Source organism: Streptomyces sp. NPDC059718, assembly GCF_042733315.1.
Lineage (GTDB): Bacteria > Actinomycetota > Actinomycetes > Streptomycetales > Streptomycetaceae > Actinacidiphila.
On record NZ_JBHWGA010000016.1, the window covers coordinates 85,195 to 141,549 of the forward strand.

51 protein-coding genes and 1 pseudogene (1 of these 52 only partly in view) are annotated in these 56,355 nt (G+C 73.0%); 25 read left to right on the forward strand and 27 right to left on the reverse strand.

The genetic code is table 11. The features are described 5' to 3' along the window. Positions 1-36 precede the first annotated feature (36 nt). Complete coding sequence (locus ACFV3E_RS19665) at positions 37-1,401, reverse strand: LVIVD repeat-containing protein (RefSeq protein ID WP_500535823.1); 1,365 nt, start codon at positions 1,399-1,401, stop codon at positions 37-39. A 199-nt stretch (positions 1,402-1,600) separates the two neighbouring features. On the opposite strand from ACFV3E_RS19665, the gene ACFV3E_RS19670 reads away from it, so the two are divergent. The 3 genes from ACFV3E_RS19670 to ACFV3E_RS19680 all read left to right on the forward strand — a co-directional run bounded on the left by ACFV3E_RS19670 (position 1,601) and on the right by ACFV3E_RS19680 (position 5,217). After that, entirely contained in the window at positions 1,601-2,191 is a 591-nt protein-coding gene (locus tag ACFV3E_RS19670; protein ID WP_500535824.1) for a DUF305 domain-containing protein, read from the forward strand. A 142-nt stretch (positions 2,192-2,333) separates the two neighbouring features. Continuing rightward, positions 2,334-3,680 (forward strand): FAD-dependent oxidoreductase, encoded by a 1,347-nt coding sequence (locus ACFV3E_RS19675; protein ID WP_500535763.1) that lies wholly within the window; start codon positions 2,334-2,336, stop codon positions 3,678-3,680. 124 nt (positions 3,681-3,804) lie between these two features. Beyond that, positions 3,805-5,217: a nucleobase:cation symporter-2 family protein gene (locus tag ACFV3E_RS19680; protein WP_500535764.1), complete on the forward strand. Its 1,413-nt coding sequence runs from the start codon at positions 3,805-3,807 to the stop codon at positions 5,215-5,217. Here the strand turns inward: ACFV3E_RS19680 and ACFV3E_RS19685 are convergent. Further along, complete coding sequence (locus tag ACFV3E_RS19685) at positions 5,119-5,514, reverse strand: ArsR/SmtB family transcription factor (RefSeq protein WP_500535765.1); 396 nt, start codon at positions 5,512-5,514, stop codon at positions 5,119-5,121. The genes ACFV3E_RS19680 and ACFV3E_RS19685 overlap by 99 nt on opposite strands. Before the next feature lie 241 nt (positions 5,515-5,755). On the opposite strand from ACFV3E_RS19685, the gene ACFV3E_RS19690 reads away from it, so the two are divergent. The 4 genes from ACFV3E_RS19690 (at position 5,756) to ACFV3E_RS19705 (ending at position 9,417) form a co-directional block, all read left to right on the forward strand. Further along, positions 5,756-6,841, forward strand: coding sequence for a sialidase family protein (locus ACFV3E_RS19690; RefSeq protein ID WP_500535766.1), 1,086 nt, complete (start codon positions 5,756-5,758; stop codon positions 6,839-6,841). A gap of 31 nt (positions 6,842-6,872) precedes the next feature. After that, on the forward strand, positions 6,873-7,550 hold the full coding sequence (locus ACFV3E_RS19695) for a uracil-DNA glycosylase (protein ID WP_500535767.1): 678 nt from the start codon (positions 6,873-6,875) through the stop codon (positions 7,548-7,550). Between the two features lie 25 nt (positions 7,551-7,575). Then, the gene (locus ACFV3E_RS19700; RefSeq protein WP_500535768.1) at positions 7,576-8,415 is read left to right on the forward strand and encodes an LURP-one-related family protein; all 840 of its coding nucleotides are present in this window, start codon (positions 7,576-7,578) and stop codon (positions 8,413-8,415) included. Between the two features lie 126 nt (positions 8,416-8,541). Then, entirely contained in the window at positions 8,542-9,417 is an 876-nt protein-coding gene (locus ACFV3E_RS19705) for a sirohydrochlorin chelatase (RefSeq protein ID WP_500535769.1), read from the forward strand. 90 nt (positions 9,418-9,507) lie between these two features. On the opposite strand, the gene ACFV3E_RS19710 is transcribed toward ACFV3E_RS19705, so the two are convergent. The 3 genes from ACFV3E_RS19710 to ACFV3E_RS19720 all read right to left on the reverse strand — a co-directional run bounded on the left by ACFV3E_RS19710 (position 9,508) and on the right by ACFV3E_RS19720 (position 13,789). Next, complete coding sequence (locus ACFV3E_RS19710; RefSeq protein WP_500535770.1) at positions 9,508-10,545, reverse strand: lactonase family protein; 1,038 nt, start codon at positions 10,543-10,545, stop codon at positions 9,508-9,510. Between the two features lie 78 nt (positions 10,546-10,623). Beyond that, positions 10,624-11,889: a nitric oxide synthase oxygenase gene (locus ACFV3E_RS19715; RefSeq protein WP_500535825.1), complete on the reverse strand. Its 1,266-nt coding sequence runs from the start codon at positions 11,887-11,889 to the stop codon at positions 10,624-10,626. A 382-nt stretch (positions 11,890-12,271) separates the two neighbouring features. Continuing rightward, entirely contained in the window at positions 12,272-13,789 is a 1,518-nt protein-coding gene (locus ACFV3E_RS19720; protein WP_500535771.1) for an FUSC family protein, read from the reverse strand. 369 nt (positions 13,790-14,158) lie between these two features. On the opposite strand from ACFV3E_RS19720, the gene ACFV3E_RS19725 reads away from it, so the two are divergent. The 5 genes from ACFV3E_RS19725 to ACFV3E_RS19745 are packed head-to-tail and all read left to right on the forward strand — an operon-like array spanning position 14,159 to position 19,072. Further along, positions 14,159-14,686 carry a (2Fe-2S)-binding protein gene (locus tag ACFV3E_RS19725; RefSeq protein WP_500363730.1) on the forward strand — a complete coding sequence of 176 codons (528 nt, stop codon included), beginning with the start codon at positions 14,159-14,161 and terminating at the stop codon, positions 14,684-14,686. Beyond that, complete coding sequence (locus ACFV3E_RS19730) at positions 14,673-15,662, forward strand: FAD binding domain-containing protein (protein ID WP_500535772.1); 990 nt, start codon at positions 14,673-14,675, stop codon at positions 15,660-15,662. Before ACFV3E_RS19725 ends, ACFV3E_RS19730 begins: the two co-directional genes overlap by 14 nt. Then, positions 15,659-17,866 carry a xanthine dehydrogenase family protein molybdopterin-binding subunit gene (locus ACFV3E_RS19735; RefSeq protein ID WP_500535773.1) on the forward strand — a complete coding sequence of 736 codons (2,208 nt, stop codon included), beginning with the start codon at positions 15,659-15,661 and terminating at the stop codon, positions 17,864-17,866. The genes ACFV3E_RS19730 and ACFV3E_RS19735 overlap by 4 nt, the downstream gene beginning before the upstream one ends. A 20-nt stretch (positions 17,867-17,886) precedes the next feature. Then, a complete protein-coding gene (locus ACFV3E_RS19740) occupies positions 17,887-18,375 on the forward strand; it encodes an Lrp/AsnC family transcriptional regulator (protein ID WP_499515487.1) in 489 nt (162 codons plus the stop codon). 25 nt (positions 18,376-18,400) lie between these two features. Further along, positions 18,401-19,072 carry an HAD family hydrolase gene (locus ACFV3E_RS19745; protein ID WP_500535774.1) on the forward strand — a complete coding sequence of 224 codons (672 nt, stop codon included), beginning with the start codon at positions 18,401-18,403 and terminating at the stop codon, positions 19,070-19,072. A 28-nt stretch (positions 19,073-19,100) separates the two neighbouring features. Here the strand turns inward: ACFV3E_RS19745 and ACFV3E_RS19750 are convergent, their stop codons facing one another. Continuing rightward, a complete protein-coding gene (locus tag ACFV3E_RS19750) occupies positions 19,101-19,523 on the reverse strand; it encodes a secondary thiamine-phosphate synthase enzyme YjbQ (RefSeq protein WP_500535775.1) in 423 nt (140 codons plus the stop codon). 364 nt (positions 19,524-19,887) lie between these two features. On the opposite strand from ACFV3E_RS19750, the pseudogene ACFV3E_RS19755 reads away from it, so the two are divergent. From ACFV3E_RS19755 to ACFV3E_RS19765, 3 genes and pseudogenes are all read left to right on the forward strand, one after another. Then, positions 19,888-20,321 (forward strand): annotated as a pseudogene (locus ACFV3E_RS19755) (alkanesulfonate monooxygenase); the annotation flags it as partial. 41 nt (positions 20,322-20,362) lie between these two features. After that, on the forward strand, positions 20,363-20,818 hold the full coding sequence (locus ACFV3E_RS19760; RefSeq protein WP_500535776.1) for a hypothetical protein: 456 nt from the start codon (positions 20,363-20,365) through the stop codon (positions 20,816-20,818). An 11-nt stretch (positions 20,819-20,829) separates the two neighbouring features. Then, on the forward strand, positions 20,830-21,951 hold the full coding sequence (locus ACFV3E_RS19765) for an NAD(P)-binding domain-containing protein (protein ID WP_500535777.1): 1,122 nt from the start codon (positions 20,830-20,832) through the stop codon (positions 21,949-21,951). Positions 21,952-22,210: 259 nt separating this feature from the next. Here ACFV3E_RS19765 and ACFV3E_RS19770 read toward each other — a convergent pair whose 3' ends face one another. Continuing rightward, positions 22,211-23,236: a LacI family DNA-binding transcriptional regulator gene (locus ACFV3E_RS19770; RefSeq protein ID WP_499517006.1), complete on the reverse strand. Its 1,026-nt coding sequence runs from the start codon at positions 23,234-23,236 to the stop codon at positions 22,211-22,213. Positions 23,237-23,414: 178 nt separating this feature from the next. Next, positions 23,415-23,735, reverse strand: a complete 321-nt coding sequence (locus tag ACFV3E_RS19775; RefSeq protein WP_386992943.1) for an L-rhamnose mutarotase — start codon at positions 23,733-23,735, stop codon at positions 23,415-23,417. Positions 23,736-23,922: 187 nt separating this feature from the next. Here ACFV3E_RS19775 and ACFV3E_RS19780 point away from each other — a divergent pair, with 187 nt between their 5' ends. Genes ACFV3E_RS19780 through ACFV3E_RS19790 form a run of 3 tightly spaced genes read left to right on the forward strand, consistent with a single transcriptional unit; the run spans position 23,923 to position 26,848 of the window. Beyond that, the gene (locus ACFV3E_RS19780; RefSeq protein WP_500323273.1) at positions 23,923-24,687 is read left to right on the forward strand and encodes a (Fe-S)-binding protein; all 765 of its coding nucleotides are present in this window, start codon (positions 23,923-23,925) and stop codon (positions 24,685-24,687) included. Next, the gene (locus ACFV3E_RS19785) at positions 24,684-26,204 is read left to right on the forward strand and encodes a LutB/LldF family L-lactate oxidation iron-sulfur protein (protein ID WP_500535778.1); all 1,521 of its coding nucleotides are present in this window, start codon (positions 24,684-24,686) and stop codon (positions 26,202-26,204) included. Before ACFV3E_RS19780 ends, ACFV3E_RS19785 begins: the two co-directional genes overlap by 4 nt. Further along, positions 26,201-26,848 carry a LutC/YkgG family protein gene (locus ACFV3E_RS19790; protein ID WP_500535779.1) on the forward strand — a complete coding sequence of 216 codons (648 nt, stop codon included), beginning with the start codon at positions 26,201-26,203 and terminating at the stop codon, positions 26,846-26,848. The genes ACFV3E_RS19785 and ACFV3E_RS19790 overlap by 4 nt, the downstream gene beginning before the upstream one ends. 11 nt (positions 26,849-26,859) lie before the next feature. Here the strand turns inward: ACFV3E_RS19790 and ACFV3E_RS19795 are convergent, their stop codons facing one another. The 4 genes from ACFV3E_RS19795 to ACFV3E_RS19810 all read right to left on the reverse strand — a co-directional run bounded on the left by ACFV3E_RS19795 (position 26,860) and on the right by ACFV3E_RS19810 (position 31,464). Beyond that, a complete protein-coding gene (locus ACFV3E_RS19795) occupies positions 26,860-28,515 on the reverse strand; it encodes a bifunctional 3'-5' exonuclease/DNA polymerase (RefSeq protein ID WP_500535780.1) in 1,656 nt (551 codons plus the stop codon). 44 nt (positions 28,516-28,559) lie between these two features. Beyond that, positions 28,560-28,934 (reverse strand): DoxX family protein, encoded by a 375-nt coding sequence (locus tag ACFV3E_RS19800; protein WP_500535781.1) that lies wholly within the window; start codon positions 28,932-28,934, stop codon positions 28,560-28,562. Positions 28,935-29,037: 103 nt separating this feature from the next. Then, positions 29,038-29,649: a hypothetical protein gene (locus tag ACFV3E_RS19805; RefSeq protein ID WP_500535782.1), complete on the reverse strand. Its 612-nt coding sequence runs from the start codon at positions 29,647-29,649 to the stop codon at positions 29,038-29,040. A gap of 9 nt (positions 29,650-29,658) precedes the next feature. Next, positions 29,659-31,464 (reverse strand): ABC transporter ATP-binding protein, encoded by a 1,806-nt coding sequence (locus ACFV3E_RS19810; protein ID WP_500363756.1) that lies wholly within the window; start codon positions 31,462-31,464, stop codon positions 29,659-29,661. 95 nt (positions 31,465-31,559) lie between these two features. Between ACFV3E_RS19810 and ACFV3E_RS19815 the strand changes: the two genes are divergently transcribed. Then, positions 31,560-32,027 carry a MarR family winged helix-turn-helix transcriptional regulator gene (locus ACFV3E_RS19815; protein ID WP_500535783.1) on the forward strand — a complete coding sequence of 156 codons (468 nt, stop codon included), beginning with the start codon at positions 31,560-31,562 and terminating at the stop codon, positions 32,025-32,027. Positions 32,028-32,049: 22 nt separating this feature from the next. Here the strand turns inward: ACFV3E_RS19815 and ACFV3E_RS19820 are convergent, their stop codons facing one another. Further along, on the reverse strand, positions 32,050-33,756 hold the full coding sequence (locus tag ACFV3E_RS19820) for a carbohydrate-binding module family 20 domain-containing protein (RefSeq protein WP_500535784.1): 1,707 nt from the start codon (positions 33,754-33,756) through the stop codon (positions 32,050-32,052). A 232-nt stretch (positions 33,757-33,988) separates the two neighbouring features. Then, the gene (locus tag ACFV3E_RS19825; protein WP_500535785.1) at positions 33,989-34,708 is read right to left on the reverse strand and encodes a L,D-transpeptidase family protein; all 720 of its coding nucleotides are present in this window, start codon (positions 34,706-34,708) and stop codon (positions 33,989-33,991) included. A gap of 172 nt (positions 34,709-34,880) precedes the next feature. On the opposite strand from ACFV3E_RS19825, the gene ACFV3E_RS19830 reads away from it, so the two are divergent. Beyond that, positions 34,881-36,683, forward strand: a complete 1,803-nt coding sequence (locus tag ACFV3E_RS19830; protein WP_500535786.1) for an ABC transporter transmembrane domain-containing protein — start codon at positions 34,881-34,883, stop codon at positions 36,681-36,683. Beyond that, entirely contained in the window at positions 36,680-38,461 is a 1,782-nt protein-coding gene (locus ACFV3E_RS19835; RefSeq protein WP_500535787.1) for an ABC transporter ATP-binding protein, read from the forward strand. Before ACFV3E_RS19830 ends, ACFV3E_RS19835 begins: the two co-directional genes overlap by 4 nt. Before the next feature lie 82 nt (positions 38,462-38,543). On the opposite strand, the gene ACFV3E_RS19840 is transcribed toward ACFV3E_RS19835, so the two are convergent. Further along, positions 38,544-39,341 carry a metal-dependent hydrolase gene (locus ACFV3E_RS19840; protein ID WP_499515465.1) on the reverse strand — a complete coding sequence of 266 codons (798 nt, stop codon included), beginning with the start codon at positions 39,339-39,341 and terminating at the stop codon, positions 38,544-38,546. Positions 39,342-39,473: 132 nt separating this feature from the next. On the opposite strand from ACFV3E_RS19840, the gene ACFV3E_RS19845 reads away from it, so the two are divergent. Then, the gene (locus ACFV3E_RS19845) at positions 39,474-41,987 is read left to right on the forward strand and encodes a DEAD/DEAH box helicase (RefSeq protein WP_500535788.1); all 2,514 of its coding nucleotides are present in this window, start codon (positions 39,474-39,476) and stop codon (positions 41,985-41,987) included. Positions 41,988-42,024: 37 nt separating this feature from the next. Beyond that, on the forward strand, positions 42,025-42,891 hold the full coding sequence (locus ACFV3E_RS19850) for an acyl-CoA thioesterase (protein ID WP_500360279.1): 867 nt from the start codon (positions 42,025-42,027) through the stop codon (positions 42,889-42,891). A gap of 63 nt (positions 42,892-42,954) precedes the next feature. Here the strand turns inward: ACFV3E_RS19850 and ACFV3E_RS19855 are convergent, their stop codons facing one another. From ACFV3E_RS19855 to ACFV3E_RS19885, 7 genes are all read right to left on the reverse strand, one after another. Further along, positions 42,955-44,787 carry a vWA domain-containing protein gene (locus ACFV3E_RS19855; protein ID WP_500535789.1) on the reverse strand — a complete coding sequence of 611 codons (1,833 nt, stop codon included), beginning with the start codon at positions 44,785-44,787 and terminating at the stop codon, positions 42,955-42,957. After that, positions 44,784-45,845 carry an ATP-binding protein gene (locus ACFV3E_RS19860; protein WP_500535790.1) on the reverse strand — a complete coding sequence of 354 codons (1,062 nt, stop codon included), beginning with the start codon at positions 45,843-45,845 and terminating at the stop codon, positions 44,784-44,786. Before ACFV3E_RS19860 ends, ACFV3E_RS19855 begins: the two co-directional genes overlap by 4 nt. A 204-nt stretch (positions 45,846-46,049) precedes the next feature. Then, the gene (locus ACFV3E_RS19865; RefSeq protein WP_500535791.1) at positions 46,050-46,931 is read right to left on the reverse strand and encodes a DUF6397 family protein; all 882 of its coding nucleotides are present in this window, start codon (positions 46,929-46,931) and stop codon (positions 46,050-46,052) included. A gap of 96 nt (positions 46,932-47,027) precedes the next feature. Next, on the reverse strand, positions 47,028-47,507 hold the full coding sequence (locus ACFV3E_RS19870) for a macro domain-containing protein (RefSeq protein WP_500535792.1): 480 nt from the start codon (positions 47,505-47,507) through the stop codon (positions 47,028-47,030). Between the two features lie 52 nt (positions 47,508-47,559). After that, positions 47,560-47,952: a DUF742 domain-containing protein gene (locus tag ACFV3E_RS19875; RefSeq protein ID WP_499515458.1), complete on the reverse strand. Its 393-nt coding sequence runs from the start codon at positions 47,950-47,952 to the stop codon at positions 47,560-47,562. A 6-nt stretch (positions 47,953-47,958) separates the two neighbouring features. Then, positions 47,959-48,369, reverse strand: coding sequence for a roadblock/LC7 domain-containing protein (locus ACFV3E_RS19880; RefSeq protein ID WP_018562311.1), 411 nt, complete (start codon positions 48,367-48,369; stop codon positions 47,959-47,961). Beyond that, positions 48,366-50,636: a sensor histidine kinase gene (locus ACFV3E_RS19885; protein WP_500535793.1), complete on the reverse strand. Its 2,271-nt coding sequence runs from the start codon at positions 50,634-50,636 to the stop codon at positions 48,366-48,368. Before ACFV3E_RS19885 ends, ACFV3E_RS19880 begins: the two co-directional genes overlap by 4 nt. A 239-nt stretch (positions 50,637-50,875) precedes the next feature. Here ACFV3E_RS19885 and ACFV3E_RS19890 point away from each other — a divergent pair, with 239 nt between their 5' ends. Together ACFV3E_RS19890 and ACFV3E_RS19895 are read left to right on the forward strand one after the other, a co-directional pair. After that, positions 50,876-51,895: an alpha/beta fold hydrolase gene (locus tag ACFV3E_RS19890; RefSeq protein ID WP_500535794.1), complete on the forward strand. Its 1,020-nt coding sequence runs from the start codon at positions 50,876-50,878 to the stop codon at positions 51,893-51,895. Between the two features lie 34 nt (positions 51,896-51,929). Further along, positions 51,930-52,358, forward strand: a complete 429-nt coding sequence (locus ACFV3E_RS19895) for a PPOX class F420-dependent oxidoreductase (RefSeq protein ID WP_500323247.1) — start codon at positions 51,930-51,932, stop codon at positions 52,356-52,358. Between the two features lie 27 nt (positions 52,359-52,385). Here the strand turns inward: ACFV3E_RS19895 and ACFV3E_RS19900 are convergent, their stop codons facing one another. The 5 genes from ACFV3E_RS19900 to ACFV3E_RS19920 all read right to left on the reverse strand — a co-directional run. Continuing rightward, positions 52,386-53,057, reverse strand: coding sequence for a hypothetical protein (locus ACFV3E_RS19900; protein WP_500363770.1), 672 nt, complete (start codon positions 53,055-53,057; stop codon positions 52,386-52,388). 147 nt (positions 53,058-53,204) lie between these two features. Continuing rightward, on the reverse strand, positions 53,205-53,795 hold the full coding sequence (locus ACFV3E_RS19905) for a GTP-binding protein (RefSeq protein WP_500535795.1): 591 nt from the start codon (positions 53,793-53,795) through the stop codon (positions 53,205-53,207). Further along, a complete protein-coding gene (locus tag ACFV3E_RS19910) occupies positions 53,776-54,171 on the reverse strand; it encodes a DUF742 domain-containing protein (RefSeq protein WP_500535796.1) in 396 nt (131 codons plus the stop codon). Before ACFV3E_RS19910 ends, ACFV3E_RS19905 begins: the two co-directional genes overlap by 20 nt. A 14-nt stretch (positions 54,172-54,185) precedes the next feature. Then, complete coding sequence (locus ACFV3E_RS19915; protein ID WP_499515451.1) at positions 54,186-54,608, reverse strand: roadblock/LC7 domain-containing protein; 423 nt, start codon at positions 54,606-54,608, stop codon at positions 54,186-54,188. After that, on the reverse strand, positions 54,605-56,355 hold the 3' portion of the coding sequence (locus tag ACFV3E_RS19920; RefSeq protein WP_500535826.1) for a sensor histidine kinase. Its footprint extends 757 nt past the window's final position; only the last 1,751 of its 2,508 coding nucleotides appear in the window; its start codon lies off the right edge, out of view; it ends in the stop codon at positions 54,605-54,607. Before ACFV3E_RS19920 ends, ACFV3E_RS19915 begins: the two co-directional genes overlap by 4 nt.

Consider the following 56,355-nt stretch of genomic DNA (forward strand, 5'->3'; position numbering starts at 1 on the left):
CCTGCCGCCCGGCGGAACGCCGTTGCCCGGGACCGCTCAGCGGTAGTCGGGCTGGGTCTGGACGTTGAGCTCGGCGAGCCGGATGCCCCGGGCGCTGTCGGTGCGCTTGTCGGAGATCTTGAGGACGTCGAAGCCCTTGGCGATGTCGTTCGAGTAGATGTAGCCGTTGTAGTAGTAGGCGCTCCAGGAGCCGCCGAGGGTCAGGGTGTCGGTCGAGATGGGCCCGCGCTCGAAGTAGCCGATCTCCTTGGGACGCGCGGAGTCGGTGAAGTCCCACACGGAGACGCCGCCCTGGTACCAGGCCTGGACCATGATGTCGCGGCCCTTGGCGGGGATGAGCGACCCGTTGTGGGCGACGCAGTTCTCGGTGTCGGCCTGGTGGCGCGGGATCTTGTAGTAGTTCCGGAAGACCAGCTTGGGCTTGCCGTGCTTGCGGACGATGTCGTAGATGCCGTCGGCGCCGCGCTGCGGACCGATCGCGGTGTTGCACTCGGCGCCGCCGCCACCGCCCAGCTCGTCGGTGAAGACGACCTTGGTGCCGCGCTCGTTGAAGGTCGCCGAGTGCCAGAACGAGAAGTTGACGTTGTCCTGGACGCGGTCGAGGACCTTCGGGCGCTCGGGGTCGGAGATGTCCATCAGGATGCCGTCGCCCATGCAGGCGCCGGCCGCGAGCCCCAGCTTCGGGAACGCGGTGATGTCGTGGCAGCCGGTGGTCTCACTGACCCGGGCCTGGGTGTCGGTGGGCGGGACGCCCGGGTTGCCGCCGTCCGGGAAGAGGACCGGGAAGGCCGTCACGGCGGACTTCTCCGGGTGGCTGCGCGGGATCTTCACCACGGAGATGCCGTCGTGCGGCGGCTGGCAGTCCGGGAAGGTGGCGCTGGGCGAGTAGGAGGACACGTAGACGAACAGGTCGCGCTTGCCAGGTACGAGGGTGTGCGTGTGGGAACCGCAGGCGGTCTCCACGGCCGCGACGTAGCGCGGGTTGGCCTTGTCGCTGATGTCGAAGACCTTGACGCCCTCCCACGAGGACTTCTCGGCCGCGGACTGGCTCGTGCTCGCGCAGGAGCTGTCCGAGCGCGAGGAGTCGGTGGACAGGACCAGCAGGTTCCCGGAGACCGATATGTCGTTCTGGGATCCGGGGCACAGGACCTGGCTGACCATCTTGGGGCTGGTGGGACGGCTGATGTCCCAGATGACGAAGCCGTCGTAGTTGCCCGCGAAGGCGTATCTGCCCTGGAACGCCAGGTCGGTGTTGAACCCCCCGAGGGATTGCTTGGGTATGTTGACCAGGTGCTGAACGTTGGCGCTCGTCACGACCTCGTCGACACCCGGGATGCTCCCGTCGGCCGTGGCGGGGGCCGGAACCGCCAGTCCGAGCAGCGTGACGGCCGCGGCCGCCAGGGCCGCCAGTCGTCCGGGGCGAGCGAGGGCTGTACGTAAGCGCTTCACCGCGTCCTCCTTGTATCCGTTCGCGGTTGAACTTCATGCGGACCCCGGCAGTATGGCCCTTCTCATGTGCGCGTCAAAAGATGACAATGCACTGGTGTTTTCTTCGTATCGTGTTGCGACGCTGTCCGCGCTGGCCCTCACCGCCTCCTTAATCCTCGCCCTGACCAGCTGCGACGGGGGTTCCGGAAGCGATTCCGCGTCCGCCGCGCCCTCGGTCATCGCGCCGGGAGCGCCGGGCGAGAAGGCCACCACCCTCTCCCCGGAGGAGGCGGCGAAGGCCCTGCCCGACGACTCCCCGAACCCGGCGGACCTCACCTATGTGACGAACATGATCGCCCACCATCAGCAGGCGCTTGTCATGACCGCCCTCGCGGGCACCCGCGCCTCGGACGAGAAGGTCCGCGGACTCGCCGCGCGCATCGACGCCGCGCAGGGCCCGGAGATCGACACCATGGAGGCCTGGCTCAAGACCAACGGCGGCTCCCACGCCACCGCTCACGACCATGACCACGCCGCGATGCCCGGAATGGCCACCGCGGCGCAGCTGGCGGCGCTGCGCGCGGCGCGCGGCACGGAGTTCGACCGGCAGTTCCTCCGCCTGATGACCGCCCACCACCGCGGCGCGGTGACGATGGCCACCGACGTGCTCACGCACGGCCGCAACGTCCTGGTCGCCGAGTGGGCGAACGAGGTGATCGCCCAGCAGAGCGCCGAGATCGCCCGGATGCGCGCCATGGGCTGACATCCCGGACCGCGACACGCTCCGGCGCCCTCCCCCCGGTGGTCACTCGGTGCGATGCTGGACGTGGCCGCCCGTCCCGCCCGTTCCGGGCGGCACACGGGCCGCCGAGGTGAACCCAACCCTCGCCGAAGGGGAGGCGCCCGTGCTGCGTGTGGCAGTCGTCGGATCAGGTCCCAGCGGGGTGTACACGGCCGAGGCGCTGACCCGCCAGGAGTCGGTGCCGGACGTCGCCGTCGACGTACTCGACCGGCTCCCCTGCCCGTACGGCCTGGTCCGGTACGGGGTGGCCCCCGACCACGAGAAGATCAAGTCCCTGCAGGGCACGCTGCGGCGCGTCCTGGAGGACCCCCGGATCCGCTTCCTCGGCAATGTGACCGTCGGCGGTCCGGGGCTCCCCCCGCAAGCGCTGCTGGGGCTGTACCACGCGGTGGTGTACTGCGTCGGCGCCGCGACCGACCGCCGCCTCGGGGTGCCCGGGGAGGACCTGCCGGGCAGTTGCGCGGCCACCCACTTCGTCTCCTGGTACAGCGCCCATCCCGACGAGGCTCCCGACGGCTTCCCGCTGCACGCCCGCTCCGCGGTCGTCATCGGGGTCGGCAACGTGGCCGTCGACGTCGCCCGCATCCTGGCCCGCGGCGCCGGGGAGCTGCGGCACACCGATGTGCCCGAGGGGGTGCTCCGGGCCCTGGCGGACAGCCAGGTCACGGACGTGCACATGGTGGGGCGGCGCGGGCCCTCGCAGGCGAAGTTCACCACCAAGGAGCTGCGCGAGCTCGGCGACCTGCCCGACGCGGATGTGCTCGTCCGTCCCGGGGAGCTGGCGCTCGACCCCGCGTACGCCGATCCGCAGGGGCTCGTGCCGGTCGCCCGGCGCAATGTGGAGGTGCTGCGCGGCTGGGCCTCCCGACCCGCGGCGGGCCGGCGCCGCCGCATCCACCTGCGGTTCTTCCTGCGGCCGGTGGCGGTGCTCGGCGAGGACGGGGTGACCGGGGTGCGGTTCGAGCGGACCGTGCCGGACGGGCGGGGCGGGGTGCGCGGCACGGGCGTCCTCGAGGACATCGCCGCCGGACTGGTGCTGCGGTCGGTCGGTTACCGCGGCGTGCCCCTGGACGGGCTGCCGTTCGACGACCGGCTCGGCATCGTGCCCAACGCGGAGGGCCGGGTGCTGCGCGGCGGCGCCCCCTCCCCCGGCGAGTACGTCGCCGGCTGGATCAAGCGCGGGCCGACCGGCGTGATCGGCACCAACCGGCCCTGCGCGAAGCAGACGGCGGCGGCCCTGGTCACCGACGCACGGGAGCTGCTGGCCCGGCGCACCGCGGACGCCGATCCGCTCGATGGCCTGCGGGCACTGGGGCAGGACCCCGTGGAGTGGACCGGGTGGGAGGCCATCGAGGCCGCCGAGGCGGCGCTGGGGCGGTCGCTGGACCGCGCGACCGTGAAGATCCCCGACTGGGAAGGGCTGTTGGCGGCCGCGCGCCCCACGGGGTGAGATCCGGGGGTGAGATCCCGGGGGAAAACACCTCCGAAATCAACAAACTGTTTACGCTCACCGGGGTCCCGGGCACCACTTCGTCGTTCCACCGCTCACCCGCGCCGCGTACGAGGAGCTGCCCATGGCGACGCCGCCGCACCGTCCCGCCGTCCATCCCGTCGACGAGGTCCTGCCCGCCGTCCAGCTCGGGGCGTTCGGGCTCCAGCACGTGCTGGCGATGTACGCGGGCGCGGTCGCCGTGCCGCTCATCGTCGGCGGCGCGCTGAAGCTACCGCCCGCCGACCTCGCCTACCTGATCACGGCGGACCTGCTGGTGTGCGGCATCGCCACGCTGCTGCAGTGCGTGGGCTGGTGGCGGTTCGGCGTCCGGCTGCCCATCATGCAGGGCTGCACCTTCGCGGCGGTCGCACCCATGGTGCTGATCGGCCAGGACGGCGGACTGCCCGCGATCTACGGCGCCGTCATCGCCTCGGGAGTGGCGATGGTCCTGCTGGCGCCGGTCTTCGGGCGGCTGCTGCGGTTCTTCCCGCCGCTGGTCACCGGCACCGTGATCCTGGTCATTGGGCTCAGCCTGCTGCCGGTGGCCGGCAACTGGGCGGCGGGCGGGGTGGGTTCGGCCGACTTCGGGGCGCCGCGGAACCTCGCCCTGGCGGCCGCGGTGCTCATGGCCGTCCTGCTGGTCCAGCGCTTCGCGCCCCCTGCCCTCGCGCGCGTCGCGGTCCTGGCGGGCATCGTGCTGGGCACCCTGGCGTCCGTTCCGCTGGGCTTCACCGACTTCGGCGCGGTCGACGGCGCCGACTGGGTCGGGATCAGCACGCCGTTCCACTTCGGCACGCCCGACTTCCAGGGCGCCGCGATCGCCTCCATGCTCGTCGTGGCCCTCGTGACGATGACCGAGACGACCGGCGACATCATCGCCGTGGGCGAGCTGACCGGCCGCCACGTGGAACCACGGCGGCTCGCGGACGGCCTGCGCGCCGACGGGGTGTCGACCGTGCTCGGCGGGGTCTTCAACACCTTCCCGTACACCGCCTACGCGCAGAACGTCGGCCTCGTGGGGATGACCCGGGTGCGCAGCCGCTGGGTGGTGGCGACCGCGGGCGGCATCCTCGTGCTGCTGGGGCTGCTGCCCAAGCTGGGAGCGGTGGTCGCGGCGATCCCGGCGCCCGTGCTGGGCGGCGCGGGCCTGGTGATGTTCGGGACGGTGGCGGCGAGCGGGGTGCGGACCCTGTCCACCGTCGACTTCCACGGCAACGGCAATCTGACCGTGGTGGCGGTGTCGGTCGCGGTCGGACTGCTGCCGGTCGGCGTCCCGACGGTCTACGACGCCTTCCCCGACTGGTTCCAGACGGTGATGGACAGCGGGATCAGCGCGGGGTGCATCACCGCGATCGCGCTGAACCTGCTCTTCAACCACCTGCCCGGCGGCTCCGGTTCAGGCGCGGACGACGCCGGCGGTCCCGCCGAGCCGCCCTCCCTGCCGGTCGGCGGCGGCGAGGACGGTGTCCAGAAGCCCGGGGAAGAGCGCCTCTAGGTCCGCGCGGCGCAGCGCGTTCATCTTGGAGGTGCCCCGGTAGGTCTGGCTGATCACCCCGGCCTCGCGGAGCACCCGGAAGTGGTGGGTGCAGGTGGACTTGCTGACGGGCAACTCGACCTCGGAGCACGCCGCCTCCGTTCCCCGCGCCGCCAGCGTCCGCACCACGCGCAGGCGCATGGGGTCGGCCAACGCGTGCAGGACGGCCTCCAGGCGGATGTCCGCGCGGTCCGGGTGCTCGCACACCCTCCCGCCGGGGACGAAGGCGGCCGTGGTGAGGGGCTGCTGCGGGGTCATGCACCCATTTTACGAGAATTCTCGTAGTTCGACCGCTGCCGTACCAGCTCTCCACGGCGGGCCGGCGGTGGGGCAAATCCCCTTCGCCGCCCGGCCGTTCGCCGACGGGGGCCACCGCGCGCCGGGGCCGGCGCGGCACGCTTCGGCGGGGAGGAGGCGCGCCGCGGCCCCCGGTTGTCGGTGGGGCGGTGCAGAATCTGTGATGCAGAACACATTCCCCGTAGCTCGGAGATGGTGCGTCATGGACGACGTCGTACTCGCGATCGGCACACGCAAGGGATTGTTCCTGGGACGGCGGGGCGGCGCCGGGACGTGGGAGCTGACCGGTCCGCACTTCCCCATGCAGGCGGTGTACTCGGTGGGCATCGACACGCGCCGGGCCGTGCCCCGGCTGCTGGTCGGCGCGGACAGCTCGCACTGGGGCCCGTCGGTCTTCCGCTCCGACGACCTCGGGCGCAGCTGGGAGGAGCCCGCCAGGCCCGCGGTGCGGTTCCCCAAGGACACGGACGCCTCCCTGGAGCGCGTCTGGCAGATCCAGCCCGCCGGCGCCGGCGCCCCGGACCTGGTGTGGGCCGGCACGGAGCCGGGGGCGCTCTTCCGCTCGGACGACGGCGGGGTGACCTTCGAGTTCGTGCGGAGCCTGTGGGAGCACCCGCAGCGGGAGCTGTGGGGTGCCGGGTTCGGCGGTCAGGCGGTGCACACGGTGGTCACCGATCCGCGTGACGCCGACGTGGTGGTCGCGGCCGTCTCCTCCGGCGGGGTCTACCGCTCGGCCGACGGCGGCGCGAGCTGGGAGGCGTCCAACACCGGGATCAAGGCGGAGTTCCTGCCCGACCCGTACCCGGAGTTCGGCCAGTGCGTGCACAAGATCGACCGGGACGCCGAGGACCCGGACCGGCTGTACCTGCAGAACCACGGCGGGGTCTACCGCAGCGACGACGCCGGCGCGAGCTGGACGGAGATCGGCAAGGGCCTGCCCGCGGACTTCGGCTTCGCCGTCGCCGCCCACCCCCGCCGCGGCGGAGTCGCGTACGTCTCCCCGGTCAACGACGGCAGCGACCGCTACCAGCCGGACTACCGCTGCCGGGTCTACCGCACCGAGGACGCCGGCGCCTCGTGGACGGCCCTGTCCGCCGGGCTGCCCACGCAGGAGCACTACGGCGTGGTCCTGCGCGACGGGCTGCGCACCGACGACGCGGACCCGGTCGGCGTGTACTTCGGCAACCGCAACGGCGAGGTGTACGCCAGCGCCGACGAGGGCGACACCTGGCGGCTGGTGGCCTCGCACCTGCCCGATGTCCTGTGCGTGAGGGCGGCCGTGGTCTGAGTGTCGGTGTGAGCCACTAGAGTGACTCACCGTGGCAGCACGACCGTTGAACGAAATCGTCGAAGAAGGCTGGGCCAAGGCTCTGGAGCCGGTCGCCGGGAAGATCGCCGAAATGGGCGACTTCCTGCGCGCCGAGATCGCCGCGGGCCGCACCTACCTGCCGTCGGGGGCGAACGTGCTGCGCGCGTTCCAGCAGCCCTTCGACGACGTCCGGGTGCTGATCGTGGGCCAGGACCCGTATCCCACCCCGGGGCACGCCGTCGGGCTGTCGTTCTCGGTGGCCCCGGAGGTGCGGCCGCTGCCCGGCAGCCTGCTGAACATCTACCGGGAGCTGAACACCGACCTCGGTCTGCCCCAGCCCTCCAACGGCGACCTGACCCCCTGGACCCGGCAGGGCGTCCTGCTGCTCAACAGGGCGCTCACCACCACGCCGGGCAAGCCCGGAGGTCACCGCGGCAAGGGCTGGGAGGCGGTCACCGAGCAGGCCATCCGCGCGCTCGCCGCGCGCGGCAAGCCCTTGGTGTCCATCCTGTGGGGCTCCGACGCGCGCAAGCTGCGACCGTTGCTGGGGAACCTGCCGGCCGTGGAGTCCGCCCACCCCTCCCCGATGTCGGCCGACCGCGGCTTCTTCGGCTCGCGTCCGTTCAGCCGGGCCAACGACCTCTTGGTTCGGCAGGGCACGGATCCGGTGGACTGGCAGCTGCCCTGACGGAGGCAGCCGTTAGTCTGCCCGGGTGACGACGCATTCGAACACCCCGGCGGGCTGGTACCCGGACCCGCACGGCACGCAGAACCTGCTGCGCTACTGGGACGGGTCCCAGTGGACGGAGCACACCCACGCGGGCGGCGTGCAGGTCCCGCCGCAGCCCAAGGACAACCCCTGGGAGCTGGGCGTCGACGGCGGTCCCGACCCGTCGCGCATCCGGCGCCAGGTGCAGCAGCAGGCCGGCGTGGCCCCCACCGGCCCGGGTGGGGGCACGCTCTTCAGCGAGCCCGTCCTGGTGGTCAATCAGAAGGCCAAGCTCATCGAGCTGAGCAACGAGTACAGCGTCTTCGACCAGCAGGGGCGCCAGCTCGGCTCGGTGCTCCAGGTCGGACAGAGCGCCGCGCGGAAGGTGCTGCGCTTCGTCGCGAGCGTCGACCAGTTCATGTCGGTGCGCCTGGAGGTGCGCGACGCCCACGGGCAGCCGCAGCTGCTGCTGACCCGGCCCGCGAAGTTCATCAAGTCCAAGGTGATCGTGCAGCGCGCCGACGGCATGACGCTCGGCGAGATCGTACAGCAGAACGCCATCGGGAAGATCAACTTCTCCTTCGAGGTCAACGGCCAGAAGATCGGCGCGATCAAGGCCGAGAACTGGCGTGCCTGGAACTTCTCCATCGTCGACCACACCGACACCGAGGTCGCCCGGATCACCAAGACGTGGGAGGGCCTGGCGAAGACGATGTTCACCACGGCCGACAACTACGTGCTGCAGATCCACCGGCAGCTGCCGGACCCCCTGCTGAGCATGGTCGTCGCCTCCGCGCTCACCGTGGACACCGCCCTCAAGCAGGACTCGCGCGGACTCGGCTGATCACGGCGCGCATACGGTGCCGGGGTGCGCGGACCCGGCACCGTATCGGGACAGAACCGGACAGGTAACCCCTGCGATGGACCCGCCCGAACAACAGAGCGCGCAAAGGCACTAGCATGCCTCGCCATGAGCACTGCCGAAGGGCCCGCACCCGGCCTGCCCGTTCGAATGCCCCGCCCCCGCCAGCCCGGGCGGCACCGGCGCCCGGAGCCGCTGACCACGCCCGAGGGCGCCCCCGCGCTGGTCCTCGCCGTGCCCGGCACCCCGTCCTCCGCGATACGCAGTCTCGCGGAGGAGATCGTCAGCATCGCCCGCATCGAGCTCTCCGGTCTCGACCCGCGCATCGGCTACGTCGACGGCGACGGCGAGGAGTACCCGACGCTCGAGTCCGCGGTGGCCCAGGCCGCCGCCGAGCGCGGCGACCAGGCCCCCGCGGCCGTCGTGGTCCCGCTGCTGGCCGGTCCCGAGCCGTCGGTGATGCGCCGGATCCGCCAGGCCGTCGCGGACAGCCGCTCCCCGGCCGAGGTGACCGACGTGCTCGGCCCTCACCCGCTGCTGGCGGAGGCGCTGCACGTGCGCCTCTCCGAGGCCGGCCTGGCCCGCGCCGACCGCGCCCGCCTGTTCACGGTGGCCACGGCCGCCGACGGCATCATCCTGGCCACCGTGGGTGGCGAGGAGGCCGTCCAGGCGGCGGGTGTGACGGGTCTGCTGCTGGCCGCACGTCTCGCGGTGCCGGTGCTGGCCGCCGCGCTGGACATCGAGGGCTCGGTCGCCCAGGTCGCCGAGCAGCTGCGCTCGTCCGGCTCGACGACCCTGGCGCTCGCGCCGTACGTGGTCGGTCCCGAGGTCGCCCCCGAGGTGCTGCACGACGCCGCCAAGGAGGCCGACTGCTCCGCGGCCGACGCGTTGGGTCCCTACCCCACCATCGGCAAGCTGGTCGTCTCCACGTACACCACGGCCCTGGGCATCGCCCAGTCGTCGCAGGGTGCTCCGCTGGGCTGAACCCGCGGGCCGTCGACGACAACGGCGTGGTGGTCCGCACCGGATCCGGGGGCGGACCACCACGCCGTTGCGCGTACGGGGAAGCCGCCGTCAGCCGAAGACCACGCAGGAGGCGGCCGGGACGGCCACCGAGCCGGCCGGCTTGGGTGTGCCGGTGACCGGGTCCACGTCGAACCAGCTGACGTCGCCGGAGCGCTCGTTGGCCGCGTAGAGCCGCTTCCCTGAGGGGTCGAGGGTCAGGTGGCGCGGCCAGTCGCCTCCGCAGTCCACCGTCTCCAGCAGTTCCAGCCGGTCACCGCTGTCGTCGACGGACAGCACCGCGATGCTGTTGTGCCCTCGGTTGGCGGCCCAGGCGAACCGCCCGTCGGGCGAGACGACCAGCTCGGAGGGGTAGTTCGGGCCGGCGGCGTCCGCGGGCAGCACGGAGACCTCGGCGACGGGCTTCAGACGGCCCACCTGCGCGTCCCAGTGACAGACCGTCACCACGGACTCCAGCTCGTTCATGACGTAGGCGCGGTCGCCGCGCGGGTGGAAGGTGAGGTGCCGCGGTCCGGTGCCGGAGCGCAGGCCCATCTCGCGTTCCACCTCCAGCTCCCCGCTGTCCGCGTCGAGTTCGCAGACGCGCACGGAGTCCGTGCCGAGGTCCACGCTGAGCACCCAGCGCCCGGAGGGGTCGGGCAGCACCATGTGGGCGTGCGGGCCCTCCTGCCGCTCCGGGTCGGGGCCGTCGCCCTCGTGCTCCAGGACGTGGCGCGGCCCGCCGAGCGCGCCGCGGTCGTCGACCGGCAGCACGCTGACGGTGCCGGAGGCGTAGTTGGCGGTGAGCAGGTGTCCCCGGTGCAGGCACAGATGGGTGGGCGCGCCGCCGCCCACCGGCACCGTGGCGCCCAGCAGTTCGGGGCGGGCGGGGTCGCCCAGCGAGAACACGGCCGCGCCGCCGGCCTCGGCGTGCTCACTGACGGCGTAGAGCAGGCCGCTGTCCTCGGAGAGCACCAGGAAGGAGGGGTCCTCCACCGCGGAGTCGGCGCGCAGCACCGTCAGCGCTCCCGAATCGGGGTCGACGGCGGCGGTGGTCAGCCCTTTGCCGCCCGCCGAGGTGAACGACCCGATGTAAACGTGCCCGGCCACTGCCGTACCTCTTCCGCTGATTGTCTGTACGGCGGCTGAGAGTAACGCAGTGGCCGGAAACCGATCCCGTTGCCCCCGTCACACCAGCGTCTCTCCGCGGGCGAGGGCGAGCGACTCGGGGTGGTGGACGTAGGCGGGGGTCAGGTCGCCGGTGTCGTAGTAGCGGTGGAAGACGCCGGTGGCCGAGCCGGAGATGGGCGGCACGATCCACGACCAGTCGGCGGGCACGGGGCGGTCCTTGCGCTCCTCCCGTTCGATGTGGGCGAGGAAGCGCCGGGATTCGGTGTGGTGGTCGGTGATGGTGACGCCGACGCGGTCGAAGGAGTGCAGCACGGCCCGGTTGAGCTCGACCAGGGCCCGGTCGCGCCAGAGCGAGCGGTCGCTGCCGGTGTCCAGGCCGAGGCGGTCGGCGAAGCGCGGCAGGAGGTCGTAGCGGTCGGTGTCGGCGAAGTTGCGGGCGCCTATCTCGGTGCCCATGTACCAGCCGTTGAAGGGCGCGGCCGGGTAGCAGACGCCGCCGATCTCCAGGCACATGGAGGAGATCGCCGGGACGGCGTGCCAGCGCAGGCCCCACTCCGCGAGCCAGTCGAACTCCGGGTGCACGATCGGCACCTCCAGGACCGCGTCGGCCGGCAGCGGGAAGTGGCGCGGCGGTTCGGCTCCGCCCTGCACGACCAGCGGCAGGACGTCGAAGGGCGTGCCGGGACCGCCGGACCAGCCGAGCCGCCGGGCCACCTCGGTGATGCCGGTGTTGCCGGGATCGCCGAGCACGGCGCCGTCGGGCCGGAGGTAGCCGGCGTAGCGGATGAGCTGGTCGTTCCAGATCCTCGGGCCGGGGCGGTCCGGGGTGTCCGGGGCGAAGACGGTGATGACCGGGCGGATCCGCCCGCCGTTGGTCGCGACCCTCAGGTGGGCGGCGGCCTCCAGGGCCACCCCGCGCGCGGTGGCGACGTGGCGGCGGTCGCGGACCTGCAGGGAGTTCCAGTACAGGCGCCCTATGCAGCGGTTGCTGTTGCGCCAGGCGACGCGCGCGCCGAAGACGAGCTCCTCGTGGGTGTGCCGGTAGGTGCCCGTCGCGTCGATCTCGGCGAGCACCGCGGCGAGCCGCTGCTGCGGGTCGCCGGCGGCTCCGGGCAGCTCGTGGTGGTACTGCCGCAGGAAGTCCGTGGCCAGCGCGCGGACGTCCACGTCCTTGTGCGCGACGGCCGGAGCGGCGCCCTGACCGGCCGCGCCGTCGACGGGGCAGGCGGCCGCGGCGTCCTCGGGACGCCGCGCCTCGGCGTCCTCTTCCGCCGCCTGCGGGTGTCCCGCCGGGCACCCGGCCAGCGGCTCCGGGCCGTCCATCCGCGCGTGCTCCGCCGCGGGCGGCACGCGGCCCGGCCCGGTACGCCGTTCGTTCTTCCCCCCGGTACGGCGCAGAAATCTCAGCACGCCTGGCACCCCCAAGACCGCCCTGTGCGAACCGTTTGCCGCACGGTCCGCGGATACGGCACGAGACTGGATTCGGTCTCACCGCTTGTCCGGAGTCAGTCATCCTGGCACGCCGCGCCGAACAGGGCTCAGAATCAGGTGAATTGACACATCACGACGCAGGTTGGACGCAATCCGGTCACGTGGCGACCGTGACCGGTCCCGATCCGCCCGGGGGCGCACACGAACCCGGCACGCACGCCCGGCGCCGCCGATGGGCCTCCGCGCGGCAGGGGCGCGCCCCTGCCGCGCGTGCTCAGACGGGCTCCCCGGCCCGCGTGGGACGCGCGGGGGCGCCGAGGGGGGCCGCCAGGCCGGTGAGGGCCGTCTCGAGGCTGCGCAGGTGCTCCAGGGCCCGGTCGGCGTGCGGGTGCGGGCCCGCGGCCTCCCCGGTGGCCGTTCCGGGCGCCGGGGTGCCGCTCCCGGCCGTGCCCGGGGGCACCAGGCGCCGGACGGCGATCTCGACCCGGTGGCAGGCCGCCGTGAGGCGCTCGTCGTGGCAGGCGTACGGGTCGGCCACGACCTCCGCGAGGCCGCGGACCTGACGGGCGCACTCGTCGAGCAGGGCGAGGACGGTACGGGCCCGGGCCTTGCGGTGCCGCATCGGGCTGAGCGGGTGCACCAGCGGGGCGACGGCGGCCCGCACCCGTTCCAGGAGCACGTCGAGCTCCGCCGCGTGGCGGGCCAGGTCGTCGGCCGGGCCGCCGGCGAGGTGACGGGCGGCCTCGCCGGTGAAGTCGTGGACCGCGTGCAGCGCGCGGCGGATCCAGGCGTCGGTCGCCGCGTGCGTGGTCACCGGCAGCACCACGAGGACCGCGACGGCCGCGCCCAGGGCGCCGACGGCGGTCTCCCCCAGCCGCAGCGCCAGCAGCCCGGGGTGGAGGATGCCGAGCAGGCCGTAGAGCAGTCCCGCCATCACCGTCACGAAGAACATCATCCAGCTGTACGAGACCGGGGCGGTGTAGAAGATCCCGAAGACGCAGACGGCGACCAGCGCGGCGGTCGGCGCGGGCGCCCCGTGCAGCGGCAGCGCCACCGCGAACCCGGCAACGATGCCGGTGACGGTGCCCAGGACGCGGCGGAAGCCCCGCACGAGGGTCTCGCCCCGCGAGGCGGTGTTCACGAAGATCCACCAGGCGGTGCCGACCGCCCAGTACCAGCGGTCCTCGGACAGCGTCTGGCCCACCGCCACCGCGATCCCGCCCGCGAGCACCGCCTGGAACGCCTGCCGGGTCGTCGGGCGGCGCAGCCCCCGGGGCTGGGGCAGGACGACGGCGGGCGCCGGAACGGCCCCCCGCTCGTAGCACCACAGGCCGAAGCGGACGAGGGCGGCGCAGCCCAGCCCGAGGCCCACGGCCCCGTACAGCTCCGGCAGCAGTCCCGGCCCGGCCCGGAGGAACTGGGCGATGAAGAACATCATGAACGCGAAGACGCCCAGCGCGTGGCCGCGCGCCCCCCAGCGGCGGGCGTAGACCCCGGCGAAGACCACCGCGAGGAAGGCCGCGTCCCGCGCGCCCGGGTACGGATGCAGCCAGGCGGCCAGCGCGAGGACGGGGAAGCCCACCACGGGCATCAGCGCGGTCGTCACGGCCTGCCGGGCCGGTCCGGGGTCGGCGACGACGAACAGCGCCAGCAGCGCGGCCAGCCCGCCGACCACGACGGCGGGCAGCGGCAGCCCGGCCGCCGCCACGGCGGCGACCGCCCCCGCGATGCCCAGCACCGCGCGCGAGGCGCCGCGCAGCCGCGCGCGCCCCGGGTCCGGTGCGATGAACATGCGCCTCACCACGTGCCCGCCCTGCCCCCTCGTTCGTGCCGCGGTGCGTGTCCGCGCATGGAAAAGGCGCTGCGGGGACTGGTGCCTCCCGCAACGCCATCGTCGCGTCCAGGAAAACATCCTCAGGGCCCTTGGCTCAACCGAGCCCCGTTCCACTGGGCCATTGGCCCGGCCGCCGATCGCGCGGCCAGGGCGGGGCCGGACCACTGGCCCATGCCGAAACACCCATTCGGCGTATATTAAGGAGAAAGGCGGACGTATTGACGCGAAAAGTCGATCCCGCCTTTTAACGGCGCCTGACGAACCAACTCACCGGATCCGCCCCAGGAGGGGCTCGAGTCGTACCCGACCCGTCCGGAGGAGGACGCGATGAGGGACGTGGCGAGCGAGCGGGACGTGGACCGTCCCGGAACCATCGAGCGGGTCGTGACACTCGACGTCAACGGCCGGTCGTACACCCTTCGCCTGGACACCCGGGTCACGCTGCTGGACGCGCTGCGCGACCGGCTGGGCCTGACGGGCACGAAGAAGGGCTGTGACCAGGGAGCCTGCGGCGCGTGCACGGTCCATCTCGACGGCAGGAGAGTGCTGGCCTGCCTGACACTGGCCGCCCAGGCCGAGGGCCGGGCGATCACCACCATCGAGGGTGTCGGCGGCGCGGACGGACCGCACCCGGTGCAGCGGGCCTTCATGGACCACGACGGATTCCAGTGCGGCTTCTGCACCCCCGGCCAGATCATGTCCGCTGTGGCGCTGATGGCCGAGGGCCGGACCGGCTCCGACGAGGAGATCCGGGAGTTCATGAGCGGCAACCTGTGCCGCTGCGGCGCCTATCCCAACATCGTGGCCGCGATCCGCGAGGCGGCGTCCGGGGGAGGTTACGATGCGCACCTTTGAGTACGTGCGGGCGACCGACACCCAGGAGGTCGTGCGGCTGCTGGCGGAGGACCCGTCGGCGTCCTGCCTCGCGGGCGGCACGACCCAGCTGGACCTGATGAAGGACGGGGTCCTGGAGCCGCCGACGCTGATCGACATCACCCGGCTCCCGCTGCACGGCATCGAGCGGCGCGGCGAGTCGCTCCACGTCGGGGCGCTGGCCACGATGGAGGAGCTGGCCGCCGATGCCACGGTCGCCGAGCGGCTGCCCGTGGTGCGCGAGGCCCTCCTGATGGGCGCCTCGGTGCAATTGCGGAACATGGCCACCATCGGCGGCAACCTGCTGCAGCGCACCCGCTGCCGCTACTTCCGCGACCCCATGGTGCTCGAGTGCAACAAGCGCGCACCGGGCACGGGCTGCGCGGCCGTGCAGGGCGCGGCCAGGATGCACGCGGTGCTCGGCGTGAACGAGAACTGCATCGCGCTGCACGCCTCCGACCTCGCCGTCGCCCTGGTGGCGCTCGACGCGGTCGTGCACGTCCAGGGGCTGTCGGGCCGGCGCAGCGTCCCCCTCTCGGAGTTCTACGTCACGGCCGACGAGAGTCCCGAACGGGAGAACGTCCTGGAGCACGCCGAGCTGATCACCGAGGTCGAGATCCCGCTCCCGCCGCCGTCCGCCCGCTCGGGTTACCTCAAGGTCCGCGACCGGATGTCGTACGAGTTCGCCCTGACCTCGGCCGCGGTGGTGCTCGTCGTGGAGGACGGCACGATCCGTCAGGCCCGGGTCGGGCTGGGCGGGGTGGGCTCGAAACCCTGGCGGGCCTACGAGGCCGAGCACGTGCTGACGGGCGCTCCGGCCACGTCGGCCACCTTCCTGGACGCGTCCGAGGCGACGATGCGCGACGCCTGGACCGTGCCCGGCACGGCGTTCAAGGTGCCGTTGGCCCGCCGGACCCTCGTCCGCGAGCTGCAGACAGTGTCAGGGGTGACGGCATGAGCACGGTCGAGAGCAGGCCGTTGGTCGGTGCGGGCGTCAACCGGGTCGACGGACCGCGCAAGGTCACCGGCGCCGCGCCCTACCCGATGGACTTCAACGTCCACGGCCAGGCCTACGGCGCCCTGGTGCAGAGCACCATCGCCGCGGGCCGGATCGTCCGCATGGACACCGAGGAGGCCGAACGCTCCCCCGGTGTGATCGCGGTGCTCACCCACGAGAACGCCCCGCAGGTCGGCCCCGGCCCCACCACGGTGCTCGGGCAGGCGCCGCCCGCCCCGCTGCGCAACGACCGGATCATGCACCACGGGCAGCACATCGCCTTCGTGGTGGCCGAGACGCCGGAGCAGGCCGCCGCCGCGGCGCGGCTGGTGCACGCCGAGTACGAGGCCGGCGAGCCGCTGCTGGACCTGCAGGACCCGAGGGCGCAGCATGTGGTCGACCCGTGGAAGATGGACCACTCGCGCGGCGACGTGGCCGCCGCCCTGGAGGCCGCCGACGTCATCGTGCGCGGCACCTACCTCACGGCGGACAACACCAACAACCCGCTCGGGCTGTTCGCCACGCTGGCCGTGTGGGAGGAGGACACCCTCACCGTCCACGACACCAGCCAGTGGCCGTCGATGGTGCGCACCACCTTGTCCATGGTCTTCGGCATCCCCGAGAGTTCGGTGCGGGTGCTGGTGCCCTACGTCGGCGGCGGCTTCGGCGCCGGGCTGCGGGCGTGGCCGCACGTGATCCTCACCGCCATGGCCGCCCGGTCGACCAAGCGTCCGGTCAAGCTCGTGCTGACCCGGCCGCAGATGTTCACCTCCGTCGGGCACCGTCCCAGCGGTGTGCAGTGGCTCAGCATGGGCGCCACGCGCGACGGTGAACTGGTCGCCCTCGACCACCGCAGCCTCAGCTCGCTGAGCATGGAGGACAACGACTTCGAGCCGTTCTCCCACGGGACCTCGTTCGCCTACCGGTGCCCGAACGTGATCACCCGGGACCAGCAGGCCAAGCTCAACATCGCCGTACCGACGTCGATGCGCGCCCCGGCCGAGGCGCAGGGCTGCTTCGCGCTGGAGTCGGCCCTCGACGAACTGGCGTACACCCTGCGCATCGACCCGCTGGAGCTGCGGATCCGCAACCACACCGAGGTCGACCCGCGCAACGGGCTGCCCTGGTCCGGGAAGGCGATCCTGGAGTGCTACGAGGCCGGCGCGCGGCGCTTCGGCTGGGCCGACCGGAACCCGGAGCCGCGGTCCATGCGCGACGGCAACTGGCTCGTCGGCTACGGCATGGCGAGCGCGATGTTCCCGTACTTCGCGACGCCCTGCATGGCCGAGGCGACCGTCAACCGCGACGGCAGCGCGTTCGTGCGCAGCGCGGCGACCGACATCGGCACCGGCACGTACACCGTGATGGCGCAGCTGTCCGCCGAGGAACTGGGCCTGCCCCTGGAGAGGGTCCGTTTCGACCTCGGCGACTCCGACATGCCCGACTCGATGATGGCGGGCGGCTCCGGTCTGACCGGCGCGCTCGGCAACGCCGTTCACGACGCCTGCCGCAAACTCGTGGGCCTGTTCGCGGACCTCACGCGCGGGGACGCCGACTCCCCGCTGCTGGGCGCCTCCCCCGAGGACGTCGAGGCCTCCGGCGGCCGGGTGCACCTGGTGGGTCGCCCGGACCGCGGGGAGTCCTACGCGGACATCCTCTCCCGGCACGGGCTGCCCCAGCTGACGGCGACCGGGAGCAGCACACCTCCGGACCCGGCCGCCATCGGCATGTCCATGGCCGGGGCCTACGGCGCGAAGTTCGTGGAGGTACGCGTCGACGCCGACCTCGGCCTCGTCCGGGTCGCCCGGGTGGTGTCCGCGATCGACGGCGGCCGCATCCTCAACGAGAAGACCGCCAGGAGCCAGATCATCGGCGGTACGGTCGGCGGGATCGGCATGGCCCTGTTCGAGGACACGGTCACCGACCCGCGCACCGGCCGCATCGCCAACGGGAACTTCACCGACTACCTCGTCGCCGTGAACGCCGACATCCCGGAGCTGGACGTGGTCTTCGTCGGTGAGCCCGACCGCGGCACACCGACCGGCACCAAGGGCGTCGGCGAGGTCGGCCTGGTCGGCATCGCACCCGCCATCGCCAACGCGGTCTACCACGCCACCGGAAAGCGCATCCGCGAACTGCCGATCACCATCGACGCCCTCCTCTGAGCGGCGCGAGGCAGCGTCCCGTGCCCGCCGACGAGCTGGACGCCCGCATCCTGGCGCTGCTGCTGGAACAGCCGCGCACCAGCGTCCGCGAGTACGCCCGCATCCTGGGTGTGGCGCGCGGGACCCTGCAGGCGCGGCTCGACCGGCTGGAACGGGACGGGGTGATCACCGGGTACGGCCCGCGCCTGTCGCCCGAGGCCCTGGGGTACCGGGTGCTGGCCTTCGTCCACCTGGAGGTGACCCAGGGCCACCTGGACGCCACGGGCGCGGCCCTGGCCGCCGTGCCCGAGATCATCGAGGCGTTCTCGATCACCGGCGGCGGCGACCTGCTCACCCGGGTGGTCGCCCGGGACGCCGCGCACCTGGAGGACGTGATCCAGCGTCTGGTCCAGGTGCCGGGTGTGGTGCGCACCCGCACGGAGGTCGCGCTGCGCGAGCGGGTGCCGCAGCGGATGCTGCCGCTGGTACGGGAGGTCGGCCGGGACGCCGCGGCCGGGCGCACGCCGTGATCGCCGGCTTGGCATGCTGGGAGGCATGACGCTCCCCGCGGTGATATTCGACCTCGACGGCACCCTCGTGGACAGCGAGCCCAACTACTTCGAGGCGGGCCGCCGGCTGCTGGCCGCGCACGGCGTGGACGACTTCACCTGGGAGCAGCACCGGCGCTTCATCGGCATCGGCACCAAGGAGACGCTGGAGACCCTCCGCGAGGAGTACGGCCTGTCGGCGTCCGTCCAGGAGCTGCTGGACGGCAAGAACCGGCTCTACCTGGAGCTGGCCCGCGGGGCCACCGATGTGTTCCCCCGGATGCGCGCGTTCGTCGAGCTGCTGGCGAAGGCCGGGCACCCCATGGCGGTGGCCTCGGGCTCGTCGCGCGAGGCGATCCGGGCGGTGCTGGCGGGCACCGGGCTGGACGCCCGGCTGACGACCGCGGTCTCGGCGGAGGAGGTCGACCGCGGCAAGCCCGCCCCTGACGTGTTCCTGCAGGCGGCGGCCCGGCTCGGCGTGGACCCGGCGGACTGCGTGGTCGTCGAGGACGCGCCGCCCGGCGCGGAAGCGGCGCACCGGGCGGGCATGCGGTGCGTCGCCGTCCCCTACCTGGCCGTGCAGGCCGACGACCCCGCCTTCGCGACGGCCGGTCTGCTGGTCCGCGGAGGGCAGGACGCCTTCGACGCCCGGGCGGTCATGGACTGGCTGACGGGCTGACGCGCGGGAGGTGCGGGCGGCTCGCGATTCAGCCGAGGAAGCTCAGCCGGACCTGGCGCCGCTGGTTGTCGCGGTTGGTGTCGACCAGGACGACGGACTGCCAGGTGCCGAGCTCCAGCCGGCCGCCGATCACCGGGAGCGTGGCGTGCGGCGGGACGATGGCGGGCAGCACGTGGTCGCGGCCGTGGCCGGGGCTGCCGTGGCGGTGGCGCCAGCGGTCGTCGGCGGGGAGCAGGTCGTGGAGCGCGGCCAGCAGGTCGTCGTCGCTGCCCGCGCCGGTCTCGATGACGGCGATCCCGGCGGTGGCGTGCGGGACGAACACGTTGAGCAGCCCGTCGCGTCCGTGGGCGACGTCGTCGAGGAAGTCGGCGCAGGCGCCGGTCAGGTCGTGGACCGTCTCCCGGCTGCCGGTGGTGACGTCGAGGGTGCGGGTGGAGAAAGCGTCGGCCATGTGACCATGGTGGCCCACCCGGAAACCCGCCGCGTGGTGGGGGCGGCTCGGGCGTTCCGAGGGCCGGGACGCCGTGGAGGCAATGTGGACGGCCTGGCTACGGTCGTGGACATGCGGCGTCCCGTTCTGCTCACCACGCGCGGTCACATCGACCTGTTGCGGGTGGCCTCCGCCGCCTGTCGCCACGGCTGCTGACGCTTCCTCACCTCTTCGCGCGCCTTTCGCGCGCGCCGTTTCGTGCGCCTTTTCGCGCCCTCCCCGCACCGCCCCCGTCCGGGTTCCCGTGACAAGTCGTAGCGCCCGCGCCTGCGCCTGACCGGTTCCGCGGACGCGGCGGCGTGCGCGCCCGCTCACCGCCTGCCCGACGTGGGCCACGGCGGACCGGCTGCTGGACGACCTGGACGAGGACACGGTCGCCGCCGCGCACGAGGCGCTGGGGCGCTGCGAGTCGGTGGGCCGGCAGCGGATGCCGGCGCTGCATGGGGGCCGGGGTGGGCCTGGTGCGCGGCGGGGCCGGGACGGCGCTGGTCGGCAGCCACGCGGAGCTCGCCGACCGGATCGAGGAGTACCACGCCCTGGGGATCGACCACTTCGTGCTGTCGGGCTACCCGCACCTGGAGGAGGCGTACTGGTTCGGTGAGGGCGTCATGCCCGAACTGGCCGCACGGAGGCTACTCGAGAGGACGCCCGCCGCTGCTCTTCGGAGGCCGGTGAACGGCGCGGCACGACGGGGGCGGCTGTCCTGATCCGGGCGGCCGCCCACGATTGGTCTGGACCACTTGCCGTCCCTCGGGATAGGGTCGGCAGCGCCCGCCCGAGCGCCAGAGGGGGACCCCCACGTGTACGCACCGCACCGCGTCGCCGCGCTGGTCGACGTCTGCCTGCTGCCCGTCGGCCGGACCCGCAGACCGCCGGAATGGCTCCGGCGCGGCCTGGAACGGGCCGGGGCGGTCACCGTCGACGTCCCGGCCGCGCTCAGCGGGCCCGCGGTCACCGAACTGCTGCGGGACGAGTTCGGTGAGGGCGCGGTCGTGATCAGCGAACCGCTGGACACCGACGAGGTCGTGGAGGGCTGGGGTGTACCGGGCGCGGCCGTCCTGGCCTGGCTCTCGGGCGTGGACCTGCTGCAGCTCGGGCCCCGTTGCGGGGCGGGCGTCCTGGAGGCCATCCGGACCGCGGCCACCCGCGCGGTCGCCGACGGCGACCTGCCGCTGTCCCGCCTGGAGGAGGCCGCCGCGCGGGTGGCCCGGCTGCGGCGCGAGGTGTCCGCGGGAAGCTTCCACGAACGCCCGTAGTTAGTGGAAACGTGAACCATGTGGATGTGGACGTCGCCGTCATCGGGGCCGGGCAGGCCGGGCTCTCGGGTGCGTACTTCCTGCGACGGAACGGGATGCGGCCGGACGAGGACTTCGTCGTCCTCGACCACTCCCCCGGCCCCGGCGGCGCCTGGCAGTTCCGCTGGCCGACGCTGACGTACGGCAGGGCGCACGGGGTGCACTCGCTGCCCGGCATGGAGCTGGAGGGCGCCGACCCCGACCGGCCGTCCGCCGAGGTCGTCGCCGAGTACTTCGACCGCTACGAGCGCACCTTCGACCTGCGGGTGCACCGCCCGGTCGACGTCTCCACGGTCCGCGAGGGCCCGGACGGGCGCCTGCTGGTCGAGTCCGACGTCGGCACGTGGGCTGCCCGCGCGCTGATCAACGCGACCGGGACCTGGGACCGGCCCTTCGTCCCCCGCTACCCGGGCCAGGAGGCCTTCCGCGGCCGCCAGCTGCACACGGCGGGGTACCGCGGGCGCGAGGAGTTCGCCGGGAAGCACGTGATCGTGGTCGGCGGCGGCACCTCGGCCGTCCAGCTGCTGATGGAGCTCCACGAACCGGGCGGCGCGGCCGCGACGACCTGGGTGACCAGGCGGCCGCCCGCCTACCACACCGGCCCCTTCGGGGAGGATCAGGGACGGGCAGCGGTCGCGCTGGTCGAGGAACGCGTCAAGCACGGCCTTCCGCCCCAGAGCGTCGTCAGCGTGACGGGGCTGCCCATGACCGAGGCGATGGAGCGCGCCCGCGAGCGCGGCATCCTCGAACGCCTCCCCATGTTCGACCGGATCACCCCGGACGGCGTGACCTGGGCGGACGGCCGCCACGTCACCGCCGACGTCATCCTGTGGGCCACCGGCTTCCGTGCCGCCCTCGACCACCTCGCCCCGCTGCGCCTGCGCGAGCCCGGCGGCGGCATCCGTCTGGAGGGGCTCACCCAGGTCGCCGCCGACCCGCGCGTCCACCTCATCGGCTACGGCCCCTCCGCGAGCACGATCGGCGCCAACCGGGCCGGCCGCAGCGCGGTCCGTGAGATCCGCGCCTACCTGCGGGGACAGGACCGCGCCCTGGACGCGGCCCGGACGCCGGAACCGGTGGCCGCGGCCGGCTGACGGCCGCACCGGGAGCATCCGCGCCGGGAGAGAGGCCGGCGGACGGCCGTCCGCGGGCTGGGGTGCGACCGGGATGTCCCCGCGGCGAGAGGGGCCGCGCCGCTCCCCGGCCGAAGACCACCGAAGTCGTCGGGGCCCGGCAGCAACGGGCGTACCGCCGCCGGCCAGTGACCCGGCGAAGGTGCGTGGTGCCGGCGGAACGGATCGGCCCGAGGGCCGGGCACGGCCCCGACAGGGCCCGGCACCCTCCCCGGAGGGCTCAGCGGGCGGCGCGGCCGCTCTTGCCGAGGGTGGAGCCCCGGACGACGAGTTCGGGCTGGAAGACGATGCGCCGGTGCTCGTGCTCCTCGGCCGCGTCCCCGGTCTCCTCGATGAGCAGGTCGGCCGCAGCGCGGCCCATCCGGTAAGCGGGCTGCCGCACGGACGTCAGCGGCACCGCCGCGGCCGCCGCGAACTCGATGTCGTCGTAACCGACCAGCGCGATCTCCTCGGGCACCGCGATGCCCGCCGCGTACAGCGCCTGCAGCACGCCCAGCGCGAGCAGGTCGTTGGCGCAGAAGACGGCGGTCGGGCGGTTGGCCATCCCCAGGAGCCGGGCGCCGGCGTCGCGTCCTGAGGGGACGTCCAGACGCTCCGCCTCGATGTGCGCCAGGGACTCGGCGGGGAGCCCGGCGGCGGCGAGCGCGTCCAGGGCGCCGGTGCGCCGGTCCTGGCACTGGGCGAGGTGCATCGGACCGCTCACGTAGACGATGCGTTCGTGGCCGCGTTCGATGAGGTGGTCGACCGCGAGGCGGCCGCCCTCGATGTCGTCCACGGACACCGAGCAGGCCTCGGCGCTCGGCACGACGCGGTCCACGAAGACGAAGGGGATGCCGTGGCGCCGGAAGGAGGCGATGTTCCGGCCGCTGGTGTCAGCGGGCGTCACCAGGACGCCGCGCACCCGCTGCTCGGCGAAGAGGCCCAGGTAGTCGGCCTCTTCCGAGGGGCTTTCGCCGCTGTTGCAGAGCATGACGCCGAGCCCGGTCTCGCGGGCGGCCCGCTCGGCCCCGGAGGCGACGTCCACGAAGAAGGGGTTGGCCATGTCGAGCACGAGCAGCGCGATGATCCTGCTGCGGCCCGCCCTCAATTGCCGGGCGGACTCACTGCGCACGTAGCCCAGTTGCTCGATGACCGACAGCACGCGGGCACGCGTGTCCTCGGAGACCATGTCGGGCCGGTTGATCACGTTGGACACCGTGCCGACCGAAACACCCGCCTGTCGGGCGACGTCCTTGATCCCCACCATGCGTGTCACGAGCTCCGCCCTACCTCCTGCCGCCGGCCCGCCGCAGGCCGCGGGTTCATGCTACGCATAGGTGACGGCGTCGGTGCCCACTGTGTCCGGCCGGCCGAACGGAAGCGGCGGAGCGGAACGGTGGCCTCCGGGGCTGGGCGGATCGTCCGCGCGGGCTACGGGCGCGAAGTCATGCCAGGTGGAAGACCTCCGTGAGCGGCCGCATGGCCTCGTCGGGCCGGGCCCCGTCCAGCGCCTCGAAAAAGTCCGCCATCTCCGCCTGCCAGCGGGCGTTGACGTCGGTCGCCGCCATCGCCTCCTGTGCGGCCGCGAAGTCCTCGGTCTCCAGGTAGCCGACGAGCAGGCCGTCCTCACGGAGGAAGAGCGAGTAGTTGTGCCAGCCGGTGGCCGAGAGGGCGTCCAGCATCTCAGGCCAGACGGCTGCGTGACGCTCGCGGTACTCGGCGAGCCGGTCCTTCCGGACCTTCAACAGGAAACAGACGCGCTGCACGGTCGGCCCTGGCCTCTCGGGTCTGATATGAAAGGTTTCAATCGATGGCAGGGACGTTAGGACACCCCGACATGGCTCGTCAATGGCACCTTCTGCGGCACGCAGACATCCGATCTCTGCCCCATAGTGCGGGGCGTATACGGCAGTATGAGCCCACGGGTGGCCGTGCCGACCGTGAGGAGGCCGCATGCGCGTAGCACTGTTCGTCACTTGCGTGAACGACACGCTGTACCCCGAGACGGGGAAGGCCGTCGTGACCCTGCTGGAGCGGCTGGGGGTGACCGTGGACTTCCCCGCCGCGCAGACCTGCTGCGGCCAGCCCCAGTTCAACACCGGCTACCGGCACGAAACGGAGCCCCTGGTCACGCGGTACGCCAAGGCCTTCGAGGGGTACGACTACATCGTCACCCCGTCCGGTTCCTGCGCCGCGATGGTGCGGGACAACTATCCCCGCATCGGCGACCGGGCCCGCGCGGAGGGGCGCGGGGAGGGCCTCGCCGCCGTCGCCGCGTCCGTCGTGCCGCGCACCTACGAGCTGACCGAGTTCCTCACGGACGTGCTCAAGGTGACGGACGTCGGCGCCTACTTCCCCTATCCCGTCACCTATCATCCGACCTGTCATGGCCTGAGGATGCTGGGGCTGGGCCGGCGCCCGGTGGAGCTGCTCAGCCATGTGAAGGGGCTGGAGCTGGTCGAACTGCCGGGCGCGGAGGAATGCTGCGGATTCGGCGGCACCTTCGCCGTCAAGAACGCGGCCGTGTCCGCGGCGATGGGCGCGGACAAGGCCCGCAACATCACCTCCACCGGCGCGCGCGCCGTGTGCACGGTGGACAACTCCTGCCTGATGCACATCGGCGGCACCCTCGCCCGGCTCGGCTCCGAGGTCCGGCCGGTCCACCTCGCCGAGATCCTCGCGTCGACCGAGGAACAGCCCTACGGAGGCATCCGATGAGCGGCACCTACCTGGGCATGCCCGCCTTCCCCGTCGCCGCCGGCGAGGCCGTGCACAACACGACCCTGCGCGGCAACCTGCGGCACGCCACCCACACCATCCGGGACAAGCGGGCCCGCGCCGTCGCCGAACTCGACGACTGGCAGCAACTGCGGGCGGCGGGCAAGCAGATCAAGGACGACGTGCTGCGCCATCTCGACCACTACCTGGTGCGGTTGGAGGAGGCGGTTACCGCCGCCGGAGGCACCGTCCACTGGGCCGTCGACGCGGACGAGGCCAACCGGATCGTGACGGACCTGGTACGCGCCACCGGCGAGACCGAGGTCGTCAAGGTCAAGTCCATGGCGACCCAGGAGATCGGTCTCAACGAGGCGCTCGCCGAGGCCGGGATCTCCGCCTACGAGACGGACCTGGCCGAGCTGATCGTGCAGCTCGGCGACGACCTGCCGAGCCACATCCTGGTGCCCGCGATCCACCGCAACCGCTCCGAGATCCGGGACATCTTCAACGAGGCCATGGGCCGCTGGGGCCGTCCGGCGCCCGAGGGGCTCTCCGACTCCCCCGCCGAACTGGCCGAGGCCGCACGGCTCCACCTGCGGGAGAAGTTCCTGCGCGCCAAGGTCGGCATCTCGGGCGCGAACTTCATGATCGCCGAGACCGGCACCCTGGTCGTGGTGGAGTCCGAGGGCAACGGCCGCATGTGCCTGACGCTCCCCGAGACCCTGATCTCGGTGGTCGGCATCGAGAAGGTGCTGCCGAGCTGGCAGGACCTCGAGGTCTTCCTGCAGCTCCTGCCGCGCTCCTCCACGGCCGAGCGGATGAACCCGTACACGAGCACCTGGACCGGGACCACCGACGAGGACGGACCGCGCACCTTCCACCTCGTCCTGGTCGACAACGGCCGCACCGACACCCTCGCCGACGAGGTGGGCCGGCAGGCCCTGCGGTGCATCCGCTGCTCGGCCTGCCTCAACGTCTGCCCCGTGTACGAGCGGGCCGGTGGGCATGCGTACGGGTCCGCCTACCCCGGGCCGATCGGCGCCATCCTCACCCCGCAGCTCCGCGGCACGGACACCGCGATCGACGCCTCGCTGCCGTACGCCTCGTCCCTCTGCGGCGCCTGCTACGAGGTGTGCCCGGTCGCCATCGACATCCCTGAGGTCCTCGTCCACCTGCGGGAACGCGTCGTGCAGGGCGGCGAGGTGACCCGGGCGGGCAACAAGGTGACGCTCAGGCCCGCCAAGGGCCACGCGGCCGAGCGGGCGGCCATGCGCGCGGCGCGCTGGACGCTGGACCACCCGGCCGCGCTGCGCGCCGGCCAGCGGCTGGCGTCGCGGACCCGCAGGTTCCACCCGAGCCGGCTGCCGGGGCCCGGGAAGGCGTGGACCGACACCCGGGACGTCCCGTCGGTGCCGGCGGAGTCCTTCCGCGACTGGTGGCGGCGCACCCGGGGACCGGGCACCGCCGGCGCCGGCAACGACAGCGACAGCACGGAGAGCAGGGAGGGCACCAAGTGAGCACCCGTGACCAGGTCCTGGGGCGGATCCGCCGCGCCCTCGCCGACGCGCCGCGCGGGACGGCACCGGCGCGCGGTGCGGTGGACCGTGACTACCTGCGCGTCCACGGACGGCGGGACGCCGCGCAGACCGCCGATCTGCTGGCCGAGAACCTCGCCGACTACCGCGCCATCGTCCACCGCGCCACCGGCGACGAACTGCCCGGCCGCCTCGCCGGCCTGCTGGCCGCGCGCGGCGCCCGCCGGGTCGTCGTCCCACCCGGCCTTCCGGAGCAGTGGCTCTCGGCGGTGCAGGACGTGGAACGGGTGGCCGATTCCGCGGCGCTGACGGCCCGCGAACTGGACGCCGTCGACAGCGTCGTCACCGGTTGCGCGGTGGCGATCGCGGAGACCGGCACCATCGTGCTGGACGCCGGGCCCGACCAGGGGCGGCGCAGGATCACGCTCGTTCCGGACCACCACGTCGTCGTCGTGCGCGTCCCGGAGCAGGTCGTGGACTCGGTGCCGCAGGCACTGGAACGGCTGGATCCCGTCCGGCCGTTGACGTGGATCTCCGGGCCCTCTGCCACCAGCGACATCGAACTGGACCGGGTGGAGGGCGTGCACGGGCCGCGCACCCTGGAGGTCGTGCTCCTGACGGACTGACCGCGCGCCGCTCACTTGGCGTCCGCGTAGCACTCGACGACGTGGGTGTGCAGCGGGAAGGGCACCGGCGTCGGGCCGAAGAGCAGGCGCCGGGCCTCCTCCGCGGACTCCGCGACGGCGTGCTCCACGGCGGGGGCCAGCTCCTGGGGGGTGTGCACGATGACCTCGTCGTGCAGGAAGAACACCAGGCGCGGCCGTCCGTCGAGGGCGGCCAGGCGACGGCGCAGGGAGGCCAGCACGGCCAGCGCCCATTCGGCGGCCGTGGCCTGGATGACGAAGTTGCGGGTGAAGCGGCCCCAGGCGCGGGCCTGGGCGTCGGTGAGCTCCTGGCGGTCGGCGGACGGCGCCGGTGACGTACGCCCGAGGTGGGACCGGACGACACCGCCGCCCTCGCCGGTGCGGGCGGCGGACTCCACCAGGCGCATGGCGTCCGGGAAGCGGCGGCGCAGGACCTCGAGCAGCGGCCCCACCTCGCCGCTGGTCTGGCCGTACATCGCGCCCAGCAGGCCCAGTTTGGCCCGCGCGCGGTCGCCCCCGAACGCGGTGCGCGCGAGGGCCGCGTACAGGTCGCCCTCGGCCGCGGCCGCCGCCAGCCCGGGATCGCCGGAGAGGGCGGCCAGGACGCGGGGTTCCAGCTGGCCCGCGTCGGCGACGACCAGCCGGTGCCCGGGGTCGGCGACCACGGCGGCGCGGATCTGCCGGGGGATCTGCAGCGCTCCGCCGCCGCGGGTGGCCCAGCGGCCGGAGACGACACCGCCGACGACGTACTCGGGGTGGAACCGCCCGGCGGGCGCCCACTGTTCACGCCAGGACCAGCCGTGGGCGCTGTGGATACGGGAGAGCTCCTTGTAGCGCAGCAGCAACGCGGCGGCCGGATGCCCGACCTCCCGCAGCACATGGGAGCGGGTCGAGGTGATCCGCACGCCCACGCGCTCGAAGGCGGGCAGCAGTTGGGCGGGCGAGTCGGGGTTCACCGGGCGGCCCAGGGCCTCATGGATGCCGGTGGCGAGCTCGGACAGCACCTTGGGACGGACGCCGCCCGCCGGACGGGGGCCGAGCAGCCCGGTGAGCACCGCGTCGTGGGCGGCGGCGCTCCAGGGCAGGCCGTCCCGGGCCATCTCGGCGGCGGCCAGGGCGCCGGCGGACTCGGCGGCGGCCAGCAGGCGCAGCCGGTCGGGGTGCTCGGACAGGGCGATCCGGCGCTGCTGGTCGGCGTGGACGGCGATCACCGCCTCCAGCGGGTCGGTGCCCGGCGGCAGATGATGGCGGTCGGCGGCGAAGAGCACCGGCTGGTCGTCGGAGCCGCCTTCGCGCGCGTCGTCCGGCACGGGGAGTCCGCGCAGCCGGGCCCAGCCGGCGCCCAGCGAACGGGGCAGGCCCCAGCGCTCCTCGGAACCGAGCAGCAGGGCCTCGACGAGCTTGAGGTCGTGGCACCGGGCCGGACGGGCCGGGAGCCGCTCCAGCAGCGGCGGGTAGATCTCGTCGGTGGCGGCCCACACCCAGCGCGGCGCCTGCCGGGCCTCGCGCTCGGCGACGGCCGCCACGAGGTCGCCGACGGTCTGCGGGGGACCGTCCGCCGTGCCGTCCTCGCGCAGCGCCTGCAGCCGCCCGCCGGTTCCCAGGGGATCGGCGACGACGGCGACGGACGGGCTCCTGTGCGAGGTCACCGTTCGAGGGTAGAACGGGGCACCGACAACGCCCCGTGGGCCGGTCAGGGGCGGCTGTCGCGGCTCACCTTCAGGGCCCACAGCACGAGCGGCGCCTGCAGCGGCAGCCGGGCGTAGGCGGCGTTCCGCAGCGGCACGGGCCGGTCGCGCCAGTCCCGGGCCATCTTCACGTTGGCCGGCAGTACGGCGGTGAAGAAGCCCGCCGCCAGCAGGGCGCTCGCCCGGCGGGTACGGGGCAGTGCGATGCCCGCGGCGAGCGCCAGTTCCACCGCGCCGCTGACGTAGGTCCAGGTGCGGGGCTCGCCGGGCAGGACGCGCGGGACGATCGCGTCGAAGGGCCGGGGCGCCACGAAGTGGGCGGTGCCCGTGGTGGCGAGCACTCTGGCCAGCAGCAGGGCGGAACGGTCGGAAGCGGCCATCGGTTACCTCCTGCGGTCTGCGCGGCGCCGCTCACCCTAGCGCCGGCGCCGGGCGCCGGGCGGGCGCTCGCCGAGGGCGGGGTGTGCGCTTGCTCACCCGGGTCTACGGCGCGGTGGCGGCCGGTCCCGCGAAGGGAGGCAGGGCCGCGTACTCCGGTGCCACCTGGAGCGAGACGGCGAGCTGGGCCAGTGCGTCCCGGACCCGGGTGAGCGGATGGTCGGGGAAGTGCGCGTCGTAGTGGGGGGCGTCGCCCCAGTGGAAGGGCAGGCCCTGCCGCAGGTCCGAGGCGTAGGGGTGGGGCATGAAGTAGCGCTCGGGGCCGAGTTCGATGAGCACCTGCGCCTCCCGGACGCCGGTGGTGCCCTCCTCCAGGGCCTGGACCTTCACGACGGCGCTGCAGGAGGCCCGGGGCAGGGTGTAGCTGCCGAGGAACGCCTGGCCGGCGGGGCGGTCCGGCAGGGGGACCTTGATGACCTGGCGCAACGTGGGCACCGTTCCCAGGTGCAGGACGTCGGCCTCGATGAGGCCGCCGCCCGCCCCGTGGGTGTAGTGGGCCAGGGCGTGGCGCAGGCGCGGCAGGTCCTCCAGGGGCGCGGGGATGTCCGGCGGCACGTCGAACCAGTGCAGGCTGACGAGGTCGCCGTGGTCATTGGTCCAGGCGTCCGCCTCGATCTGCCGGTAGCCGGGGAGTTCCGCCCCCGCGATGGGTCCCATGGCCGAGGATCATGCCGTATGGACGAGTTGGGCGTCACGGCGGACCAGGGCGGCGTAGCGGCCGTCCAGGGCGAGCAGTTCGTCGTGGCTGCCGCGTTCCACGATCCGGCCGTGGTCGAGGACGACGATCTGGTCGGCGTCGCGGACGGTGGACAGCCGGTGGGCGATGGTGAGGGTCGTCCGGCCCGCCGAGAGGGCGTCGATGGCGTCCTGGACGGCGTGCTCGGTACGGGTGTCCAGCGCGCTGGTGGCCTCGTCGAGGATGAGGACCGGCGGGTCGCGCAGGATCGTCCGCGCGATGGCCAGGCGCTGCTTCTCGCCGCCGGAGAAGCGGTAGCCGCGTTCGCCGACGACGGTGTCGTAGCCGTCGGGCAGCCCCGCGATGTGGTCGTGGATCTGCGCGGCGCGGGCGGCGGCGACGACCTCCTCGTCGGTGGCGTCGGGCTTGGCGAAGCGCAGGTTCTCGGCGACCGAGGCGTGGAAGAGGTACGTCTCCTGCGAGACGACGCCGACCGATGCGGCGAGCGTGTCGAAGGCGAGGTCGCGGACGTCGACGCCGTCGAGCGTGACGCGGCCCTCGGTGACGTCGTACAGCCGGGGCACGAGGTAGCTGAGGGTGCTCTTGCCAGAGCCGGTGGCGCCGACGACGGCGAGGCTGCCGCCGGCCGGGACCGTCAGGTCGATGCCGTCGAGGGTGCGCCCGGGCGTGGCCGGGTCGTAGGAGAAGCCGACGCCCTCGAAGCGGATGTCGCCGCGGACCCGCGGGAGGCGTACGGGTTCGTCCTTCTCGGTGATGTCGACGGGCAGGTCGAGGTACTCGAAGATGCGCTGGAAGAGCGCGAGCGAGGTCTGCACCTGGACACCGGTCGACAGCAGGCTGACGGTGGGCCGGAACAGGCCTTGCTGGAGCGAGACGAAGGCGACGAGCGTGCCGATCGACACCGCCCCGCCCGCTCCGTTGACGGCGATGCCGGCGACCCAGTAGATGAGCGCGGGCATGGCGGCCATGACGACGCCGATGGTGGACATCCGCCAGCGGCCGGCCATGTTGGAGCGCACCTCGAGGTCGACCAGCCGGTCCGACTCCTCGGCGAAGGAGCGGGTGAGGGAGTCGGCGCGTCCCATGGTGCGGCCGAGGAGGATTCCGCTGACGGACAGCGACTCGGTGACGATCGCGGACATAGCGGCCATCTGCTTCTGGCGCTGGGTGGTGATCTTCTTGCGCTCGGTGCCGACCCGGCGGCTGATCCACACGAAGACCGGGAGCAGCAGCAGGGAGGCGATGGTCAGGCGCCAGTCCAGGGCGATCATCGCGACGACGGTGGCCACGACACTGGTGAGGTTGGACACGAGCGAGGTCGCGGTGGAGGTGACGGTGGCCTGCATGCCGCCGATGTCGTTGGCGATGCGGGACTGCACCTCTCCGGTGCGGGTCCGGGTGAAGAAGGCGAGCGACATGCGCTGCAGCTGCTCGTAGACGGCGGTGCGCAGGTCGTGCATGACGCGCTGGCCGACCGTGGTGGAGATCAGGGTCTGCAGGACGCCGAAGACGCTGTTGAGGACGGCGGTCGCGATCATGCCGAGGGCGAGCAGGCTCAGCAGCCCGGTGCGGCCCTGCGGGATCGCGGTGTCGAGGATCTCGCGCAGCATGAAGGGCGAGGCGACCGAGACGAGTGAGGCGGCGCCGACGAGGAGCCCGACGACGGTCAGGCGGGCACGGTAGGGACGGAAGAGCCGCAGGACGCGGCGCACGTCGTTGGGTCGGGCGGGGTCCTTGGGCGGCGGGGTCCACCGCGGGGATTGATCGGGGTGCAAAGGGCCTCCGAAAGGTCCGGGCATGTCAAGGCGATGAGAGTGTAGTTCATTGTTACCTATACTCACAATGAACCGCATCCTGATACTCTCTGACCATGGAATCCCGCACCTCCGCCGCGGAGACCGACGAGAGCACCGGGCGCCTCGCCGACCAGCTGCTGTGGCTGACCCGCCGGCTGCACCGCGCACAGCGGCGGCACCTGGAGCCGGTCGGCATCACCCCGGCCCAGGCACGCATGCTGCGCACGGTCGCGCACATCCTCAAGAGCGGAACCGCGCCCCGGATGGCCGACCTCGCCGAGCGGCTGGACGTCGTGCCGCGCGCGGTGACGAGCCTGACCGACGCCCTGGAGGAGCGGGGGCTGGTCCGCAGGGCGCCCGACCCGGTCAACCGCAGGGTGGTGCGCATCGAGCTCACCGAGGAGGGCGACGACGCCGTGCGGCGGCTGCGCCGCGCCCGCCGGGCGGCGGCCGAGGAGCTGCTCTCCCCCCTGGACACGGACCAGCGCGATGCCCTGACGGCGTTGCTCGCCGTCCTGGACACCGCGCCGGGTCGCTGCTGAGGCGCCGGGGCGCAGGGAGGGGTCAGGCGCGCCAGGTGTCGCCCAGCGTCACCTTGCCGCTCGCGGGGACGGTCGCCGTACGGTTGGCGCCGGACTCCCAGGTGACGTTCCCGCCGGCGTCCTTCTTGATGTACTTGTACTCGAAGGACGTGCCCGCGCCCATGGAGACGTCGAGCTTCCACACCGGGTAGGCCGCCGAGGACAGCGGCAGGGCGTTGCCGGTGTTCCAGTTGCCGAGGGCGGCGTTGTTGCCGACGACGTAGACGTTCTGGCCCCACACCGTGGTGGCGTTGACCGAGAAGGACGCCCCGCTCGCGGGCGTCGTGCCGCCGCCTCCGCTGCCGCAGGGGGCGCCGGTGTAGAGCGCCACCGCGTCGTTGGCGCCGATGGTGGCGGTGAACCTGCCGTCCGAGCCGACGGTGTAGGTGGCGCCGCTGTGCTGCACGTCGCAATAGGTGCCGGCGGGCAGCGAGGTGGTGAAGGTCTGCGTGAGGGAGCCGCTCTCGTGGTTGATCGCGACGTAGCCCTTGCTGCCGCGCCCGAAGGCGATGGCGTTGTTGCCGTTGGACCACCAGTTGGTCACCGCGGTGCCGGCGACCGCGTTGCGGAAGCCGACCATGCCCGCGATCTGCGGCCAGGCGTGCTGGCACTTCCAGCCGTCGCTGTAGCAGGCGTTGACGGTGCCGCCGCCCGGCGGGCCGGCGTCGTTGTCGGAGAACTCGTAGCCGGAGTACACGTTGGGCGAGCCGTAGGGCCAGGCCAGCATGTAGACGTTGGCCAGGGTGTAGGTCGCGCCCGCCTTGTAGGTGAGGGTCGAACCGTTGCGCTCGGTGTCCCAGTTGTCGACGAAGGTGCGCGAACTGCCGCTCGCGAGGTAGCCCGCGCCCCAAGAGGCACCCCAGTTGCTGAGGTAGGCGAGCTTCTCTCCGGTGAAGATCCGCTTGAGGTCGTAGGCGCCCTGGAAGGCGTCGACGTCACCGGTGCCGGTGTACTCGCCGGGCTGCACGGCCTCCCCGGAACCGTAGATGACCTCCTGCGCCCAGAAGACGGATGGGTTGCTGAGCTTGGCCTTGATCGCGGAGAGATCGGCCGCCGCCATGTGCTTGGCGGCGTCGATGCGGAATCCGTCGACGCCCAGCGCGATGAGGCCGTTCAGGTACGCCGCGATCGTCGAGCGCACGTAGTCGCTGCCGGTGTTCAGGTCCGAGAGCCCGACGAGTTCGCAGTTCTGGACGTTGTCGCGGTTGGTGTAGTCGGAGATGTTCGTCCGGCAGGAGTGGAAGTCCTGGTCCTGGTAGTACCCCGGGTAGTTGTACTTGCTGTACGACGTGCCGCCGGTGCCGGTGCCCGAGCCGGCGCTCATGTGGTTGACGACGGCGTCGGCGATGACCTTGACCCCGGCGGCATGGCAGGTGTCGACCATGTTCTTGAAGGCCGTCCCGTCACCCAGCCGGCCCGCTATGCGGTAGCTGACGGGCTGGTAGGAGGTCCACCACTGCGCACCCTGGACGTGCTCCTGGGGCGGCGACACCTCGACGTAGCCGTACCCGGCCGGGCCGAGGGTGTTGGTGCACTCCTTGGCGACCGAGGCGAACTTCCACTCGAAGAGGGTGGCGGTGACGTCCTTGCTTCCGGGCGGTGCTGCCTGGGCCGGCTGCTGCGAGACGCCGACGAGCCCGGCCGTGCTGAGCAGGGCGGCCAGACCCGCGCGCAGAAAACGCGATCTCATGGTGCGGCTCCTTCGTGTTCGGGCACAAAGGTGCCCCGAAGACAGCCACGCGCCGGGCCATCGAGTGTGGGGGCGGAGTTCCCGCCCGTGGGAACTCCGGGTAGGAGACTGGCCCCGCGGACGGGTAGCGTCAATATGTCGCGTGGAAAAACTTTCAACTTCTTGCGGAAACACTCTGCTTCGCTCTTGCAGAGGGCCTACCGGCCTCGCGACAGGGCGTCCTGAACCGCCGTCAGGCCGCCAGGTGCTCCCGGTCCCCCATCACCACGACCGGGTGCAGCGCCGGATCGAGCGTGCGCAGCAGGTACTCCATGTCGGCCTTGGACTGGCTGACGCACGCCGACGTGCCGCTGCCGTGGTCCATGTGCAGCCAGATGCTGCCGCCCTTGGACTGGCCCTGGGGGCGGGTGGGATCCAGCGGGGAGGTGCCCTTGACCCGGTTGTAGTCGATGGCGATGACGAGGTCGAAGTCGTGCCAGTGCGATCGGGACCACGACCGCGGCGCGGCGAAGGCGGACGAGCGGTGGTAGGGGAGCCGCGCCTGCGGCTCGGGCAGGACGCCGCCTGCGTCCGAGAGCGTGAAGACACCCACGGGGCTCTTCTTGTCCCCCTCGTGGTGGTCGGCCGTCCAGCCGCCCCTGCCGTTGTGCCCGGACCACGAACGCTCGCGCTTCCACAGGTCGCCCTGCCGGGTGTACAGCACGATGGTCGAGTCGGCCGATCCCGCACCCTCCCCGTACACCGCGACGACCTGGCGGGAGTCGGCCGGGATGCGGGACCGCAGCGCGGGGCCGACGCCCGGTATCCCACGCGTGGCGCCCGCCTGGGTGGCGCGCGGCGGCTGCTTCACGGCGTGCCCCGACGTGTCCCGGTGCTTCTCCGCGCCCCCGGCACAGCCGGCGAGCAGCACCAGCGCCGCCGCGACGACCACCGTCCCCGCCCCACGCCTCACTCGAACCGCTCCTCTGCCCTGAAGTCGCGTTCCATCTTCGCACCCTTCGGTGAGGACGGATGCGGACCGTGTCCCGTTCCCCCCGCTCCGGGAAAAAACGGGTTGAATTCGTCACCTCAATGACGCGACGCTGGCACGTCTCCTCCCACCCCAGCATCGATGTCGGGACGTCATGTCGCTACGCGCTCTCCCCCATGCCGACCCGGGTGTCCCCGACACCCGCTCCGGCTTCCGTTTCCTGCTCTGGCTGGAACAGCGCCAGATCGGCGGCCAGATCAAGGCCACGCTGTGGGGCACCCTCCACATGGCGGCCGTGGCCTGCTTCCCGGCCGCCGTCGGCATCGCCGTGCAGGCCGTCGTCGACGGCTCCGGCGGACGGCTCGCGCTCGCGGGCGGCCTGATCCTCGCCCTGGGCGTGGTGACCGCCGTCGGCGACACCATGCTGCACCGCACCGCCGTCACCAACTGGATCTCCGCGGCCGCCCGGGTGCAGCTCCTGCTGTCGCGCAAGACCCTGGAACTGGGCTCGCTGCTCACCCGGCGGGTCGCGGCAGGCGAGGTCGTCGCGGTGAGCACCGGCGACGTCGAGAAGATCGGCTGGTTCGTCGAGGCGCTGGCCCGCTTCGCCTGCTCCCTGCTGGCGACCGTCGGCGTCACCGTCGCCCTGCTGGTGTACCGGCCCGAACTGGGGCTGATCGTGGCCGCGGGTGTCCCCGTACTGGCCCTGGCGGTGCTGCCGTTGCTGCCGCACGCGACGCGGCGCGCGGACGAACAGCGCGCCAAGGCGGGCAAGGCCACCGAACTCGCCTCCGACACGGTGGCCGGACTGCGGGTGCTGCGCGGCATCGGCGGCGAGGAGCTGTTCCTGACCCGCTACCGTCGGGCCTCGCAGGAGGTCCGCAGCGCCGCCGTCCGCAACGCCCGGATGTGGGCGCTGATCAGCGCCGTGCAAGTGGCCCTGCCCGGCCTGCTGCTGCTCGCGGTGACCTGGTACGGCGCGCGGCTGGCGCTGGACGGACGGATCACCGTGGGCGAACTGGTCACCGTCTACGGGACGGTGGTCTTCCTGCTGTTCCCGCTGCGGGGCTTCGAGGAGATCGCGATGGCGTACTCCTTCTCCCGGCCCTCCGCCAAGCGCGCCGCCGCCGTGCTGGCACTGCGGCGGGACACCACGGGCGACGACGGCGGAGCCACGACGGGCACGGGACCGCTGCCGGCGGGCGACCTCCACGACCCGCTGACGGGGCTGCTCGCCCCGGCCGGGGAACTGACCGCCGTGGTGTGCGGGGACCCGGACGCGGCCGGCGCCCTCGCCGACCGGCTGGGCGGGCACAGCCCGGCCGGGACCGGGGACGCCCCCTCGGTACTGCTCGGCGGGACGGCGCTGGACGACCTGCCGCTCGCGGCGGCCCGCGCGGCCGTGCTGGTCCAGGACAAGGACCCGGTGCTGCTGTCCGGAACGCTGACCCAACTGCTGGACGTCCCCGCCTCCGGCCAGGTCACCGCGGCCGAAGCCCTCGCGGCGGCGCAATGCGGCGACGTGCTCGACGCACTGGCCCAGGCCTCGGTCGACGACTCAGGGGACCCGATGCGCTCCCGCATCACCGAGCGCGGACGGTCCCTGTCCGGCGGCCAGCGGCAGCGGCTGGCGCTGGCCCGGTCGCTCGTCGCCGATCCGGAGGTCCTGGTGCTGGACGAGCCGACCAGCGCCGTCGACACGCACACCGAGGCCCGGATCGCCCAGGGCATCAGGGCGCTGCGCGCCGACCGGACGACGGTGGTCCTCACCTCCAGCCCGCTGCTGCTGGACCGCGCCGACCGGGTGGTGTTCGTCGAGGACGGCACGGTGCGCGCGTCCGGCACGCACCGCGAACTGCTCCGGGCCGACCTCGGCTACCGCGCGGTGGTCACCCGCGAGACCGAACAGGAGCCCGAGGAACCCGCACGTCTCGAGAAAGCCGAGGAAACCGCATGATCGGCGTGAAACCGCCGGAGTACGACCCGGCCGCGCCGCGGCACGTGACGACCCTGCCGGTGGGCTCGCCCGCCACGGTGCGCGGTTACGTCGGCGAGCTGGCCCGGCGGCACCGGGGTGCGTTCGCCGTACTCGTCTCGGTGAACACCGTCGCCGTCGTCGCCTCGATGGTCGGCCCCTATCTGCTGGGCGGGCTCGTCGAGGACCTGGCGGCGGGCCACCGCGACCTGCACATCGGACGCACCATGGCGCTGTTCGCCGTCGCACTCGCCGTGCAGACGGTGTTCGTCCGGGAGGTGCGGCTGCGCGGCGCGATCCTGGGCGAGCGGATGCTGGCGGACCTGCGCGAGGACTTCCTCGTACGGTCCGTGGGGCTGCCCCCCGGTGTCCTGGAGCGGGCGGGCACGGGCGACCTGCTGTCCCGCATCACCACCGACATCGACCGGCTGTCCAACGCGATGCGGGAGGCCGTCCCGCAGCTGGCGATCGCCGTGGTGTGGAGCGGCCTGCTGCTCGGCGCGCTGACGGTCACCTCGCCGCCGCTGGCACTGGCGGTGCTGGTGGCCGTACCGGTGCTGCTCGCCGGCTGCCGCTGGTACTTCCGGCGCGCGCCGCGGGCGTACCGATCCGAGGCTGCCGGGTACGCGGCCGTCTCGGCGGTCCTCGCGGAGTCGGTGGACGCCGGGCGCACCATCGAGGCGCACCGGCTCGGCGACCGCCGCGAGGAGCTGTCGCGCATCCGCATCCGCCAGTGGGTGGCGTGGGAGCGCTACACGATGTGGCTGCGCAGCGTGCTCTTCCCGGTGATCAACGTGACGTACATGCTGATCCTCGCGGCGGTGCTGCTGATCGGCGGGACGCTGGTCCTGCACGGCCGCGTGACGGTGGGCGAGCTGACGACGGGCGCGCTGTACGCGCAGATGCTGGTCGACCCGATCAACCTCATCCTGCGCTGGTACGACGAGCTGCAGGTGGCCCAGGTGTCGCTGGCCCGGCTGGTCGGCGTCCGGGAGGTGGAGCAGGGCGCCGGGGACGAGCGGGTGGCGCCGGACGGCCGCGACGTCCACGCCGACGAGGTGCGCTTCGGCTACCGCGCCGGCAGCGACGTGCTGCACGGGGTGAGCCTGCGGGTCCGCCCCGGCACCCGGCTGGCCCTGGTCGGCCCGTCCGGGGCGGGCAAGTCGACGCTGGGGCGGCTGCTGGCCGGGATCTACAGCCCACGGACCGGCGAGATCACCCTGGGCGGCGCCCAGCTGGCCCGGATGCCCGCGGAACGGGTCCGCGAGCACGTGGCCCTGGTCAACCAGGAGCACCACGTCTTCGTCGGCACGCTCCGTGACAACCTGCTGCTGGCCCGCGCGGGAGCGGGTGACGACGAGCTGTGGGCGGCGCTCACCGCGGTCGACGCCGAGGGCTGGGCACGGGCGCTCGACGACGGCCTGGACACCGAGGTCGGCTCGGGCGGCGCCGCGCTGACCCCGGCCCAGGCGCAGCAGGTGGCGCTGGCGCGGCTGGTCCTCGCCGACCCGCACACCCTGGTGCTGGACGAGGCCACCTCGCTGCTGGACCCGCGCGCGGCCCGCCATCTGGAACGGTCGCTGGCCCGCGTGCTGGACGGCAGGACCGTGGTGGCCATCGCGCACCGGCTGCACACCGCGCACGACGCGGACCTGATCGCGGTCGTCGAGGACGGCCGGATCAGCGAGCTGGGCAGCCACCACCAGCTGGTGGAGGCCGACGGCGCCTACGCCGCCCTGTGGCGGTCCTGGCACGGTTAGGCCCGGAGCGCGTTCGTGCTGATACGCGTGGCCCCGGCCGTCCTGCGACGGCCGGGGCCACGGGGTGGCGCGGGTGGCGGGCTCAGCCGCCGAAGATGCCGAGTGCCCCCAGCGCGCCCAGTCCGCCGGCGGCGAAGAAGATCGGCGTGAGCACCTTGATCTCGACCCAGCTGCCCGCGCGGAACCGCATGGCCTTCGGCGGGCCCAGCGGGAACCAGCGCTTGCGGCCGATCGGGATGGGCCACAGGATCGGGCAGCCCGAGACGGTCAGGGCGTCGCCGATGCAGTGCACGAGGGCGCCGAGCACGATGGGGATGCCGATCCACAGGTACTGCTGCCCGGGCTCGGTGAACAGCCAGCCCTTGCCGTTCTCGGTGCCGTCCAGCACGTCGGCCAGCACCCAGGCGCTGGTGGCGCCGAGCAGCCACACCAGGATGTCGCTGGAGACCCGGGCCTGCCGCCACAGCAGTCCCTCGACGGCGAGCACGGCGTGCACGAACAGGATCACCAGGACCCCCCAGCGCCCGCCGTACACGGCGATCAGCGAGGCGCCCCCGCCGATCGCGACGGCCCACACCCAGGTATGGGTCAGTGTGCGGTGACCACCGGAACGGCGCGGGTCGCCGGCCTTGCGCGTGGCCTTGTAGGTCGCGTACGAGAGCTTGTCGACGATCTCGCAGAACCACCGGGAGACCGGCCCGAAGGCCCGCGATATCGTGGCCGCCTTGTGGTCGAGGTCGGGGGCGAGGGCGGCGCCGGCACAGATCAGTGCGCCGACCACGAGCGTCGGCCAGGGCATCGGGTGGTCGAGCGCGGCGGCGAGTGCTCCCACCCCCAGCCATGCCGCCGCTCCGGAGATAGAGTGCGCCGGTCCCATCATGGTGTGCCCCGCCCCTTTCGACCCGCCTGCAGGCGGAGTTGACGCGTAATCGACGGCACACCATACCGCCGGTCGATCTTCCTCCGTACCGCCGGTTCCTCCCCTGGTCCCGGGGACAGGCAAGATGGGGGTGTGACCCTCATCGATCAGCTGCCTGCAGAGCCCGATCCCGACGCCCTCTTCGAGGCCTTCTCGTCCTGGGCGGAGGGCCGGGGCATCTCCCTCTACCCCGCCCAGGAGGAAGCGCTGATCGAGGTGGTCTCGGGGGCGAACGTCATCCTGTCCACCCCCACCGGCTCGGGGAAGAGCCTGGTCGCGGCCGGTGCGCACTTCGCCGCGCTCTCCCGGGACGAGGTCACCTTCTACACCGCCCCGATCAAGGCGCTGGTGTCGGAGAAGTTCTTCGACCTGTGCAAGCTCTTCGGCACCGAGAACGTGGGCATGCTGACCGGCGACGCCTCCGTCAACCCGGACGCGCCCGTCATCTGCTGCACGGCGGAGGTGCTGGCGTCGATAGCGCTCCGGGACGGCAAGGACGCCGACATCGGCCAGGTCGTCATGGACGAGTTCCACTTCTATGCGGAGCCGGACCGGGGCTGGGCGTGGCAGATCCCCCTGCTGGAGCTGCCGCAGGCGCAGTTCCTGCTGATGTCGGCGACGCTCGGCGACGTCACGCGCTTCGAGAAGGACCTCACACGCCGTACCGGCCGGCCCACGTCCGTCGTGCGCTCGGCGACGCGGCCGGTGCCGCTGTCGTACGAGTACCGGCTGACCCCGCTCACCGAGACGCTGACCGAGCTGCTGGAGACCCGCCAGGCCCCCGTCTACATCGTGCACTTCACGCAGGCGGCGGCCGTGGAGCGGGCGCAGGCGCTGATGAGCATCAACATGTGCACGCGCGCCGAGAAGGACGCCATCGCGGAACTCATCGGGAACTTCCGCTTCACCACGAAGTTCGGCCGCAACCTGTCGCGTTACGTCCGGCACGGCATCGGGGTGCACCACGCCGGCATGCTGCCCAAGTACCGGCGCCTGGTAGAGAAGCTGGCGCAGGCGGGGCTGCTGAAGGTCATCTGCGGCACGGACACCCTTGGTGTCGGCGTCAACGTGCCCATCCGCACGGTGCTCTTCACCGCCCTCACCAAGTACGACGGCAGCCGCGTGCGCGTGCTGCGCTCCCGTGAGTTCCACCAGATCGCGGGCCGCGCCGGGCGGGCCGGCTTCGACACGTCGGGCTTCGTGGTCGCCCAGGCGCCGGAGCATGTGATCGAGAACGAGAAGGCCCTCGCGAAGGCCGGCGAGGACCCCAAGAAACGCCGCAAGGTGGTGCGCAAGAAGGCGCCCGAGGGCTTCGTCGGGTGGACGGAGAGCACCTTCGAGAAGCTCATCGCCTCCGATCCCGAGCCGCTGACCTCCCGGTTCCGGGTCACCCACGCGATGCTGCTGTCGGTCATCGCCCGCCCCGGCAACGCCTTCGACGCGATGCGTCGGCTGCTGGAGGACAACCACGAGGACCGCAGGTCCCAGTTGCGGCACATCCGGCGGGCCATCGCGATCTACCGCTCGCTGCTCGCGGGCGGGGTCGTGGAGCGGCTGGACGAGCCCGACGAGGAGGGGCGCATCGTCCGGCTGACGGTGGACCTGCAGCAGCACTTCGCGCTCAACCAACCGCTGTCCACCTTCGCGCTGGCCGCGTTCGAACTGCTGGACCCGGAGTCGCCCTCCTACGCGCTGGACATGCTGTCGGTGATCGAGTCGACCCTCGACGACCCCCGGCAGATCCTCGCCGCCCAGGAGAACAAGGCGCGCGGCGAGGCCGTCGCCGCCATGAAGGCCGACGGGGTGGAGTACGAGGAGCGGATGGAGCGGCTCCAGGACATCTCCTACCCCAAGCCGCTGGAGGAGGTGCTGTCGCACGCCTACGGCGTCTACCGCAAGAGCCACCCGTGGGTCGGCGACCACCCGCTGTCGCCCAAGTCGGTCGTACGCGACATGTACGAACGGGCGATGACCTTCACCGAGTTCGTCTCCCACTACGAGCTCGCCCGGACCGAGGGCATCGTGCTGCGCTACCTGGCGAGCGCGTACAAGGCGCTGGAGCACACCGTCCCGGACGACCTGAAGTCCGAGGACCTGCAGGACCTGATCGCCTGGCTCGGCGAGCTGGTCCGCCAGGTCGACTCCAGCCTGCTGGACGAGTGGGAGCAGCTCGCCAACCCCGGGGAGATGACGGCCGAGGAGGCCCAGGAGCGGGCCGACCAGGTCAAGCCCGTCACGGCCAACGCCCGCGCCTTCCGGGTGCTGGTGCGCAACGCCCTGTTCCGCCGGGTGGAGCTGGCGGCGCTGGAGCGGTTCGGCGAACTCGGCGAGATGGACGCCGGGTCCGGCTGGGACGCCGACGCCTGGGCCGAGGCCATGGACGCCTACTGGGACGAGTACGAGGACCTGGGCACCGGGCCCGACGCGCGCGGCCCGAAGCTGCTGCAGATCGAGGAGCGTCCCGACGAGGGGCTGTGGAAGGTCCGCCAGACCTTCGCGGACCCCGACGGCGACCACGACTGGGGCATCTCCGCCGAGATCGACCTCACCGCCTCCGACGAGGAGGGCCGCGCGGTGGTCAAGGTGACGGCCGTGGGCGCGCTGTGACCGCGAGGGCGACCACCCGCACGAAGGAGCAGGCCCGATGACCAACCCCGCCGAGCGGCTGGTGGACCTCCTCGACCTGGAGAGGATCGAGGAGGACATCTTCCGCGGGCAGAGCCCCCAGGAACGCCTCCAGCGGGTGTTCGGCGGACAGGTGGCGGGCCAGGCGCTGGTCGCGGCCGGGCGCACCACGGACGGCAGCCGTCCGGTGCACTCCCTGCACGCGTACTTCCTGCGCCCGGGGCGCCCCGGGATGCCGATCGTGTACCAGGTGGAACGGATCCGCGACGGCCGCTCCTTCACGACGCGGCGCGTGGTCGCGGTGCAGCAGGGCCGGACGATCTTCAACCTGACCGCCTCCTTCCACGTGCCGGAGCCCGGGTTCGAGCACCAGCTGCCGATGCGCGAGGTCCCGGACCCGGAGAGCCTGCCGAAGCTGAGCGACGAACTGCGCGAACACCTCGGCGAACTGCCCGAGCAATTGGAGCGGATGGCGCGACGGCAGCCGTTCGACATCCGCTACGTGGACCGCCTGCGCTGGACCGCCGAGGAGATCGAGGGCGCCGAGCCGCGCAGCGCGGTCTGGATGCGCGCGGTGGGCCCGCTCGGCGACGACCCGCTGGTGCACACCTGCGCCCTCACGTACGCCAGCGACATGATGCTGCTGGACGCCGTGCGCGTACCGGTCGAGCCGCTGTGGGGGCCGCGCGGCTTCGACATGGCCTCCCTGGACCACGCGATGTGGTTCCACCGGCCGTTCCGCGCCGACGAGTGGTTCCTGTACGACCAGGAGTCCCCGGTCGCGACCGGCGCGCGCGGCCTGGCCCGCGGCCGCATCTACGACCGCGAGGGCCGGCTGCTGGTCTCCGTGGTCCAGGAGGGGCTGTTCCGGAAGCACGGCGGCTGAGGGTCCCGGGAGCCGGTGCCGGTCTGGTTCCGGCTCCGGGGGCCTCCTTCCGCCGACCGGGCCTCAGCGCATGCGGAAGACCGGGCCCTTGGGCGTGAACGGAAGGCGGGCGTCCTGGGGGACCAGGAAGGCGTGTTCGCGGCGTATGCGCAGGACGTCGCAGTCGCCGTCCGTGATCAGCAGGACCGGGGCCGTCGGCGGGAAGTCCGGGGCGCGCTGGAGGAGGTCGACACCGGGCTGCAGCACGGTGCCGCCACGGCCCCTGACGCGTACCCGGTGGGCGATCTCGGTCACCGCCAGGTAGCCCGCGTCGAAGGGGGCGGCGTCGCAGAACACCACGCGGGCGGCCGTCACGTCGCGGGCGGTGGCGTAGGACGCGATGGCGCCGAGCGCCTTGCCGAGCAGCGTCCGGCCCATGGACGCGGAGGTGTCCAGCACCACGCCGAAGGTGCAGCGGGCCACTTCCTGCGTCGGGTGGCTGCGGCCGGCCCTGGGGATGTCCGGTGTGGACGCCTGCCGACGGGCCGGGCGGGCGAAACTGCGCACCGCCTCGGGACGGGGCACGTACTCGTCGAACCAGCGGGCGAGCCTGGCGTCCCACGGCAGCGGTGGGTGGGACAGCGCGCGGATCTCCTCGACGAGTCCGGCGGGGAGGAGTCCGCGCTCGCGGTGGTGCAGTTCGAAGCCCTGGAGCAGCCCGCGCCGGTAGAACTCGTCCAGGTCCACCCATGTGGGGGCGGTCTCCCCGGGGCGCGGCAGCGGCTCCCCGAGCACGTCCCCGAGGCCCTTGCCGCGCAGCGTGGCGAGACGACGCAACCGCCGCTGGTCCCGCGCGATGCGGTCGTAGACCTCCTCGCTGGACAGTCCGGCCAGGGCGGGGTCGTGCAGCAGGCCCTCGGGCATCTGCCCGACACCCATCTCCAGCAGCCAGCCGTTGATCACGTAGTCGGCGGCGACGTTGAACAGGTACGGGTCCCGGCCGCCCCGGCGGTCGCCGTGGCGCAGCGCGGCGTGCAGCATCTCGTGGGCGAGGATGAACCGCCATTCCTCGTCGCTGTACCGGCACAGGGGGTTGAGGTAGATCTCCCCCGCCTCGGCGTTGACCGCCGCCACCGAGATCCGCTGGGCGCGGGCGAGTTCGGCGTCGGCGACCAGGGTCATCCCGGCGGCGATGCCGCCGAGCAGCGGGTAGGAGGAGACGAACCAGCTCAGGGCGCGCTCCCAGGGACGCAGCGGGCGCCGGGCCCCGGTGAGCTCCTCGCGGCGGCCCCCGGCGACGTCCATGGCCGCCGACATCGTCCGGGTCAGGGCGCTCGCGAAGGCGACGGTCCAGTCCTCCGGTGCGCTCCAGGACGGTTGCCAGGGGTGGAGCACCTGGTCCGGCTGCGGGCCTGCGGTGCCGCACGCCGCGAACCCGGCGGGGATGCCGTCGCGGCGCCAGCGTGCCGCCAGTTGTTCCTCGTCGCCGTCCGGGAACACCGGGGGCAGCGCGACGGGCGCCCGGCCCACGGGGAAGGTGTCCAGGAAGCGGTTGACCACCGCGCAGCGGGCGGCGAGGTCGAACCGGTCGGGCTGCTCGCGCGGGCCCCTGGCGGCCGGCACGTGCCCGAAGCCCAGGTGCAGGAGGCAGTGCGCCAGCACCCAGGCCCACTCCAGCGGGTCCGCGCGGCGCAGGGGGTCGGCGTGCACGACGCCGTTGGAGGTGACCGAGGCCCAGCCGTCGCGAGGGTGCTCCTTGCACTCCTCACCGCGGCACAGACGGCCGTTGACGGCGGAGAGCGCGGCGAGGGCGGTGTTGCGGCGCAGCAGGTCGACGCCGGCGGCGAACGCCTCGGCCGCGGGGTCCTTGCGGGGTGCCGACCGCGCCCGGGACCTGTCGCCGCGCGCGCCGCTCACCGGCGTGCCTCGACCAGGCGCGGCATGTCGCGGGCGGCCTCCAGCAGGAACCAGGAGGGCAGCACCGGGTTGTCGTCGTCACCGTCGGCGATCACGGTCTGGGCGACCTCGACCGAGATCTCCGCCAACTGCACCAGCAGCGACTTGGCCCGGTAGGCCATCTGCCGCACGGCCGGGGACGCGTGCTCCCGCTGCGCCGGCAACTCCTTGATCAGACGCCCGCGGAAGGAGTCGGCGAGGTAGTAGAGCAGGTCGCGGTCCTCGATGCGGCGCGGCCAGGAAGCGTCCCCCTTGAGGATGGCGTCCAGCCCGTACGAGTGCCGGACGATCTTGACGTAGCCGCAGAAGGCCGTGGCGTGCGCCGGGGTGAGCGTGCCGTAGGCCAGCACCTTCAGCGTCCCCTCGTCCAGAGCGGGTCCGAAGGAGTGCAGCGCGTCGGAGAGCATGTGCCAGGCGCGCGGGGTGGAGAACGGCTCCTCGGTCTTGGGCGGCGCGGACCACAGGTGGTCCGGCCGGTCGGTGAGGTGGTCGGTGATCCACGGATGGATACCCGCGCCCGCCGCCCAGACCAGCCAGTCCGCCGCGGAGGCCCGCAGATGGACGTGCGCGAGCCGGTTGACCAGCGCGGAGGCCATCGGCCGTGCCAGCGCGTTGTCGGTGGCACGGTTGCCCGCACCGATCACGATGCTGCCGGGCGGCAGCTCGTACGAGCCGATGCGGCGGTCGAGGATCAGCGAGTAGAAGGCCTTCTGCACATCGGGGGTGGCCGCGTTCAGCTCGTCGAGGAAGAGGCAGTACGGCTCGTCGCGGGCGATCGTCTCCGGGGGGCAGAAGCGCGAGCGGCCGTCGACGATCTGCGGTACGCCGATGAGGTCCTCCGGAGCCAGCTGCGTCCCGATGAGACTCACGCAGTCCAGTCCCAGCGAGTCAGCGAACTCCCTGACCAGGGACGACTTCCCGATGCCCGGGGCGCCCCACAGGAAGACCGGGCGGACGGTGGCCAGGTTGAGCAGGAGCTCGGGCACCTGGGAAGGCGAGACGGTGACAACACCCTGCAAGCGCGGGCTCCTTGGAGATGAGGGGGATGGCGGGCACTCGACGGGCGCCGGCCGCCCGAGCAGTCTCACCCCTGCCGCCGCCCTGCCGCACCTGCTTTTCGGCGGATCGTCAGCCTCGCACTCCACCGCGCCCTCGACGAGTCGATCGGTCACGACGTCGTCATCACCGCCTGGTGGCGCGCGGTGCGAGGGCCTGTCCGGTCATCACAGTCCGAGGAGGCGTCGCCAGCGGCTGCGCGGTGCCGCGGGCGGTGGGGGAGGCGGGGCAGGGGGCGGCGTGGCGATCGGCGGGCCTGGGGTGGCGGCTGGGGTGGCACGCTCGGGGCGCGGGGCGGGACGGGAGGCACGGGCTCTGAGGAGCGCGTCGGCGAGCGAGACCTGGGCGAAGGTGATCTCGTCGGGGTGGCAGGCGACGGTCTGGGCCTCGATGAGCTCGCGCGTCGCGTAGGAGCCCGTACTCCCCGGTGGGAGCGCCGGGCAGAGCCGACGCAGGTAGGCCCGCTCACGGGTGTCCGGAACCGCGTCGGCGGCCAGTTCCGGGCCCAGCAGGGCGGACCAGGCGGCCGCCTCGCCCCAGGCGCCCTCCGCGTCGCGTACGAGTTCCTCGACACGGCGGGCCCGCCAGCCGCGGGCGCGGTGGTCCTCGCCCTCGTCGAGGGCGTCGCGCAGCTCGGCGGGCAGCCGGCCCTCCAGCAGGGCGGGATGGGCCCGGGCGAACCGCCGTACGTCCTCGGCGAGATAGAGCCACACCACGGCGCGGTAGCGGTTGACGTACCAGCGGACGGGGCGGAGGAAGCCGCCCTTGGCGAGCCGGGTGAAGCGCTCCCGGCTGATCCCGATCAGCGCGGCGCCCTCGATGCTGCCCACCAACTCCAGCCGCGCGCGCAGCCGGTCGGGAAAGCCCTCCTCCGCGCGCAGCCGGTCCACGTCCGCCCGTACGACACGCCGGCGCCCGCCGACGGCCGGTGTCGTGCGTACCTCACCGGTCTGCAGCGCGACCGCGAACTCCTCGGCCTCCAGGCACAGTTCCTCCCGGGCGCGCTGCATGCCGAGCGCCTCCCGGACGACGGTCTCCTTGACAGCCATGCCACTCCCCCTGACCTTCCGTAGCGACTCATCACTGACAGTCACGACGATAGGTCCTCGCGGCGACATCCGCCCGGGCCTGTGGATAACTCCGCGTCAGGCCCCGTGGTCGTACACGGTCACGGAGATCCCACGGCGCACGAGCCGCCCCTCGACCGACGGCGCGACCCGCTCCCACCGGCCGCCCGCGAGCCCGCACCCGATGCGCGGCATGTGCACGGACGCGCCCAGCTCCGCCGCCTTCTCCGCCACCAGGGCCAGCCCCGCGTCGATCGCCTCGTACCGCACCGGCACGCCCTTGCTGCCTCTGCGGATGCCGCGCTGCCCGACGAGATTGGCCACCCAGACCCACTCACCGACCCGGACGAACTGGACGGCACCCAGGCCGAAGTCGTTGCCGGCACGCTCGCGGTGCCACCGCCGGTACGCGGCCTCGGGTTCCGGCCAGCGGCGGGAGAGCGCGACCACGAATCCCTTGCCCCAGCCGCCCAGGTCGTTGCAGACGTGGACGATCAGCTTGACGCCCTTGCCCTGCGGCGCGGTGGCGTCCCCCCGGACGTACGTGATCCCCTCCATGCGGTCACCGTACGCCCGGGGTCCGACAACGCCGCCGCGGCGGCGGCCCGGCTCACAGGGCGCGCAGGCCGTCGATGACGTCCTTGAGCAGCCCCACGTCGGGCAGTTCGGCCGGCGGTACGGGCCGGATGGCCCGCAGGTGGCCGTCCCGGAGGAGGTCGCCGAGCAGCACGCGGACGACGCCGAGCGCGAGGTCGGCGTCCGCGGCCAGTTCGGCCACGGTGAGCGGGCTGTCCCGGCACAGGTCCAGGAGGGCCAGGTGCTCCTCGTCGAGGTGGTCGTCCGGGGCCGTGCCGACGGCCGGGACCATGACGGCGATCAGGTCGACGTCACCGTCGGAGTCCGGCCGGGTGCGGCCGCCGGTGATGGTGTAGGCGCGCACCATCGGACCGGCCTCGTCGTCATACCAGAGCGCGCCCTCGTCTCCCGGCGGGCTCGGGTTCATGCTTCATCACTCCCCCGGTGCCGCCGCGTCGTGCCGGCGCGGCGTGACACCGAGGTGTTCACCGACCCGGTGGACCATGAGGGTCATCTCGTAGGCGATCTGCCCGACGTCGGCCTGCACACCGCTGAGCACCGACAGGCAACTGCCCTCGCCCGCGGCCGTGACGAACAGGAAGCCGTCGTCGAACTCGACCATCGTCTGCCGCACGCCGCCCGCGTCGAAGTGCCGGCCCGCGCCCTTGGCGAGGCTGTGGAACCCGGACGAGACGGCGGCCAGGTGCTCGGCCGTGGCACGGTCCAGACTCGTGCTCGCCCCGGTCACCAGACCGTCGCCGGAGAGCACCAGCGCGTGCCTGACGTGCGGCACCCGCTCTGTCAGATCGTCCATCAGCCATGTGAGTCCACTGCTCACCGTCATCCCCCGTTCTCCCCGGTCTCCGCTGTCCCTTGCGGTGCTGCGGCGTCCCTGCCGCGGGCCAGGCCGCGGGCGAACGCCGTGATGGTGGAACGAGCCTCTTCCGGAGATCGTTCCCTTTCCTCTCCCCCGCCAAGCGACTCCGCCGGGCTCTGGTGCGCCCCGTCGTCCCTCAGTTGCGCTACGAGACTGGCCTGCCGCTGCCGCTTCGGCAACCCCGTCCCGGTACGCCCCTCCTCGCGCGGCCTGGTCGGTCCCCGCCGCGGCCGTGGCGTGCGCGGCGCCGTGTCGGCCCGGTCCGGCCCCGGCGGCTCGGGCACGGCCCGCGGGCGCAGCACCTGCTCGCCGGTCTCGAGGTCGTCGCCCGAGGCGTCCACGAGCACCGACTGCGGGACGAACACCACCGCCACCGTGCCGTCGAACCGCCCGCGGCGCAGGGTGACGCGCACCCCCTGCCGCGCGGCGAGCCGCCCGACGGTGAACAGGCCCAGCCGGTCCGTCTCCGGGAGCTCCGTTCCCGCGCCGGCCTCGCCGAGTTCGTTGTTGGCCTGGGCGAGCCGCTCGGCGCTCATGCCCAGACCGCGGTCCTCGACCTCCAGGACGTAGCCACCCGCGACCACCTCGCCGCGCACCTCGACCTTGGTGTCGGGCGGCGAGAAGGCGGTGGCGTTGTCGATGAGTTCCGCCAGCAGGTGCAGCACGTCGGCGATCGCGGGGCCGGTCAGCGCCACCCGGGGCATGCGCCGGACGACGACCCGCTGGTAGTGCTCGACCTCGCCGACCGCGGCACGCGCCACCTCCGCGAGCCGGACCGGTCGGCGCCAGGCGCGGCCTGGTGCGTTGCCGGAGAGGATCAGCAGGCCCTCGGCGTGCCGGCGCATGCGGACGGCGATGTGGTCGACGCGGAACAGGTCGTCCAGGTCCGCCGGGTCTCCGGAGCGGCGTTCCATGGCGTCGAGCAGCGTCAGCTGACGGTGCAGCAGCACCTGGCTGCGGCGGGCCAGGTTGGTGAAGACGGCGGAGACCCCGCGGCGCAGCTTCTCCTGGTCGACGGCCGCCTGGACGGCGGCGCGCTGGGCGTTGTTGAAGGCCCGGCCGACCTGTCCGATCTCGTCGGCGCCGAAGCGCAGGTCGGGTGCGGCCCGGGCGACCGCGGCGTCGTCGAGTTCCTCGCCGGCGCGGAGCCTGCGGAGCACCTCCGGCAGGCGCCTCCCGGACAGCTCCAGGGCCTGGTTGCGCAGCAGCGTGAGCCGGCGGGCGATGCCGCGCCCGATGAGCAGGGAGATGACGACCGACAGGACGACGAGGAACAGTCCGGCGAGGCTGACCGCGCCGGTCCGCACCAGCACGTCCATGCCGTCGTCGCGGGCCCGCTCGCCGACCTCGCGGGCGGCGTCGACGTTGATGTCGCTGAGTTCGGCGAGCGCCCGGTCGGCGTTCTGGCGCCAGCGGTCCTGGGAGACGACCAGGCCGACGTCCTTGGCGCCCGCCGAACGCGCCGCGGTCTCCATGGAGTCCAGTGTCCAGGCGACGCTGCCGCCCTCGAACTCGTCGAGCCGCTCCTTGGCGGCCTTGGTCAACTCGGGGTCGACGATGGAGTGCAGCAGCTTGCGGCCGTCGATGGTGCCGATGAACTCGCGGTACTGGCTGCCCGTCATGGCGGGACCGAGCTGCGCGGCGGTGAGCATGGCGTCCTCGCGGGACAGCAGTTCCCTGGCCCGTACGAGGTCGATGACGAATCCGCCCTGCCGGGCGACCTCGCCGCTCTGGAGCGCTGCGAGCGATCCGCGCAGCCGGAAGATGGGGTCGATCACAGCCGAGTAGCGGTGGAGCGTCATCGACCAGCCGACGTCGCGCTGCCGGACGTCCTCGCGCAGCGGCTCCAGGTCCTTCGCGGCGGTGATCAGTTCGGTGATCCGCTGCCGCTGGGCGAGGTCGAGCTTGGTTCCCTGCGCCTGTTCGCGCGCGTGGTCGCGGACGACCGCGAGCAGCCGGTCGGTGGTGCGCTCGGCGCCCTCCAACTCGGGCCCGCCGCTCGCGCCGTCGGACGCCACATAGGCGATGGCGACGCGCCGCTCGACCTGCAGGGCCCGCCCCAGGTCGTCCGCGGGGGTCCCGTAGTAGCGGTAGGTGTCGGCGATCCCCATGAGGGCGAAGGCCCCGCGCACCGAGGTGAAGGTGCTGTATGTCCACAGACCCGCCAGCGAGAGCAGCGGCACCAGGAGAAGTACCACGAGTTGCGTGCGGATGGTGCGGGGGCGCAGGCGCATGCGTGAGGTCCTCGGTCGACCATGGGTTCGATGGGGAGGGGCACAGTCTGACCCACGAACGCCCCCTTCGTGGCGCCGACTGTGACATCTCACAATCCCTTTCCACCGGACGCCCTCAGGTGCGGGACGCGACGGAGCGACGTACCCTGCCCGGCCCCACTCCTCCCACCGCAAGCGCGTTCACGTCGCGCTAACGGCGCGGCATTGCGGGGGAAACCCCGCTGTCGCACGCTGGACGCATGGAACGGGGACAGGTCGTGCGCCGGGTCTACGGTCCCGCCCCGGACACGGAGGACGGTTCGCAGGGCGTTCCTCTGGTCCATCGCGACATCCACGGCTACCGGCGCGCGTTCCGGCTGGGCGGCAGCGGGCCGCCGCTGCTGCTGATCCACGGCCTCGGCGACTCGTCGGCGACGTGGGCGCACATCCTGCCCCGGCTGGGGCGGCGGCACACGGTCATCGCGCCGGACCTGCTGGGCCACGGTGACAGCGAGCAGCCCCGCGCCGACTACGCGGTGGCGGCCTACGCGTGCGGCATGCGCGACCTGCTGGGCGTGCTGGACGTCGACCGGGTGTCGGTCGTGGGCCACTCGCTCGGGGCGGGCGTGGCGATGCAGTTCGCCTACCAGTTCCCGGAGCGGTGCGAACGCCTGGTGATCGTGGGGGGCGGCGGTCTGGGGCCGGAGGTGCACCCGCTGCTGCGGCTGGCGGCGGGCCCGGGTTCTGAAGTGACGCTGCCGATGGCGACTTCGCCGCCCGTGCGCGGGGCGCTGCGGCTGCTCGCGCCGCTGCTGCGGACCACCGGCGGGCTCGGGCTGGGCCGCCACGACTTCGACTACGTCCTGGAGCGCTACCTCATGCTCGACAGCTCCGAGGCGCGTCAGGCCTTCCTGCGCACCCTGCGCGCCGGGGTGGACCTGCGGGGGCAGGTCATCACGATGATGGACCGCAGTTATCTGACGGCGGGCCTGCCGACCCTCATCATGTGGGGCGAGCACGACGGGGTGATCCCGGTGCGTCATGCGCTGAGGGCGCACACCGCGATGCCGGGCAGCCGGCTGGAGCTGTTCGAGGACGCCGGGCATTTCCCGCACCATGACGCGCCCGGGCGTTTCGTCGACGTACTGGAGGACTTCCTCGCCACCACCACGCCGCAGGAGTACGACCCGGTGCTCTGGCGCCGGCTGCTGCGGCGCGGACGGGTGGACGTGCCGCTGTACCAGGAGGTCGAGCCGCCGCACCCCTCCAGCGGGTCCTGAGGCCGTCCGCCGCCGTCCGGGGCAGGATGGGGGCATGGGACACAGGATGACCGAGGAAGAGTGGCGGGCCTTCGTCTCCGCCGGGACGCGTACGGGGAAGCTGGCGACGACGCGGGCGGACGGCACGCCCCATGTGGCGCCCGTCTGGTTCCTGCTGGACGGCGACGACGTCGTGTTCAACACAGGCAAGGACACGGTCAAGGGCCGCAACATCACGCGCGACGGCCGGGTCGCCCTGTGCGTGGACGATGACCGGCCGCCGTTCGCGTACGTGGTCCTGCGGGGACGGGCGGAGGTGAGCGAGGAGCCCGGTCCCTTGCGGGAGTGGGCCACCCGGCTCGCCGCCCGCTACATGGGGGAGGACGTCGCCGAGGAGTTCGGGGCGCGCAATGGGGTGCCCGGTGAACTCCTGGTGCGGGTGCGGATCGACAAGGTGCTCGCCGAGTCCGGTGTGGCGGACTGAGCGTCCGGCGCCCGCCGCCGGCACGGGTCAGCGGATCGGCTTGCCGCCGTTGGCCTTCTTGCCGTTGGCGCCCATGGCCCACCAGGTGCCGCCCACGCCGTGGCCGTTGGTGTCACCGGGCTTGGTGTCACCGGCGTACCAGTAGACGGGCCAGCAGTTGTACGACAGCTGCTTGGTGCCGTCCGAACGGGTGTAGGTGCTGACGAGCTTGGGGTTGAGACCGGCGGCCTCGGCCTGCGCCTTGGTGACGGGCTTGGCCGCCGGCCACTTCTTGAGGCACTCGCCGGTGCAGTTGGACACCATCGGCCAGTCGGTGTCCTTGTCGAAGCGGTACAGGGTGCGGCCCTTGGAGTCGACGAGGATGTCGCCCAGGTTGGCGTCGTTGACGACGGACAGGATGGGCCACTTCTTGTCGGAGGCGGCGTCCGCGCTGCCGCTGTCGGAGCTGTCGTCCGTACCGCCGGCGTATCCGTCGTCGGTGCCCGAGGAGGGGTCGGCCGAAGTCTCGCTGTCGTACCCGTAGTCGCCGGAGGTGGTCCCGGAGCCGGGCTGCGAGGTGGCCGACTGGGCCGCGTCCTGTTGCTGGGCCGCCGGCGCCACGCTGCTCGCCTGGTTGTAGCCGTTCGACCCGCCGCAGGCGGTGACGAGGAGGAGGGCAGCGGCCGTTCCGGCGACTGCGGCACCGATCCGCTTGTGCATCTGGACTCCTTGCGCGGTAGGGGCGTCGGGGCCCGTGCGCCCCGTCTGGCCACCTGTACGCACCCGGTTCGGCTGCCTCTCAATGCACTGTGAAATCCTTTTTCGGCGGCGCCGTTCTGCTAGGGTGCCCCGCCGCTCCGCGGAGCGTCAGCGCACCGACTCCAGCAGGCGCGCCGCGTGCCTCCGCCCGGCGTGCTCGACGAGGGCGATCAGCACCTCCTTGCCCGATGCGCGGTCCCGTGCGTCACAGAGGACGACGGGGGTGCCGTCCTGCAGGTCGAGGGCGCGTGAGATGTCCTCCGGGCGGTGCTCCAACGCGCCGGGGAAGCGGTTGACGGCGACCGCGAACGGGATCTTCCGGTGCTCGAAGAAGTCCACGGCGGGGAAGCATTCCTCCAGGCGGCGGGTGTCGGCGAGCACGACCGCGCCGAGCGCCCCTTGTGACAGCTCGTCCCACAGGAACCAGAAGCGGTCCTGGCCGGGGGTGCCGAAGAGGTACAGCGACAGACCCGCCCTGATGGTGATCCTGCCGAAGTCCATCGCCACAGTGGTGGTGGACTTCCGCTCCACGCCCCCGGTGTCGTCCACGTGACGCCCGGCCTCGGTCAGTTGCTCCTCGGTGCGCAGCGGCCGGATCTCGCTCACCGCGCCCACCATGGTGGTCTTGCCGACCCCGAAGCCCCCCGCGATGAGGATCTTCAGGGCCATGACCGGCGTCTCAGAGTGCCCGGAGTCCATTGATCACCTCTCGCAGGATGCGCTCGTCGGGTAGCTGCGCCGGCGGTACGGGATTGCTCACCCGTACGCTGCCGAGCGTCAGGAGGTCGCCGAGGAGGACGCGTACGACGCCCACCGGGAGGTCGGCGTCGGCCGCCAGCTCCGCGACCGACAGGGGCTCTTCCCGGCACAGCGCGAGCAGCGCGGTGTGCTCGGGCTCCAGCGTGGGATCGTCGGCGGCGCCGGGTTCGGCGAGCACCAGGGCGATGAGGTCCAGGGCGGCGACGGCCGTGTCGGGCCGGGTGCGGCCGCCGGTCAGGGCGTACGGGCGCACCAGGGGCCCGGCCGCGTCGTCGTACCAGTGGCCGTCCGGGCTCCGCGGGTGCGCGCCGTTCATCACCCGTGCGCCGGTCAGCCTGCGGCCGGGCCGGCGGCGCCGAGGCGCGGCGGGGTGTGCAGGTGCTCGCCCACGCGCTTGACGAGGCGCGCCATCTCGTAGGCGATCAGGCCGACGTCGGCGCCCGCGCCGGTGAACACCGCGAGGCAGGAGCCCTCGCCCGCGGCCGCCACGAAGAGGAAGCCGTGGTCGAGTTCGACCATGGTCTGCCGGACCTGGCCGGCCGCGAAGTGGCGTCCGGCGCCCTTGGCGAGGCTGTGGAAGCCCGAAGCGACGGCCGCCAGGTGCTCGGCGTCCTCCCGGGTCAGCCCGCGGGAGGAGCCCACGGCCAGGCCGTCGCCCGACAGCACCACGGCGTGGCGGACGTTGTCCACCCGGTCGGTGAGGTCGTCCAGCAGCCAGTCCAGTTCACCGGACCGGTTCGATGCGTCGATCATCCGTGCTCTCCTTCGCGGGGTGCCCGGGCCGAGGTGCGGGCGTGGTCCTGCTCGCCGTCCCCGGGCGTCGGGTCCGGACCGTCGTGGTGGCCCGGCCCTCCCGGGCCTGGCCGGGTGCCGCCGGGCTGTGGGGCGGGCCGCAGGGGGCGTGGTCCTGCGGGTGCCGGTTCCCCGTCGGCGGTGTCACGGGCTCCGGCGCCGCCGCCGCGGATCCAGCCCCGGCGGAAGGCGGCCATCGTCGAGCGCGCCTGCTCGGCGGTCCGCTCCGGGACGTCCTGCCCCGTGTCCTGCGGCCGGGGGCCGCGTTCGGGTGCGCGGGGCTCCAGGAGCTGCGGGGCGAGGCTCGCACGGCGTACGCGGCGCGGGAGTCCGCCCTCGGCGGGAGGCACGCCCACAGGGGCGCCCACGGACGCGGGAGCGGGCGCCGCGCCGCGGGCCGGTGCGGGCACGGATACGGGCGCGGGCGCCGGCACGGGCAAAGGCCCGTGTTCCGGAGGACGAACGGAACGGGGCGCGGAGGGACGCGGCTGCCCGTCGCCGTCGCCGCGCGGGAAGGCCACCGCCAGGGACGGGACCTCCGCGGACCCCTGGCGGGGTCCGTGCGGGCCGGACGCCGCGCCCCCCGCCCCGGCACCCCGTGGGGCGCGGGCTTCGGGCGCCCTCATGTCGAGCAGGGTGGTGGGCAGCAGGACGACGGCGGTGGTGCCGCCGTACGGGGAGGAGCGCAGGGAGACCCTGACGTCATGCCGCCGGGCGAGCCTGCTGACGACGAACAGGCCGAGCCGGTCGCTGTCGAACAGGTCGAGCGCCTGGGTCTGGGCGATGCGCCGGTTGGCCTCGGCCATGGCCTCCTTGCCCATGCCGAGCCCGCGGTCCTCGATCTCCAGGGCGTAGCCGTTGCCGACCTGCTCGCCGTAGACGCGCACCTTGGTGTGCGGCGGGGAGAACTGGGTCGCGTTCTCGACGAGTTCGGCGATCAGATGGGTGAGGTCGGCGACCGCGGAACCGACGACCGCCGCGAGGGGGAGCCTGCGGACCTCGACGCGGGCGTAGTCCTCGACCTCCGCGACCGCGGCGCGCACCACATTGGTGAGGGGTACGGGCTTGCTCCAGGCGCGGCCGGGAGCGGAGCCGGAGAGGATGATCAGGCCCTCGGCGTGCCGCCGCATACGGGTGGTGAGGTGGTCGAGCTTGAACAGGTCCTCCAGCTCGCCCGGGTCCTCGGTGCGCCGTTCCATGCTGTCGAGCAGCGCCAGCTGACGGTGCACCAGGACCTGGCTGCGGCGGGCGAGGTTGACGAAGACGCCGGAGACCCCGTTGACCAGTTCGGCGCGTTCCGCGGCGGCGCGCAGCGCGGCGCGCTGCACGGTGGCCAGGGCCTCGGCGACCTGGCCGATCTCATCGGCGCCGTGCCTGCCCAGCGGCGCCTCCTTGCCGAGGTCGATCTCCTCGCCGGCACGGAGCCGCCGCATGGCGCGCGGCAGTTTGCGTCGGGCGAGTTCGAGCGCGGTGTTGCGCAGGCCGACGAGTTCGACGACGAGGCCGCGGCCGATCCGTACGGAGATGAAGAGGGAGGCGACGACGCCGAGGAGGCCGAGCAGGACGGCGATGCCCGAGGTGCTCAACAGGCCGTGCGCGAGGGGCCGGTCCGCGGGTGCGGCGGCCTTGGCGGACCTCTCCAGCCCGGACAGCACCTGTCCGGTGGCCCGGTCCCATGTGGCGAGGCTCGCGCCGTCCACGGCGGCCT

Coding starts and splice junctions, on each gene's coding strand:
- ACFV3E_RS19680 (WP_500535764.1), top strand. CDS start 3,805: ATGGCGACGCCGCCGCACCGTCCCGCCGTCCATCCCGTCGACGAGGTC.
- ACFV3E_RS19685 (WP_500535765.1), bottom strand. CDS start 5,514: ATGACCCCGCAGCAGCCCCTCACCACGGCCGCCTTCGTCCCCGGCGGG.
- ACFV3E_RS19690 (WP_500535766.1), top strand. CDS start 5,756: ATGGACGACGTCGTACTCGCGATCGGCACACGCAAGGGATTGTTCCTG.
- ACFV3E_RS19705 (WP_500535769.1), top strand. CDS start 8,542: ATGAGCACTGCCGAAGGGCCCGCACCCGGCCTGCCCGTTCGAATGCCC.
- ACFV3E_RS19715 (WP_500535825.1), bottom strand. CDS start 11,889: ATGGACGGCCCGGAGCCGCTGGCCGGGTGCCCGGCGGGACACCCGCAG.
- ACFV3E_RS19720 (WP_500535771.1), bottom strand. CDS start 13,789: ATGTTCATCGCACCGGACCCGGGGCGCGCGCGGCTGCGCGGCGCCTCG.
- ACFV3E_RS19725 (WP_500363730.1), top strand. CDS start 14,159: ATGAGGGACGTGGCGAGCGAGCGGGACGTGGACCGTCCCGGAACCATC.
- ACFV3E_RS19730 (WP_500535772.1), top strand. CDS start 14,673: ATGCGCACCTTTGAGTACGTGCGGGCGACCGACACCCAGGAGGTCGTG.
- ACFV3E_RS19735 (WP_500535773.1), top strand. CDS start 15,659: ATGAGCACGGTCGAGAGCAGGCCGTTGGTCGGTGCGGGCGTCAACCGG.
- ACFV3E_RS19745 (WP_500535774.1), top strand. CDS start 18,401: ATGACGCTCCCCGCGGTGATATTCGACCTCGACGGCACCCTCGTGGAC.
- ACFV3E_RS19750 (WP_500535775.1), bottom strand. CDS start 19,523: ATGGCCGACGCTTTCTCCACCCGCACCCTCGACGTCACCACCGGCAGC.
- ACFV3E_RS19770 (WP_499517006.1), bottom strand. CDS start 23,236: ATGGTGGGGATCAAGGACGTCGCCCGACAGGCGGGTGTTTCGGTCGGC.
- ACFV3E_RS19780 (WP_500323273.1), top strand. CDS start 23,923: ATGCGCGTAGCACTGTTCGTCACTTGCGTGAACGACACGCTGTACCCC.
- ACFV3E_RS19785 (WP_500535778.1), top strand. CDS start 24,684: ATGAGCGGCACCTACCTGGGCATGCCCGCCTTCCCCGTCGCCGCCGGC.
- ACFV3E_RS19800 (WP_500535781.1), bottom strand. CDS start 28,934: ATGGCCGCTTCCGACCGTTCCGCCCTGCTGCTGGCCAGAGTGCTCGCC.
- ACFV3E_RS19805 (WP_500535782.1), bottom strand. CDS start 29,649: ATGGGACCCATCGCGGGGGCGGAACTCCCCGGCTACCGGCAGATCGAG.
- ACFV3E_RS19815 (WP_500535783.1), top strand. CDS start 31,560: ATGGAATCCCGCACCTCCGCCGCGGAGACCGACGAGAGCACCGGGCGC.
- ACFV3E_RS19820 (WP_500535784.1), bottom strand. CDS start 33,756: ATGAGATCGCGTTTTCTGCGCGCGGGTCTGGCCGCCCTGCTCAGCACG.
- ACFV3E_RS19830 (WP_500535786.1), top strand. CDS start 34,881: ATGTCGCTACGCGCTCTCCCCCATGCCGACCCGGGTGTCCCCGACACC.
- ACFV3E_RS19835 (WP_500535787.1), top strand. CDS start 36,680: ATGATCGGCGTGAAACCGCCGGAGTACGACCCGGCCGCGCCGCGGCAC.
- ACFV3E_RS19840 (WP_499515465.1), bottom strand. CDS start 39,341: ATGATGGGACCGGCGCACTCTATCTCCGGAGCGGCGGCATGGCTGGGG.
- ACFV3E_RS19850 (WP_500360279.1), top strand. CDS start 42,025: ATGACCAACCCCGCCGAGCGGCTGGTGGACCTCCTCGACCTGGAGAGG.
- ACFV3E_RS19865 (WP_500535791.1), bottom strand. CDS start 46,931: ATGGCTGTCAAGGAGACCGTCGTCCGGGAGGCGCTCGGCATGCAGCGC.
- ACFV3E_RS19870 (WP_500535792.1), bottom strand. CDS start 47,507: ATGGAGGGGATCACGTACGTCCGGGGGGACGCCACCGCGCCGCAGGGC.
- ACFV3E_RS19875 (WP_499515458.1), bottom strand. CDS start 47,952: ATGAACCCGAGCCCGCCGGGAGACGAGGGCGCGCTCTGGTATGACGAC.
- ACFV3E_RS19880 (WP_018562311.1), bottom strand. CDS start 48,369: ATGACGGTGAGCAGTGGACTCACATGGCTGATGGACGATCTGACAGAG.
- ACFV3E_RS19885 (WP_500535793.1), bottom strand. CDS start 50,636: ATGCGCCTGCGCCCCCGCACCATCCGCACGCAACTCGTGGTACTTCTC.
- ACFV3E_RS19890 (WP_500535794.1), top strand. CDS start 50,876: ATGGAACGGGGACAGGTCGTGCGCCGGGTCTACGGTCCCGCCCCGGAC.
- ACFV3E_RS19895 (WP_500323247.1), top strand. CDS start 51,930: ATGGGACACAGGATGACCGAGGAAGAGTGGCGGGCCTTCGTCTCCGCC.
- ACFV3E_RS19900 (WP_500363770.1), bottom strand. CDS start 53,057: ATGCACAAGCGGATCGGTGCCGCAGTCGCCGGAACGGCCGCTGCCCTC.
- ACFV3E_RS19905 (WP_500535795.1), bottom strand. CDS start 53,795: ATGGACTCCGGGCACTCTGAGACGCCGGTCATGGCCCTGAAGATCCTC.
- ACFV3E_RS19910 (WP_500535796.1), bottom strand. CDS start 54,171: ATGAACGGCGCGCACCCGCGGAGCCCGGACGGCCACTGGTACGACGAC.
- ACFV3E_RS19915 (WP_499515451.1), bottom strand. CDS start 54,608: ATGATCGACGCATCGAACCGGTCCGGTGAACTGGACTGGCTGCTGGAC.